Origin of the sequence: Methyloversatilis sp. (assembly GCF_030698125.1) — a bacterium.
Lineage (GTDB): Bacteria > Pseudomonadota > Gammaproteobacteria > Burkholderiales > Rhodocyclaceae > Methyloversatilis.
In genome coordinates this window covers 54,510-109,895 of the sequence record NZ_JAUYNV010000008.1, presented here as the reverse complement: position 1 = coordinate 109,895, position 55,386 = coordinate 54,510, and the positions used below count along the sequence as shown (strand labels likewise).

General features: G+C 65.8%; 56 protein-coding genes (2 of these 56 running past the window's edge). 14 read left to right on the top strand and 42 right to left on the bottom strand.

From position 1 onward, the window contains the following. The 3 genes from Q8Q80_RS04415 to Q8Q80_RS04405 all read right to left on the bottom strand — a co-directional run. Positions 1–552, bottom strand: the 5' portion of a protein-coding gene (locus tag Q8Q80_RS04415) for an AAA family ATPase (RefSeq protein ID WP_305631757.1). The gene continues 429 nt to the left of window position 1, outside the view; only the first 552 of its 981 coding nucleotides appear in the window; the start codon lies at positions 550–552; the stop codon falls past the left edge of the window. A 117-nt stretch (positions 553–669) separates the two neighbouring features. After that, positions 670–2,538: a serine/threonine-protein kinase gene (locus Q8Q80_RS04410; RefSeq protein WP_305631756.1), complete on the bottom strand. Its 1,869-nt coding sequence runs from the start codon at positions 2,536–2,538 to the stop codon at positions 670–672. Positions 2,539–2,685: 147 nt separating this feature from the next. Beyond that, positions 2,686–2,877 carry a hypothetical protein gene (locus Q8Q80_RS04405; protein ID WP_305631755.1) on the bottom strand — a complete coding sequence of 64 codons (192 nt, stop codon included), beginning with the start codon at positions 2,875–2,877 and terminating at the stop codon, positions 2,686–2,688. A 161-nt stretch (positions 2,878–3,038) separates the two neighbouring features. On the opposite strand from Q8Q80_RS04405, the gene Q8Q80_RS04400 reads away from it, so the two are divergent. Next, the gene (locus Q8Q80_RS04400) at positions 3,039–3,719 is read left to right on the top strand and encodes a hypothetical protein (protein WP_305631754.1); all 681 of its coding nucleotides are present in this window, start codon (positions 3,039–3,041) and stop codon (positions 3,717–3,719) included. 19 nt (positions 3,720–3,738) lie between these two features. Here Q8Q80_RS04400 and Q8Q80_RS04395 read toward each other — a convergent pair whose 3' ends face one another. The 3 genes from Q8Q80_RS04395 to Q8Q80_RS04385 form a co-directional block, all read right to left on the bottom strand. Next, entirely contained in the window at positions 3,739–4,575 is an 837-nt protein-coding gene (locus tag Q8Q80_RS04395; protein ID WP_305631753.1) for an alpha/beta hydrolase, read from the bottom strand. Between the two features lie 88 nt (positions 4,576–4,663). After that, the gene (locus tag Q8Q80_RS04390; RefSeq protein WP_305631752.1) at positions 4,664–7,075 is read right to left on the bottom strand and encodes a bifunctional diguanylate cyclase/phosphodiesterase; all 2,412 of its coding nucleotides are present in this window, start codon (positions 7,073–7,075) and stop codon (positions 4,664–4,666) included. A gap of 10 nt (positions 7,076–7,085) precedes the next feature. Next, positions 7,086–7,646, bottom strand: a complete 561-nt coding sequence (locus tag Q8Q80_RS04385; RefSeq protein ID WP_371132693.1) for a methylamine utilization protein — start codon at positions 7,644–7,646, stop codon at positions 7,086–7,088. A gap of 381 nt (positions 7,647–8,027) precedes the next feature. On the opposite strand from Q8Q80_RS04385, the gene Q8Q80_RS04380 reads away from it, so the two are divergent. Then, complete coding sequence (locus Q8Q80_RS04380; protein ID WP_305631750.1) at positions 8,028–8,918, top strand: DUF4394 domain-containing protein; 891 nt, start codon at positions 8,028–8,030, stop codon at positions 8,916–8,918. A 96-nt stretch (positions 8,919–9,014) separates the two neighbouring features. Here the strand turns inward: Q8Q80_RS04380 and Q8Q80_RS04375 are convergent, their stop codons facing one another. From Q8Q80_RS04375 to peaA, 9 genes are read right to left on the bottom strand one after another with little or no spacing between them, the layout of a single operon-like run. After that, positions 9,015–9,800: a TorF family putative porin gene (locus Q8Q80_RS04375; RefSeq protein WP_305631749.1), complete on the bottom strand. Its 786-nt coding sequence runs from the start codon at positions 9,798–9,800 to the stop codon at positions 9,015–9,017. Continuing rightward, on the bottom strand, positions 9,781–11,175 hold the full coding sequence (locus Q8Q80_RS04370) for an NAD(P)/FAD-dependent oxidoreductase (protein WP_305631748.1): 1,395 nt from the start codon (positions 11,173–11,175) through the stop codon (positions 9,781–9,783). The genes Q8Q80_RS04375 and Q8Q80_RS04370 overlap by 20 nt, the downstream gene beginning before the upstream one ends. Next, complete coding sequence (ccsA, locus tag Q8Q80_RS04365) at positions 11,172–13,331, bottom strand: cytochrome c biogenesis protein CcsA (protein ID WP_305631747.1); 2,160 nt, start codon at positions 13,329–13,331, stop codon at positions 11,172–11,174. The genes Q8Q80_RS04370 and ccsA overlap by 4 nt, the downstream gene beginning before the upstream one ends. Continuing rightward, positions 13,324–13,974 carry a S8 family serine peptidase gene (locus Q8Q80_RS04360; protein ID WP_305631746.1) on the bottom strand — a complete coding sequence of 217 codons (651 nt, stop codon included), beginning with the start codon at positions 13,972–13,974 and terminating at the stop codon, positions 13,324–13,326. The genes ccsA and Q8Q80_RS04360 overlap by 8 nt, the downstream gene beginning before the upstream one ends. After that, complete coding sequence (locus tag Q8Q80_RS04355; protein WP_305631745.1) at positions 13,971–15,701, bottom strand: ABC transporter ATP-binding protein; 1,731 nt, start codon at positions 15,699–15,701, stop codon at positions 13,971–13,973. The genes Q8Q80_RS04360 and Q8Q80_RS04355 overlap by 4 nt, the downstream gene beginning before the upstream one ends. A 5-nt stretch (positions 15,702–15,706) precedes the next feature. After that, positions 15,707–16,816 (bottom strand): quinohemoprotein amine dehydrogenase subunit beta, encoded by a 1,110-nt coding sequence (peaD, locus tag Q8Q80_RS04350; RefSeq protein WP_305631744.1) that lies wholly within the window; start codon positions 16,814–16,816, stop codon positions 15,707–15,709. Between the two features lie 32 nt (positions 16,817–16,848). Beyond that, a complete protein-coding gene (gene qhpC, locus Q8Q80_RS04345; protein ID WP_305614240.1) occupies positions 16,849–17,169 on the bottom strand; it encodes a quinohemoprotein amine dehydrogenase subunit gamma in 321 nt (106 codons plus the stop codon). Next, on the bottom strand, positions 17,166–18,608 hold the full coding sequence (peaB, locus tag Q8Q80_RS04340; RefSeq protein WP_305631743.1) for a quinohemoprotein amine dehydrogenase maturation protein: 1,443 nt from the start codon (positions 18,606–18,608) through the stop codon (positions 17,166–17,168). Before peaB ends, qhpC begins: the two co-directional genes overlap by 4 nt. A 27-nt stretch (positions 18,609–18,635) precedes the next feature. Beyond that, complete coding sequence (gene peaA / locus Q8Q80_RS04335) at positions 18,636–20,249, bottom strand: quinohemoprotein amine dehydrogenase subunit alpha (RefSeq protein WP_305631742.1); 1,614 nt, start codon at positions 20,247–20,249, stop codon at positions 18,636–18,638. A 381-nt stretch (positions 20,250–20,630) separates the two neighbouring features. On the opposite strand from peaA, the gene Q8Q80_RS04330 reads away from it, so the two are divergent. From Q8Q80_RS04330 to Q8Q80_RS04320, 3 genes are all read left to right on the top strand, one after another. After that, the gene (locus Q8Q80_RS04330; RefSeq protein ID WP_305631741.1) at positions 20,631–21,710 is read left to right on the top strand and encodes a helix-turn-helix domain-containing protein; all 1,080 of its coding nucleotides are present in this window, start codon (positions 20,631–20,633) and stop codon (positions 21,708–21,710) included. A gap of 182 nt (positions 21,711–21,892) precedes the next feature. Further along, entirely contained in the window at positions 21,893–23,182 is a 1,290-nt protein-coding gene (locus Q8Q80_RS04325; RefSeq protein WP_305631740.1) for a YhcG family protein, read from the top strand. A 153-nt stretch (positions 23,183–23,335) separates the two neighbouring features. Further along, positions 23,336–23,581 (top strand): hypothetical protein, encoded by a 246-nt coding sequence (locus tag Q8Q80_RS04320; protein ID WP_305631739.1) that lies wholly within the window; start codon positions 23,336–23,338, stop codon positions 23,579–23,581. A gap of 195 nt (positions 23,582–23,776) precedes the next feature. Here Q8Q80_RS04320 and Q8Q80_RS04315 read toward each other — a convergent pair whose 3' ends face one another. From Q8Q80_RS04315 to Q8Q80_RS04245, 15 genes are all read right to left on the bottom strand, one after another. Continuing rightward, the gene (locus Q8Q80_RS04315; RefSeq protein ID WP_305614245.1) at positions 23,777–24,094 is read right to left on the bottom strand and encodes a hypothetical protein; all 318 of its coding nucleotides are present in this window, start codon (positions 24,092–24,094) and stop codon (positions 23,777–23,779) included. After that, positions 24,091–24,768: a hypothetical protein gene (locus Q8Q80_RS04310; RefSeq protein WP_305631738.1), complete on the bottom strand. Its 678-nt coding sequence runs from the start codon at positions 24,766–24,768 to the stop codon at positions 24,091–24,093. The genes Q8Q80_RS04315 and Q8Q80_RS04310 overlap by 4 nt, the downstream gene beginning before the upstream one ends. Continuing rightward, positions 24,768–26,162, bottom strand: coding sequence for an APC family permease (locus Q8Q80_RS04305; RefSeq protein ID WP_305631737.1), 1,395 nt, complete (start codon positions 26,160–26,162; stop codon positions 24,768–24,770). Before Q8Q80_RS04305 ends, Q8Q80_RS04310 begins: the two co-directional genes overlap by 1 nt. A 50-nt stretch (positions 26,163–26,212) precedes the next feature. After that, entirely contained in the window at positions 26,213–26,353 is a 141-nt protein-coding gene (locus Q8Q80_RS04300) for a hypothetical protein (protein ID WP_305631736.1), read from the bottom strand. 3 nt (positions 26,354–26,356) lie between these two features. Continuing rightward, positions 26,357–26,758, bottom strand: a complete 402-nt coding sequence (locus Q8Q80_RS04295; RefSeq protein ID WP_305631735.1) for a hypothetical protein — start codon at positions 26,756–26,758, stop codon at positions 26,357–26,359. 11 nt (positions 26,759–26,769) lie between these two features. Continuing rightward, entirely contained in the window at positions 26,770–27,123 is a 354-nt protein-coding gene (locus Q8Q80_RS04290; protein WP_305631734.1) for a hypothetical protein, read from the bottom strand. A gap of 121 nt (positions 27,124–27,244) precedes the next feature. Then, the gene (locus Q8Q80_RS04285; protein WP_305631733.1) at positions 27,245–27,625 is read right to left on the bottom strand and encodes a multidrug efflux SMR transporter; all 381 of its coding nucleotides are present in this window, start codon (positions 27,623–27,625) and stop codon (positions 27,245–27,247) included. Positions 27,626–27,653: 28 nt separating this feature from the next. Continuing rightward, entirely contained in the window at positions 27,654–29,018 is a 1,365-nt protein-coding gene (locus Q8Q80_RS04280) for an FMN-binding glutamate synthase family protein (protein WP_257094293.1), read from the bottom strand. A gap of 47 nt (positions 29,019–29,065) precedes the next feature. Next, positions 29,066–29,755 (bottom strand): protein glxC, encoded by a 690-nt coding sequence (locus Q8Q80_RS04275; RefSeq protein ID WP_305631732.1) that lies wholly within the window; start codon positions 29,753–29,755, stop codon positions 29,066–29,068. Then, positions 29,743–30,651, bottom strand: coding sequence for a class II glutamine amidotransferase (locus Q8Q80_RS04270; RefSeq protein ID WP_257081826.1), 909 nt, complete (start codon positions 30,649–30,651; stop codon positions 29,743–29,745). Before Q8Q80_RS04270 ends, Q8Q80_RS04275 begins: the two co-directional genes overlap by 13 nt. Before the next feature lie 19 nt (positions 30,652–30,670). Beyond that, positions 30,671–32,011, bottom strand: a complete 1,341-nt coding sequence (glnT, locus tag Q8Q80_RS04265) for a type III glutamate--ammonia ligase (protein ID WP_305631731.1) — start codon at positions 32,009–32,011, stop codon at positions 30,671–30,673. A 37-nt stretch (positions 32,012–32,048) separates the two neighbouring features. Next, positions 32,049–32,687, bottom strand: coding sequence for a methylglutamate dehydrogenase (locus tag Q8Q80_RS04260; RefSeq protein WP_305631730.1), 639 nt, complete (start codon positions 32,685–32,687; stop codon positions 32,049–32,051). Further along, positions 32,684–35,566: a glycine cleavage T C-terminal barrel domain-containing protein gene (locus tag Q8Q80_RS04255; protein ID WP_305631788.1), complete on the bottom strand. Its 2,883-nt coding sequence runs from the start codon at positions 35,564–35,566 to the stop codon at positions 32,684–32,686. The genes Q8Q80_RS04260 and Q8Q80_RS04255 overlap by 4 nt, the downstream gene beginning before the upstream one ends. 14 nt (positions 35,567–35,580) lie before the next feature. Beyond that, complete coding sequence (locus Q8Q80_RS04250; RefSeq protein WP_257081823.1) at positions 35,581–35,838, bottom strand: sarcosine oxidase subunit delta; 258 nt, start codon at positions 35,836–35,838, stop codon at positions 35,581–35,583. Positions 35,839–35,880: 42 nt separating this feature from the next. After that, positions 35,881–37,122, bottom strand: a complete 1,242-nt coding sequence (locus Q8Q80_RS04245; protein WP_306441089.1) for an FAD-dependent oxidoreductase — start codon at positions 37,120–37,122, stop codon at positions 35,881–35,883. A 196-nt stretch (positions 37,123–37,318) separates the two neighbouring features. Between Q8Q80_RS04245 and Q8Q80_RS04240 the strand changes: the two genes are divergently transcribed. Continuing rightward, the gene (locus Q8Q80_RS04240; RefSeq protein WP_069038618.1) at positions 37,319–37,924 is read left to right on the top strand and encodes an XRE family transcriptional regulator; all 606 of its coding nucleotides are present in this window, start codon (positions 37,319–37,321) and stop codon (positions 37,922–37,924) included. A 106-nt stretch (positions 37,925–38,030) separates the two neighbouring features. Here the strand turns inward: Q8Q80_RS04240 and Q8Q80_RS04235 are convergent, their stop codons facing one another. The 3 genes from Q8Q80_RS04235 to Q8Q80_RS04225 all read right to left on the bottom strand — a co-directional run bounded on the left by Q8Q80_RS04235 (position 38,031) and on the right by Q8Q80_RS04225 (position 39,300). Beyond that, positions 38,031–38,435, bottom strand: a complete 405-nt coding sequence (locus Q8Q80_RS04235) for a type II toxin-antitoxin system VapC family toxin (protein WP_305631729.1) — start codon at positions 38,433–38,435, stop codon at positions 38,031–38,033. Continuing rightward, on the bottom strand, positions 38,432–38,728 hold the full coding sequence (locus tag Q8Q80_RS04230) for an AbrB/MazE/SpoVT family DNA-binding domain-containing protein (protein WP_305631728.1): 297 nt from the start codon (positions 38,726–38,728) through the stop codon (positions 38,432–38,434). The genes Q8Q80_RS04235 and Q8Q80_RS04230 overlap by 4 nt, the downstream gene beginning before the upstream one ends. A 149-nt stretch (positions 38,729–38,877) precedes the next feature. Then, complete coding sequence (locus tag Q8Q80_RS04225) at positions 38,878–39,300, bottom strand: helix-turn-helix transcriptional regulator (RefSeq protein WP_305631727.1); 423 nt, start codon at positions 39,298–39,300, stop codon at positions 38,878–38,880. 338 nt (positions 39,301–39,638) lie between these two features. On the opposite strand from Q8Q80_RS04225, the gene Q8Q80_RS04220 reads away from it, so the two are divergent. The 6 genes from Q8Q80_RS04220 to msrA are packed head-to-tail and all read left to right on the top strand — an operon-like array spanning position 39,639 to position 46,310. Further along, a complete protein-coding gene (locus Q8Q80_RS04220) occupies positions 39,639–41,324 on the top strand; it encodes a DNA methyltransferase (RefSeq protein WP_305631726.1) in 1,686 nt (561 codons plus the stop codon). After that, positions 41,321–44,251 (top strand): DEAD/DEAH box helicase family protein, encoded by a 2,931-nt coding sequence (locus tag Q8Q80_RS04215; RefSeq protein ID WP_305631725.1) that lies wholly within the window; start codon positions 41,321–41,323, stop codon positions 44,249–44,251. Before Q8Q80_RS04220 ends, Q8Q80_RS04215 begins: the two co-directional genes overlap by 4 nt. Positions 44,252–44,301: 50 nt before the next feature. Continuing rightward, the gene (locus Q8Q80_RS04210) at positions 44,302–44,910 is read left to right on the top strand and encodes a nucleotidyltransferase domain-containing protein (protein ID WP_305631724.1); all 609 of its coding nucleotides are present in this window, start codon (positions 44,302–44,304) and stop codon (positions 44,908–44,910) included. Continuing rightward, entirely contained in the window at positions 44,888–45,304 is a 417-nt protein-coding gene (locus Q8Q80_RS04205) for a hypothetical protein (protein WP_305631723.1), read from the top strand. Before Q8Q80_RS04210 ends, Q8Q80_RS04205 begins: the two co-directional genes overlap by 23 nt. Before the next feature lie 56 nt (positions 45,305–45,360). Next, positions 45,361–45,810 (top strand): peptide-methionine (R)-S-oxide reductase MsrB, encoded by a 450-nt coding sequence (gene msrB / locus Q8Q80_RS04200; RefSeq protein WP_305631722.1) that lies wholly within the window; start codon positions 45,361–45,363, stop codon positions 45,808–45,810. Beyond that, positions 45,807–46,310 (top strand): peptide-methionine (S)-S-oxide reductase MsrA, encoded by a 504-nt coding sequence (gene msrA, locus Q8Q80_RS04195; protein ID WP_305631721.1) that lies wholly within the window; start codon positions 45,807–45,809, stop codon positions 46,308–46,310. The genes msrB and msrA overlap by 4 nt, the downstream gene beginning before the upstream one ends. A gap of 16 nt (positions 46,311–46,326) precedes the next feature. Here the strand turns inward: msrA and Q8Q80_RS04190 are convergent, their stop codons facing one another. From Q8Q80_RS04190 to Q8Q80_RS04175, 4 genes are all read right to left on the bottom strand, one after another. After that, the gene (locus tag Q8Q80_RS04190; RefSeq protein ID WP_305631720.1) at positions 46,327–46,701 is read right to left on the bottom strand and encodes a hypothetical protein; all 375 of its coding nucleotides are present in this window, start codon (positions 46,699–46,701) and stop codon (positions 46,327–46,329) included. 15 nt (positions 46,702–46,716) lie between these two features. After that, positions 46,717–47,943, bottom strand: coding sequence for a class I SAM-dependent RNA methyltransferase (locus Q8Q80_RS04185; protein WP_305631787.1), 1,227 nt, complete (start codon positions 47,941–47,943; stop codon positions 46,717–46,719). Positions 47,944–48,013: 70 nt separating this feature from the next. Next, complete coding sequence (locus Q8Q80_RS04180) at positions 48,014–48,442, bottom strand: CopD family protein (RefSeq protein WP_257081817.1); 429 nt, start codon at positions 48,440–48,442, stop codon at positions 48,014–48,016. Positions 48,443–48,450: 8 nt separating this feature from the next. Further along, positions 48,451–49,383: an NAD(P)H-binding protein gene (locus Q8Q80_RS04175; protein WP_305631719.1), complete on the bottom strand. Its 933-nt coding sequence runs from the start codon at positions 49,381–49,383 to the stop codon at positions 48,451–48,453. Positions 49,384–49,405: 22 nt separating this feature from the next. Here Q8Q80_RS04175 and Q8Q80_RS04170 point away from each other — a divergent pair, with 22 nt between their 5' ends. Together Q8Q80_RS04170 and Q8Q80_RS04165 are read left to right on the top strand one after the other, a co-directional pair. Then, entirely contained in the window at positions 49,406–50,422 is a 1,017-nt protein-coding gene (locus Q8Q80_RS04170; protein WP_305631718.1) for a CDP-6-deoxy-delta-3,4-glucoseen reductase, read from the top strand. Beyond that, the gene (locus tag Q8Q80_RS04165; protein ID WP_305631717.1) at positions 50,419–51,555 is read left to right on the top strand and encodes an EAL and HDOD domain-containing protein; all 1,137 of its coding nucleotides are present in this window, start codon (positions 50,419–50,421) and stop codon (positions 51,553–51,555) included. Before Q8Q80_RS04170 ends, Q8Q80_RS04165 begins: the two co-directional genes overlap by 4 nt. A gap of 315 nt (positions 51,556–51,870) precedes the next feature. Here the strand turns inward: Q8Q80_RS04165 and Q8Q80_RS04160 are convergent, their stop codons facing one another. The 5 genes in view from Q8Q80_RS04160 to Q8Q80_RS04140 are tightly spaced (at most 28 nt apart) and all read right to left on the bottom strand, a layout consistent with a single transcriptional unit that may run on beyond the window. After that, positions 51,871–53,052 carry a multidrug effflux MFS transporter gene (locus Q8Q80_RS04160; RefSeq protein WP_305631716.1) on the bottom strand — a complete coding sequence of 394 codons (1,182 nt, stop codon included), beginning with the start codon at positions 53,050–53,052 and terminating at the stop codon, positions 51,871–51,873. Then, entirely contained in the window at positions 53,049–53,486 is a 438-nt protein-coding gene (locus tag Q8Q80_RS04155) for a hypothetical protein (protein WP_305631715.1), read from the bottom strand. The genes Q8Q80_RS04160 and Q8Q80_RS04155 overlap by 4 nt, the downstream gene beginning before the upstream one ends. Positions 53,487–53,500: 14 nt before the next feature. Beyond that, positions 53,501–54,340 carry a methylenetetrahydrofolate reductase [NAD(P)H] gene (gene metF, locus Q8Q80_RS04150; protein ID WP_305631714.1) on the bottom strand — a complete coding sequence of 280 codons (840 nt, stop codon included), beginning with the start codon at positions 54,338–54,340 and terminating at the stop codon, positions 53,501–53,503. Beyond that, complete coding sequence (locus tag Q8Q80_RS04145) at positions 54,333–55,109, bottom strand: TlyA family RNA methyltransferase (protein ID WP_305631713.1); 777 nt, start codon at positions 55,107–55,109, stop codon at positions 54,333–54,335. Before Q8Q80_RS04145 ends, metF begins: the two co-directional genes overlap by 8 nt. Positions 55,110–55,137: 28 nt before the next feature. Then, positions 55,138–55,386 carry the final stretch of an NYN domain-containing protein gene (locus Q8Q80_RS04140; protein ID WP_305631712.1) on the bottom strand. The gene runs 813 nt beyond the window's last position, so 249 of the gene's 1,062 nt are visible here — the last part of the coding sequence; the start codon falls outside the window, past its right edge; its stop codon occupies positions 55,138–55,140.

Genomic DNA, 55,386 nt, shown 5'->3' with positions numbered 1-55,386 from the left:
GCGCGGGTCGCCACCCGCCTTGTCGACCTCGTCGAGCACCAGCAGCGGATTGGCGTAGTCGCCGGACACCAGCGCCTGTGCAACCTTGCCGGGTCGCGCGTGCGACCACTGCGACGAGGTGCCGCTCAGGATCCAGCCAGCGGTCAGCGACGACATCGATACGAACTCGAAGCCTGTACCGAGCACATTGGCGAGTTGCTTCGCGAAATGGGTCTTGCCGATGCCCGGCTCGCCGAGCAGCAGGATGGGCGTGAAATGCATCGGCTCGTTGCCGGCGACCGCCAGCGCAAGATAGCGTTTGAGATCGTCGAGCACGGGTGCGAAATTCGGACAGCGGGCGTACAGCGGATCAAGTCCGTCGAACGACGACGGCTTGACGACATAGCGCACGCCACCCAGCTGCTTCATCTTTTCGTAGTACGCCACCAGCGACTCGTTGCGTGATGTGGCACCCGATTCCATCGCCCGGTCGACCGCGCCAACGCTGTAGATTTCGCGGCATTCGGCCAGTGGAATCTGAAACTCAGCCCCCTGCATCTCGGCCCCTCGCATGATTCGTCTCCCGATGTTGCTGCACCGACCTGAAGGTCTAACGTCGCGCGCTCCGGGAAGTTGAGTCGGGTCCGCACGCGCCCGGTTGATGCGTCATTCGATGCATCAACCGTGCCACTACTGCGGTGTCGGAACGATCAGCCGGGCAAGCGCGGCAAAGCGACTCGGTTGACCGAGCATCAGTTTCGCCAGTTCGTCCAGCCATTCGGTGCCGTTGTCTTCTGCCGGCGGCTGGTAATCCACGATGCCGAAACGTTCGACATTCTGCAAGGTCAGGCGCAGCGTCAGCCGGGTGTAATCGGCGTTCAGTTCGACCCGGCCGCGCACTTCGGGCGCGATATCGAACACCTGGGCACGCAGGCGGTTCTGTTCGTCACGCGATGCCTGTTCCTCAAAGCGCAGGCCGTGTTCGCGCAGCGCCACGCGCAGCGCGCTGGCCGCCTGCGGCTCGCGCTCGCAGCGCATCAGGGCCTGGCCGCGCAGCAGCCAGGCCAGTGACACCCGGGCCAGTTGATCCGGCGCCTCCGGGCCGCGATTGCGGGTGTTGACGTCGGACGCCTGCCAGGCCAGGCCGCGTAGCACGCCCATACCGAGCAGCGGATAGTCGCGTGCAATCTGCGGCTTGATCACGTTGAGCTGGCCGGCGAACTGCGTCAGGTAGTCGCGCACCAGCACAAGGCGGGTGGCGAGCGCCTGTTCCGCTTCGGTGCGTACCGCCCGCTCGCCGCGCTGCATCTGCGCGTTGTGCGCTCGGATGCGCTGTGCCTCGCCGGCAAGATCGGCCAGCAGCGACGATGCGGCCGATGCCGGCGCCGGCATCGGCGCACCGGGCTCCGCGCCGTTCGACGCTGCGGGTGCCGCCGCACCCGCAGTGACCTCCGGTTCATCGTGCAGCGTCGGGAACGCCGGCCCCGGCGCCGCCTGCTCGCGCAGTGGCTTCAGGCGGGTCTGGGTGGCGCCGTTTGACGCCACGCCGATCGATGGCGGCGCGGAGCCGCGGGCAGAAAAGGCATCGATATCGGCTGCCAGTGCGGCCAGCACGTCGTCGACCGGCAGCGCGGGTTTCTGCGACTGACCGCGGCGAAGGCTTTCCGGACCATCCACCACCTCCGGACTTTCGATCGCACGCGGCGGCGGCTCGGTCACTTTCAATACCGTGGCAGCAACCGGTTCGAGCCGGATCCAGCGCAGCGCGTCGGCCAGCTCGGCGGCCGTCTGGAAACGGTCGACCGGCGATTTCGCAAGCGCCTTCATCACCAGCAGGTCAAGCTCGGCCGGTACGTCCGGGTCGATCGCGCTGGGCGTGGGTGTGGGCACGTGGGCGATGTTTTCCAGCACGCTGGACAAGGTGCCGGTGAGCGGCGAGCCGAACGGGGGCCGGCCGGCCAGCATTTCGAACAGCAGCGCACCAAGCGAAAACACGTCGGAACGCGCGTCGGGGGCAAGCCCCTGTACCTGTTCGGGTGAAAGATACTGCGGCATCGCCGGCAAGGCATCCGGGGCCGGGGCGGGCAGCGCAAAGTCGGTCACCGACACATGGCCGGCGCCGTCGACCAGCAGGTTGGACGCCTTCAGCCCGCCATGCGTGACACCGCTGGCGTGGGCGTGCGCCAGCGCGTCGGCGGTCTGCAGGCCGATGCTGCACACCCATTCGAAGGACAGGCGCGGCAGTGCGTCGAGCAGCTGCCGCAGCGAACGCGCATCCACGCGGTCCATGGCGACCCAGGGCGTGCCGTCATCGGCGCTGACGCCTTGTTCGATGATGCGCACGATGCATGGATGATTCAGCTGCGAGGCGTGCAGCAGACGGTCGCCGAGTGCGCGGACATAAGCCGGCACGTCATCGGCGAGATCGGTACGGAAGAGCTTCAGCGCGACCAGGCGACCGCTCCCCGCTTCGGTCGCCTCGAATACGGCGCCGCGTTCGCCGCGGCCGATCTCGCGCCCCAACGCATAGCGCCCCATCTTGCGCGGCGCATCAGTCATGCGCAACGCCCCGTGCGTTCAGAGGTGGAGGGTGAGGCCGTCGGCGGAGAACGTTAAAAAAGGTATCGCAAAGCATGTCTGCGATATTACCCAAGCTGCTGCCGCTGCACACCCTTGCGCAGCAGCCCGGGCGGGCATTACGACAACTTATTCCTGCAAACGATAGATATCACGCAGGAACGCATCGGGATCGGACACGGCAGTGTGCGAGCGCGCAACCGATGGGCGGCGGCTGGCAAGCGCGGCTTCGGGCTGCGGCAGCCAGCCTGCGTCGAGCACTTCGTCGCCGTAGTCCTGGCGGCCAAGCGACTTTCCGGTCATGAAATCAAACAGGTCCATGTTTCTCTTCCTGAACACACCGTCCACTGCCATCGGCTCATGCCCCGGCGACTTGAGGGTTCCGATCGCCGGTGACACACATGTTTGCGGCTTCTGTCCGCCGTCTCGTTGAACTACGCTGAAGAGGTCTGACCTCCTCCCCACCGGTACATCTCGCTGCCATGTTCCGTTGCTGCATCCTGCTAGCGTCGCTGTGCACTCTGTCCGGTCCGCAACCCGTTGCCGCCGCGGATGCAGCGAGCCACGCGAATCAGCAGATCATTGATGCCGTGCAGGCGCGCTGGTCGACCGGTCCGCAGGCAGGCTGGCTGTCGCGCATCCTGCCGCCGACGATGACGGCCGCTGCGCTGCCCGAACCGGATTCACCCGCTGCGACGCTGTTGGCGCGCTACTGCGTTCAGTGCCACCACCTGCCGAGCCCTGCGATGCACCACCCCGACAAATGGCCGAAAATCGTCGGCCGGATGGTGGTGCGCATGCGAGGCAGCGGAAACCGCGGCGCGCTGATGAAACACATGATGGGCGGCGGCGGCGCGCCGGACGAGGAAGAAGTACACATGCTCATCGGCTACTTGAGACGTAATGCACAGAAGCCGATTGATGTGGCGCGCTATCCGGACCTGGACACGCGCGGGCGCAGCTTCCGCGACGCCTGCGATCAGTGCCACGTACTGCCGGAACCGTCGAGCCGACCCGCCCGGGAGTGGCGTCGAGTGGTGCAGCGCATGGAGGACAACATGACCTGGATGAACCGGATCGTGGGTTCAACGCCGCAGCGGGGCGAACCCCAACTGCGGCGCCAGGACATCCTTGGCTATCTGGAAAGCAAGGCCGGGCGCTGACGCGGCACCCGACAGGCGCTCAGACGACGCCTGCCCCCTGCGACTGGCTGCGCGCGCTGCGGCAGGCCACCGGCAGCCAGTCGAGCACGCACCGGGCCACCTTGCGCCAGTCGGCTTCCAGCATCATGCCGTGGCCCATGCCGGGGAAGATGCGCGCCTCGACATCGAGTGCGCGGGCGGTCATTTCGATCTGCGAAGGCGGAATGATGGGATCGCACTCGGCGCCGAGCACCAGCAGCGGCGCGCGCCGCATGCGTGACGGCTGCGGCAGGTCGAACAGTGTCATGTCCCAGATCACGCGCGCCGATTCCGGCTGCACGCGACGCGCCATCTGCTGCAGGCGCTCCATCGACACCGGCTGGGCGAACAGGGCTTCGCGCAGCACCTCGGGCGATGTGCCGCCGCCGGTCAACAGATTGTTCAGTTCCGACATCAGATCAGGCTTGCGCAGCGCCAGACCGACCGCCGATGCCCACAAACCCTGCGGCGGCACCGACGCCATCAGCACCGCGCCGGACACCTGTCTCACTTCCATACACTTCTGTACCACCATGCCGCCCATCGAGTGACCGATCAGGATCGGCGGCACCTCGCAGGCGTCGATGAGTTCGAGCACGTCGCGCACGTAGTCGTCGAGGCTCAGCAGATCCAGAAACTCGCGCCCCGGAGTGCCGCCATGGCCGGACAGCGACAAGGCGGTCGCCTCGAAGCCGGCGTCGGCGAAGTAGGGCAGGAAATGTTCGTCCCAGCACCACGCAGCCGTGTAGGCGCCGTGGACGAACAGCAGGGGTGTTGCGTGGGTCGCCGCAGCCGGTCTTCGCGTGATGACTTCCAGCGGACCTTGGCGCTTGATCATGTTTCAGTGCTCCGATGGTTTCGAGACACTTTAACTGCAAGCAGGTATCGGGCCCGGACTCGCATTGTCGAAAGCGTCACACCGACGATCACAAAGCGTCAGCGTGTTCCGGTTTCGCAACGACCTCGTCGTTGTCTGCGCAGGTATCCGGCCGGGCAACCGAAATCAGGGCCCAGTGCGACTCCCGGAACCAGTTTTCAAGCGCTGCCACGGGAATCGGCTTGCTGATGAGGTAGCCCTGGACCAGATCGCAGCCGAGTTCGCGCAGCCGTTCCAGCACGGCCTCCGTCTCGACGCCTTCGGCCGTCACCTTCAAACCCATGTTGTGGGCCAGTTCGATTGTCGAACGTACGATGATTTCGTCGTTCGGATTTTCGACCAGGTTCATCACGAAGCTGCGGTCGATCTTCATTTCGCTCACCGGCATCTGCTTGAGGTAGGACAGCGAGGAATAGCCGGTACCGTAATCGTCGATCGACAGCAGGCAGCCGGTGTCGCGCAGCGCCTGCAGATTGGCCAGTGCGCGCAGCGGATCGTCGAGCACCGCGCTCTCGGTGATTTCCAGCGTGATCAGGCGCGATTCGCAGCCGTGGCGCTGCAGCATTTCGATGAAACTGGTCGGTAGATCGGGGTTGAGCAGGTCGCGCGCCGAAATGTTCAGCGACACATTCACCTCGAGACCGGCCCGCAGCCACAGGCCGCACTGGCGGATCGCGGCATTCATGACCCACAGCGTGATCGCCTTGACGTAGCCGGTCTGCTCGGCGAACGGGATGAAATCGAACGGCGGAATGAAGCCGCGCGTCGGATGGATCCAGCGCACCAGCGCTTCGACGTGATGCTGGCGGCCCGGCACCAGCGCGACCTTGGGCTGGTAGTACAGCACCAGTTCATCGTGCTCGACGGCCGCCCGGAGTTCGGTCAGAAGCGACAGCCGTTCCACGTTGCGTTCATGGTGGCGCGGGTCATAGATCGCCGCGCCGCTGTTGTGGCGTTTCGCCTGATACATGGCGACGTCGGCGTGGCGCAGCAGCGCCTGCACGTCGTCACCGTGCTCCGGAAACGACGAAATGCCCATGCTGGCGCTGACGTCGACCATCTGCCCTTCAAGGCTCATCGGCTGATCGAGCGCTTCGGCGATGCGCATCGCCACGCCCCAGGCCTTGTGCGCATCGGCGCCCGGCAGCAGCACGGCGAATTCGTCGCCGCCGAGGCGCGCGACCTGATCACGCACGTCGCGCAGCGTGTCGCGCAGCCGCTTGCCCACTTCGACCAGCAGCAGGTCGCCCAGGCCGTGGCCGAGCGCGTCATTCACCATCTTGAAACGGTCCATGTCGAGCGTCAGCACCGCCAGCGCGCCGTCGCGCGTCTTCGCGTCCCGCACACCATCGGTCAGCCGCTCGACGAAGTACGCTCGGTTCGGCAGACCGGTCAGCGTGTCGCGGTAGGCCAGCTCCGAAATGCGCGCCTCGCGCGTCGATATGGCGTCGGTCATGTGCGAGAAGGCGTCGGCCAGCTGGCCGATCTCGTCGCGCCGGTCCATCACCGGCGGCACGCCGTACTCGCCCTTGCCGACGCGGCGCGCGAACTGCGCCAGCCGGGCTACCGGCGACGCGATCGATCTCCCGAGCAGCGCGCTGGCCACCAGCGCAAACAGCATGCCGGCAAGCGACAGCTGCAGCCAGTTGTCGTACAGGCGCTGCCACGGTTCAAGCGCGCGATCGAGCGACAGCTGCAGCACGACCGTGATGTGCTGCAGCGTACCCGCTTCGATGATCTTGGGCCGGCTTGCGTAGTCCTTGCCGTCGAGCGACAGCATCTCCGGCAGCGCCCCGCCGTGCCCGCGGAAGGCAGCCAGCAGCCCCGGCTGCAGCGTATCGGCGAGCGAACTGGCTGCCAGCACCCATTCATCGCCTTCGACCCGGCTCAGGAAGCTCAGGTCGAGGCCGGACACCCGTTTGAGGTCCTGCACGAACGGCTGATCGACGATGAATGCGGTCACGACGTAGGCCACCGGCAGTGGCGCGAGTACCGGCACCACCACGACCTGGTACAGCGTGCCGTCGATGATGACCAGACCGCTCCCCGATCCGCCATTGCGTGCGTTCTCGATCAGGCCGTGCAGTTGCGGCGCAACGCCCTGCGCTTCGTCCGGATAAACCGCGGTGACGCTTTCGTCGAGGCCGAGCAGCATCATCAGGCTGGCTTCGATCCGCCCGCCGTGATTGCCGAGCGCCGACACGATCGTTTCGTTGTCGCGACTGGTCAGCGCCTCACGGAAGCCGTAGTCGGCGGCCAGCACGCGGGCGGCCTGGGTCAGCTGGCTGGCGCGCTGTTCGAGCAGGCGGGACAGGACCCGATCGGCCGTCTGCAGTTCGGCACGCACATCGTTGAGCGCGCTGGCGCGGCCGAGCTGGCCGAACATCAGCAGTCCGCCGGCCTGCACCACCAGCAGCAGCAGTGCGCAACAGGCGGCAATGCGCCATTTGAGACTGTTCATTCGCATTGCGTCAGGGCTTCAGATCGACGGTCACCGACTCGGTCAGGTCGGCGCTGACCCTGATCGGACGCGGTGGCAGATCCGGCATGCCGAGACGCCGCGGGTGCCAGGCCTGCAGCAGATAATCACCGGGCGGCAGGTCGGCGATCTTTGCCGTACCGTCGTCACCCGACACGGCAAACCACGGGGTGTCGGCAACCAGGATGTAGGCAAGCATCTTGTCGTGGATATTGCAGCCGAGCACGACAACGCCCGGCTTGTCGAACACCACCGGCTTTGCTGGGGTACCGGCATACAGTTTCAGCTCGAATACCTTGGACGCCGAAAAGGAATACACATGGTGACGCACCGTGTCGTTGTTCGGAAACTCGACTGCGGCGCCGGTCTGCACCACGCTGACCAGAGGCACGAAGGTCTTCCTGACCTGTTCGATGCGGGCCGGGCGAGGCGCCGGCAGCGCGCCCCTGGCCACCGGCAACAGGGTCAGCACCACGCTGTCGAGCGCGCGCCCCGAAGTTTCACTGGTCTGGAAGGTGACGGTTGCGGCCTGCGCGGAACCCGTCAGAAGCACTGCGGAAAGCCCTGCCGCGCGCGTCATCCGTCCTGCCATGCAAGCCTGCTTCCGCACTCCTTTGACGCGCACGATCCCGCTACCCACAAACTGTCGATGCTCCGGCTAACGGCAGCAGGACGTCACCCTTTAGCGATGCCACCGCGCACCAGACGTCAGCCGGGAGGGGGGCGTCGGGGCGCCTGAAACAGACAAACTTGACGTCACTGCGCGTCGCGATCGCGACAGTTGCATGAAATTCATACAGGCAATTGATGAGTGCGCTAAAGGCTGCAGCGAATCGACCGTAACCCTTCATGGACTGCGCCCACGCGCCAGAAGACGTGAGCAACCCGCAGGCGCGAGGCTGTCAGGCCCCTTCATTCAATCAAGGACATCTCCATGCAGAGCGCCGCCCGTCTTCCCCTGCTGACGCTTGCCTCGACCGCCTGCCTGCTCACTGCCTGCGCCGGCACACCCGACATCGAAGGCCCGCCGCGCAAGGAAACCGTATTTGCGGTGACCCAGTCGCACCACCTGATCAGCTTCAATGCCGGCCAGCCGGGCAGGCTCTTGTCGGATGTCGCCCTGACCGGGCTGGATAGCGGCGAACAGCTGCTGGGCATCGACTACCGGGTCGCCCGGGGCGTCATGTTTGCGCTCGGCAGCAGCGGCCGCATCTTCACGGTAGATGTCGCCCGGGGTCAGCTCAAGCCGGTCGGCAGTGCGAAATTCGCCGCGCCGCTGAACGGTCGGCGCTTCGGCTTCGACTTCAATCCGGCCGCCGACCGCATCCGCATCGTGTCCGACACGCGGCAGAACCTGCGTACCCACCCGGATACCGGTGCGCTGGTCGACGCCGCACCCGACACCGCCGGCCTGCAGCCTGACGGCACGCTGACCTACGCCGAAGGCGACATCAACGCCGCGGTGGCGCCGAACATCGTCGCCGCCGGCTACACGTACAACCAGGAGGACGAAAAGCTCACGACCAATTTCGCGATCGACGCCGCCACCGGTGCGCTGGTGCGTCAGGGCTCGGTGGAAGGTGTGCAGCCGGTGGTGTCACCGAATACCGGCAAGCTGTTCACCGTCGGCGCGCTCGGCATCGCCGGACTGGCCGACGCGCACTTCGACATCGCCGACGTCAGCAACGACGCCTACGCCGCCGCCAGCACGGCGCAGGACGCCACGCCGCAGTTCTACCTGATCGACCTGAAAACCGGCGCGGCCAAGCGTCTGGGCAAGGTCGGCAAGGGCGAGCCGCTGCGCGGCATCGCCATCGAACCCTGATAGCGACCACCGGGGGAGGACAGAACAGCGCGCCCCCGTCCCGGGACGGGGGCGGCCGCGCGCTGCACATCGATGCCGGCAAGACCCCGGGAACGGTCAGAAGGTGCGTTTGACGAAGGCCAGCCAGTTCGGATCGCCCGGCTGCTTGCAGCCGTTGCCATTGCCGTTGCAGATCGGCAGGTAGGCGTTCTTGTCGACATTGGTGTCGACATATGACAGCCCGGCCTGCCAGCCACCTTCGAAGTTCCGGGTCACGCCCACCTTCCAGTCGGTGAAACTGTATTGGTCGTAGTGCTTCACGTCCTGACGGCCGACGTGAAGTTGTGCAGTCCAGCCGGGCAGGAATTCGTAATTGACGTTCGCCTCCAGGTAGCAGGAACCGTCAGAGTCACCACGGCCCATGCCCATGGAGCGGTCGTTGAAGCCGAAGTAGTCGGTCACCATCTGCGAGTACTTCACGTTCAGGAATTTCCAGGTCACCCCGGCATACAGCTCCAGCGAGTTGAAGTTCTCGCCGCTGCCGTTGTACTCGCCACCCGGGAACAGGAACTGCAGGAAGCCCACGTCCAGCGTGAAGTCGCCGATCGCGTGCGCATAGCCGCCATAGACGTCGATCTCGCCCACCGCGTTCGGCAGCGCATCGCCGCTGACATTGGTGCCCCACACGCCGAGGTAGAGGCCGCTCGAATGCGCCAGATCGAAGCCGCCCTGCACCGCGGGTTTCTCCTGCGAGTACGAAATGCCGCGGAAGATGTACTGCGAGAACACCCCCACGTTCGCGCTCACAGTGAAGGCTGGCACGGGCTCCTGAGCATGGGCAGGCAGCGGCAATGCCGCCATCAGCAACATGGGCAGCAGGACATCAAACCGGGTTCTTTTCATCGTTAAACGCTCCTCTTGCGGTGGTGAAATCGCCGGATCGATGCCCGGCGCGGGTAAGAAGGGAATGCGTCTGCAGCCAGCGCAGCGCCCGGGCGACTGCGTCGGCCGGCGCGCCCAGATGACAGCCGATGTCGGCCGGCACGATCGCTGCGCCCGCCTGCAGCAGCGCGTCGAGCCGGCCGAGATCAATACCGTCGATGAAGCGCACGCCCCGCGGATGTTCGGCGCTTACGACGACGCGGCGCTCGACGATGAATCCGTCCTCGACCACCGGCAACGTTGCGAACGCAGCCGGACCGGTGACGCGTGCGACGGACGGCCGCGTGGCCACCGGCTGCGTCACCCACTGCCAGAAGGGCTCGTCCTCCCAGTGCGTCTCGGCTGCGTAGTGCTGTCGCGCCACCTCGATGCGCGAGAAGAACACCGCTTCGATGCGCTCGCGCAGGTAGCCCCGCGCCAGTTCTGCCTGCGCCGGGCGCTGCAGCAGCGTCTTGATGACCGGCACCGTGGCAATGGCGCCGGAGGCCGCCTCGAACATGCCGTGGCCGGACAGCGGATCGCAGGTGTAGGCGGCGTCGCCGACACGCAGATAGCCGTTGCCGGCGACCGCGCCGCGCAGTGCCGCTTGTATGCCGCGCGCCCGCGCGGCACCGGTCGCCTTGAGCTGCCTGCCGAAGCGCTGCGGCAGGCGCGTGAGCTGCGCCAGCGCCGCCGCGTGCGCGAGATCGAGGTCACCGTCGAAGGCGGCCACGCTGGCCGGCCGCATGACAACCTGGATGTGTGCACAGCCCTGCGGATCGACACCGCCCCAGGCCCAGCCGGACGGGAAGGATTCGATGAAGGTGGTGCGCGGCTGCGCCCGCGCGCCGTCGAAGGTGCGACCCAGCGATACCAGCGTCGGGCCGGCGTGGAGATCGGGTGCCATCTTCGGCGCGGTATGGCCGCGACACTCGACGAGCAGTGCGGTGTCGGTGCGCTGCTGGCGTCCGTCGACGTCCTCCCAGCGCACGCACCAGCCACCGCCCTCGCCCCGCTCCAGCTCGCGCACAAGCCCGTCGCGCAAGTCGACGCCGGCCGCCCGCACGTCGCGCAGCAGCGCCGCGTCGAAGGCGACGCGATCGACGACGAACTCGCCGTTCATCTCGACCTCCTGCGCGTTCCAGCTCGACACGCGATGCCAGCGCGGGCCGAGCAGGGCGAGCGCTTCGTGACATCCGAGCTGCTTCAGCGCGGCGACCACGCGCTGCGACAGACCCTCGACCGCGGGCGCCGTGCGCGGCCGCCCGATCACCTGCGCCGGTATGTCGTGCCGCGCGAGTGCGATCGCCAGCAGGCTGGCGGCCGGACCGGTACCGAGTATCAGCAGTGGAATCATCGTTGCTGCGTCCGGTGCATGGGCAGCGGGCGCAATGCGAGCCACAGCGCGCCCAGCGAACTCAGCGTCAAACCGATCCACAGCAGCGACGCGAAAGGCAGCACACGCAGCACCACCACCGCCTGTGCGGCCTGCGGCCCGCCCTCGAGCGCCGCCACCGCGGACGAGGTGGCGACCCACAGCTGCAGGTCGCGCGCCCAGCCGCGGTCGATGAAGGGATGCAGCACATAGCCCGGCTGGTCGGCGTAGCGCGCATAACGGTAGTCGAGGATTTCGCAGATCTGGCGCACCGGACCGGCGTAGCCGGCGATCGCGCTGCGGGCGTCGCGATACAGCGTCTGCCCCTGCAGCACGCCCTGCTCCGGTGTCGCGATCTCGATCTGCGCCAGTGCGCGGAAACTGCCGCTGCCCTGCGTGCGACCGCCGTCGGGCACGCGGTCCACGTCGAGGCTGGTGACGCGAACGGCATAGCCCTGGTGCGCGCGTTGCCAGTCGCCATCGATATCGATCAGGTGCTGCGAATAGCCATTCAGCGCCGTCGCCAGCAGACCGCCCCACAGCGCGACCACCGCACCGAGATGCAGCAGGCCGAGCGGCAGCAGATGGCCGGCGGTGCGCCGGTTGCGCCAGGCGCCGTGCAGGCTCCAGACGGCACAGCCGAGCGCGAGATAGGCGCCCGCGATCAGCGCGGCGTCGATGCGTGGCAGCACGGCGACGATCTGCTGCGACAGCACGCCACTGCCGGCGTAGCCGTTCGCCAGCAGGCCGCCCCGTACGAACACCACTGCGCAAAGCAGCGTCGCGACAGCCAGCGTGATCCAGCCCAGCCGCGCCGACAGCCGGCGCGCGAAGAACCAGCCGCCGATCAGCCCGGCCGCGACCATGGGCAGCAGCAGCAGGCGCGCCAGCCCGTACCCATCGACGTCCCACTGGGCGAAGGCCGCGCGCAGCGCCGGCAGTTCGGAACCGCGTGCCCAGTTGCGCAGCGTTTCGAAGAAGGGCTTCAGGTCGTCCGGCCGCGGCAGGCCCTGTGCGCTGGCGTAGAAGGCCCAGGCGAGATGCGCCACTGCCGCCAGGCCGATGAACACGAAAATGAGCTGCGTCGCGCGCAAGCCCCAGGCGGCGAGGTTCAGGCGTTTCGCATTCGGCAGGGGTCGCACCGCGCGCAGTCCGTGCCGCCACGCAGCCAGCCCGGCCACCGACAGCAGGGCAGCCAGCGTCATGTGGGCCGCCCAGGTCGACGCGCCGACGTAGCGGTGCGAACTGGCCAGCACCTCGTTGCGCGTGACGCCCATCGCGACCGCGGTCAGCGCCGCCGCCGCCAGCGCGGCGAATGGCACCCAGCGCCACATCGTGCGGCCGGGCCGCCAGCCGCCGGCGCCGTGCAGGTGGGCGGCAAGCAGACACCAGACGGCGAACACCGCGGTCTGCACCGGGTCCCAGTGCCACACCTGCCCGTACATCGCGTCCTCGAAGGCCCACACCATGCCGAAGCCGATGCCGGCGGTGAGCAGCGCCCAGGCGCGTCGCGCGTGCATCAGCGCACTGCCCGGCCAGCGCGCGTCGTGACCGGCGAGTGCCGCCAGCGCGGGAGCGGCCAGCGACAGTGTCCATGCGTAGGCGGCGAGAATGAGCGGCGCATGCACCAGCATCCAGATATTCATCAGATGCGCATTCATGCCCTGCGACGCCGCCTTGTGCAGCCAGTCGACCGGCGTCGCCGCGAACGGGCCGAGCCAGGCGGCGGTCAGCGCATACCAGGCTGCCAGCAGGGCCGCGATGTCGATGCGCTGGCTGCGTTGCGCGGCGCCGCGTGCCGCCAGTGTGGCGAGGAAGGCGGCCAGCAGCAGCGTCGTACCTTCGTCGCCACCCCACAGATTGGCGAGCTTCAGGTGCAGCGGCAGTTCGGCGCCGCTGTATATCCACACGTAGCGCACGTCGAAGCGGTCGCCGAGCAGCAGCATGGCCAGCGCGATCAGCGCGCCCCACAGCAGGCCGGCCACGACGCGCAGCAGCGCGGAGCGCCGGACGGGCACCACCCCGGCCCACAGTGCGGCGGCACCGGCGGCTGCAAGCAGCACATTGCCAGCCGCCGGCAACACCGCACAGCCCAGCGCCGCCCCCAGCACGGCGCCCCACAGCAGGCGATCACGCATGACGGCGCTCCGGTCCGACATGGATCGCCGCTCGCTGCAGCCGCGCGCGCAGATCATCCGACGCGACGCCCTGCGCAAGCAGCGCGGCAATCAGCCCGCTCATCCGCGCGGCGGCGATGCTGGCGCCGCCGCCGTGCTCCGGGCGGCCGGGTTCGATCAGCGGGTGAGTGCCAAAATCGGCCACGGCGGTCGCCAGCCACGACACGTCGCCTGATGCGCAGCGCGCGTCGCCGGTCACCGCGATGCACTGTGCGAAGGCGGCCGGATACACCGGCGCACCGCGCGCCGGCGCCGAGGCGACCAGCACGATGCCGGCGTCGGCGGCGTCGCGACAGGCCTGCGCCAAGCGTGGGCTGGCAGTCGGCATGCCGAAGCTCATATTGATCAGTTGCACGCCCTGCCCGATCAGCCAGTAGAGGCCGTCGAGCACTGCGTCGACCGTGGTTTCACGGCTGCTCCCGAACACCTGCGCCACCGCCAGCCGCGCCTGCGGTGCGTGCGCGAGCACGCAGCGCGCGATCTGGCTGCCGTGGTCGCGCGCGTTGGCGCCCAGCGGCGCGCCGCCGGACACGGCGTACACCGCGTCGCCGATGCTGCGGTCCAGCGCACCGTCGAGCAGACCCACGCGAACGACGACGGTCATGCGGCGGCCTGCGGAAAATCGATGACGCGGTCGAAGGCGAGCTGCGACAGGTCACGGTGGCTCACCACGATGCGCGTCGCCTGCGGCAGCAGCGCGTCGATCGCCGCCAGCGTGCGCAGTTCGAGCGCGCCGTCGAGCGAGGAGATGCCCTCGTCGATCACCAGCAGGGCCGGCAACATCAGCAGCGCGCGCGCCAGCGCGACCCGCTGCCGCTCGCCGCCGGACAGCGAGGCGCCGCGCGGTCCGACCATGGCGTCCAGCCCGTCGGGCAGACGCGACAGGAAGTCGCTCACGCCGGCCGCCTGCGCCGCCTGCCCGACCTCGTCGCGACTCGCGTCAGGCCGGCCGTAGCGGATGTTGTCGAGCAGCGAGCCGGTGAACAGCACCGCCTCCTGCGACACCACGACAATGTGCCGACGCAGCGTCGCGCGGTCGATGGCTTTCAGGTTCACGCCGCCGATGGACATCCAGCCGGCCGACGGTTCGAAGTGGCGGTGCAGCAGATCGATGAAGGTGGACTTGCCGCTGCCCGAGTCACCGCGCAGCCACACGCGCGCACCGGCGGGAATGGTCAGATTCAGTCCGGAGAAGGCCGCGCGCGCGGCACCCGGATAGGTGAAGGCGAGGTCGCGCACCATCAGGTCGCCGACCGGGAAGGCGTTGCCCGGCAAGGGAGCCGCATCGTCCGGCACGTCGAGCGCGCGCAGTTCGTCGACGCGGTTCAGGCCGACCTTCACGCGCTGCCACTGCAGGTAGAGCCCCATCAGCGCATGCAGCGGCGCGCTGGCGCGCTGCACGCAGGTGGCGAAGGCAACCAGCGTACCCAGCGTCAGCGCCTCGCCGGCCAGCATCGACAGGCTGCCGCCGACGAAGATGCCGATTACCGCCAGCGACAGCAGCAGATTGGGAAAGGCGCCGCCCAGATAGCCGAACAGCTGCAGCGACAGCAGACGCTCGCGCACCGTGCCGTGCAGCGCACCAAGTTGTTCCCGCTCGCGCTTCTCGGCGGCGTGCGTCTGTATGCAGCGCACCGCGCCGATCTTCTCGACCAGGAAGCTCGACACCTCGACACCGGCGTCGCGCGACTGTTGCGACAGCTTCTCGATGCGCGGTCGCACCCAGGACAACACGATGCTGTTGAGCACCATCAACAGTGCGAGGAAAAACGCGAGCTTGGGACTGAGCAGCCAGAGCAGCACGACGGTGCCGATCAGCGTGAGCACCGAATTGATCGCCGACAGCACGGCGTCGACCGCGAAGCGCTGCACTTCGCCCAGATCGCCTTCCAGCCGCGTCAGCAGGTCGCCCTGGCGCATGCGCGCGAAGAAGGCCGGCGACAGCCGCAGCACATGCGCGAACAGCGATTCGCGCATGCGGTGGAGAATGCGGGCCGACGCCGCCACGTGGATGCGGCGGCAGGCGAAGCCGACCGCCAGCGCGAACAGCGCCAGCCCGACCATCCAGCCGCCGCTCGCCAGCACCGCCGCGCGATCGTGCGCGAGGATGCCGTCGTCGATCAGCGCCCGGGTCAGCAGCGGCTGGGCCAGCCCGGCCAGCACGGCCAGCGTGGACAGCAGAAGCACGGCGGCCAGCGCCGGCCACTCGGGCCGGATGAAGTCGCCTGCCCAGCGGTAGAGCGCGCCGAGACGACGGCCGCCCTGCGCCGCAGGCGCCGCCGCGGCCGGCGCGACGCCCGCCGCGGGCACATGCAGTGCTTCTGCCCTCATGCCGCTCAGCGCTGGAAGATGCGCAGCGAGGTGAGTACCTGATCGCCACCGCCCGGCGTGCGGATGTTGCCGATGCGCTTCAGCGTGGCGCTGTCATACACCGCGATGTCGCCCTGGGTGCCGCCGATGTACAGCTCCTTGCCGTCGCTCGACACATTCACGTTGTAGTAGGTGTGGTCGAGATCGACGCGGTCCATCCTGCCGGTCTTCGTGTTCACCTTGGTGAGCTGGGTATAGACGGTATAGGTTTCGTCGCGGCGCACCGGGTTCACCACGCTCGAGAACAGCACGACGCCGGCATTCTCGAACTCCTTGAAATGCACCGTGTCCTTTTCGAGGTCAAGCGTCCAGATGCCGGCGCGGAGTGCTGACGGATCGCCTTCCGGCTTGTTCGCGTAGGCAACGTAGTAGGGCGTGGCGAACACATTGGTCTGTTCCCACTGCGGCCAGATTGCCAGCGTGTCCGGCTCGCCCTGCTCGCCGTTCTTCCAGCTGCGCCACGGGTGCTTTCCTTTGACCGCGCCGGTCTGCGGGTCGAGCTTGAGCATGTCCCAGCTGAAGGCGTACAGCGTGTCGCCCTTTGCCGACCAGGCCAGCGTGGACACGCGGCGCGGCACCTTGAGCTTGCGTGCCGGCTCGGCGTCGGTGCCGGCGTCGGTGCGGTAGATCGCGATGTAGGGATCGAGCACCTTGTACTCGCCCGGCAGCAGTTGGGTCGGATTCACATAGACGGCCAGTTCCTTGCCATCCGGACTCAGGTCCATCGGGAAGGGAGACTTGCCGCGGATGTCGCCGCCGGACAGTTCGGCGCGGAACACTTCCTTGCCGCTGTCCAGATCGATGCCGGACACGGTTTCCCAGCGGTTGTGGATGACGTAGGCGGTCTTGCCGTCACGCGAATGCACCAGCGTGATCGGGCTGTTGCCCATCGAGGTGTTCGGAATGGTGTGCGTCTTCACCACCTTGCGTTCCTTCGCGTCCATCACGAACACGAGGTTGGGGCGCGCGGCGGTCACCAGGTAGTCCTTGGCCGCGAGGGCTGTGGCCGGGAGGGCGCCGAACAGTGCGACGCCGAAGCTGGCGGCCAGTGCGGCCGCCGTGGTCTTGATCTTCATGAGCAGGTATTCCTCCGTTTGCATTCGCAGGCTTATTTCGGGAACACGCTCTGCAGCGTGTTCCAATCGCGCGCAGCGTCGTCCTTCCCGGTGTTCCAGTCCGGGTAGTTGTGCAGCGTGTCCGGCACCTGGGCCGGCCACCAGCAGGGGTCGGAACAGCCGTACAAGTCGGCTTCCATCGGCTGGCACAGACCGGCCACGCCAAGGAAGGGGTCCAGTTCCCAGCCCGGATCGAAAGTTGTGGAGCAGCCGGCAACGGCGGCGGTCATCGCGACCACCTTCTCGACCGCCTCCTCGTTCGGGGCTGCTTCGATCTGGTGGGCCTTGCGGTTCAGCGGTTTCAAGCGGTTCATAGTTCGGAGCTCCTGTTCGCGACATGCTTGTGGAGGAAGGCGGGGTTCTTTTCGAGGATTTCGAGATAGGCCTCGATGCCGAAATCGACCCACTCCCTGAGCAGTTCGCAGTAGTGATAAACGGGCGAATGCGGGTCACTGAAGTTGGCGTAGGACTCGTGGTAGCAACCGCCCGAGCAGAGATTGCGGATGCGGCAGGTCGAACAGCCGCGCTCGGAACGGTCGAGCGCGGCTTCCAGGAAGGCTCCCAGTTCCACCTTGGCGATGCCGGTATCGACGTTGCCGAAGGTCGGCAGCGCCGAGCCGGTGAAGCGGTGGCAGAGGTTCAGGTCGCCCTTGTGGTCGACCGCCAGCAGGCCGATGCCGGCACCGCAGGGCAGCGCCTTGCGGCGCCCCTCGTACAGGTCGGACAGCATCTGGTGCATGTTCGAGAAGCCGATGTTCCGGCCCTCGACCGCGGCGGCGACGTATTCGCGGCCCAGCGTCTTCATCGCGTCGAACACCGCGCGCAGCTCGTCACCGACCAGATTGAAGGTGGTGACCGGGTTGCTGGTGACCGGCGCGAAGCCCACTTCGGCGAAGCCGAGTTCGTCCTTCAGGTGATGGTGGATGGCCGCCACGTCGGAATAGCCTGCGGTCAGCGTGACCCGCGCACCGACCGCCCGCGAGGTGTAGCGCGACAGCAGCATGCGCGCCTTCTTTGCCACCACCTCGTAGGTGCCCTTGCCGCCTACGGTCTTGCGGCGCAGGTCATGCACCGCCTGCGGGCCGTCCATGCTGATCGAGATGCCGAACGAGTGCTCGTTGAACCAGTCGGCGATCTCTTCGGTGAGCAGCGTGGCGTTGGTGGTGAGCGAGAAGTCGACCTGTTTCCCTTCCTCGCGGCAGCGCTCCTCCGCGTAGGCGGTGACCGCCTTGATCAGCCGCATGTTCGACAGCGGCTCGCCGCCGAAGAACACCACGTTGACGCGGTCGCGTTTCGCCCCTTCCTTCAGCAGCAGTTCGATGCTCTTCTTCGCCTTGTCGAAGTCGAGCTTCTCGCCCCTGGACGGGGTGGTCAGGTCTTCCTTGTAGCAATAGGTGCAGCTCAGGTTGCAGCCGGTATTCACGTTCAGCACGATGGTGCTGAGCGGAAATTCGGTCACGCTGATCCCTGCACCGCGGTCGGCCACGGCAGGGCCGCCGCGCAGCACACCCAGCGACTTCAGATCCTCGATCGCGCCGGCGATCAGCGTCGGCGAACCGTTGCCCGAGAAGCGTTGCAGCAGCGCCTCGAAACTCACGGTCGTCATCGGCCGCACGAAATCGAGCACCTCGGCCGTCACACCGTCCAGATCGAAGATGCCGGTGCTGGGCACGTGCAGCAGCACGCGCCGGCCCTTCACATCCACGTCGTGGAAGGCGTGCGTATCGACGTAAAGCAGATTGGCTTCGGTCATGATGGCTTTTCCGGTGATGGCCCGCACTCAGCGGATCGGGGGATCATTGAAGCGCTGCACCGTCACGATCAGCGGCGCAGTGGCCTTGACCGTGCGGGTGCCGTCCTTGACCGCTGCGGTCACCTTCAGCTCGCCCGCGTTGTTGGTGCGGTACTTGCGCTGCGGGTTGGGACCCGCATCGTTGGTCATGAACAGGCCGTTCTGGTCGATGCGGCCAGCGAATCTGGCGTCCTTCATCTCGGCGGCAACCTTGTTCAGGTTGTCGAAGGACCAGGCTGCGGGCATGGCACCGAGCAACAGATCGTCGGCAGTGCCCTGCTTCCCGTCAGGCCCTACGGTGTAGGCCAGCGCCTCCAGCTGGGCCGGCACCTTGTTCATCGAGCCGCCGTTGCCGCCGACACGGGCCATCGGATGGTCGGGCGTGATCTTCACGTAGTCGATGCGCTGATAGACCTTGAGCGCTTCGCCGCTGCGTGCGTCGCCAACCTTCACTTCGCGCGGGCCGCTGACCGCGTCCTTCGCCGACTCGACCTCGACCACTACGCGATCAAGGCTGCGCTCGGCCACCGACAGCACCTTCACGCCACTGCCCAGACTCACGTCGCCGTCGAGACCGACGCCGTTGATGACCAGGCGACTGCGAGTACCCGCCTTCAGCGCGGCCGGCTGCACCGACAGCACGGCGGGCTGTGCACCGTCCGCACGGACTGCACGCAGCACCCCGCCTATCGCGTCGTAACCCGACTCGAACCAGCGACCGGACAGCGCACGGCCGCCGTCGGCCAGCGTCATGACCTGGTTGATTTCGCGTTCGCCGCTTTTCAGCGTCGCGCGCCATTCGTGACCGGTGTAGACGAGGGCCGATCCGGTCAGCTGTTCGCTCGTGCCGTTCTCGTAGCGCACGGTCATGCTGACCGAATAGGCGTCGTTGCCGGTGCGCGTTACGGTGGCCGTGCCTTCGTAGGCGCCGGCGCCCGGCTTGTGGCCGACCAGGCGCCAGTTGCCGCTCGCGTCGGCCGGCTTCTGCGCCTTCCACTTGTTCCAGCTGTCGGACTCGAAGCCATACACCTTGCCCAGCTCGACCGAGGCGTCGCCGACGGCGATGTCGAACCAGTTTCGATCGCGGCCGCCGGCCTGGATTTCGATGGCCGGAAACTGGCCGACGTGGAAGTGCACCAGCTTGCGCCAGTCCGCCTCGGTGCGGCGCTGTACCGCGATGCGCCCGTAGGAGTGGCAGCGCGCGCAGGTGTCGCCGATCAGCTTGTTCTCCGGGTGCTCGACCACGCTGGGCGTACGGTCAACGATGTAGCGGTGCGCCGCCGATTCGTCCGGCGACAACCCGTAGGCATCCGAGAGGTATTTGACGATGGCGCTGCGCTCGTCATGCGTCATCTTCACGCCGTGAGCGAAGCCCATGCGCGCGACCGTCATATCCCAACCTTCCGGTGTGCGACGGCTTTCACTGATGCGGTCCCACCTGCCGTCCCCCTTGGCGGTGTGACAGGATGCGCACTTGGTGTTGACCAGTGCCTCGCGCGCCGGAGCGACCGCATGGGCGCCCCCGACGTAGAGCTGGGTGACCAGGCCGGCAGCGAGCGCAAGCGCACGCGGCGACGTCCTGCTGAGTACTGTTCTGTGCATCGAGTACCTCTTGAGTTGTTGGGCGATGAAGGCCGCTCGCTGACTGCGCGGCGTCTGTTGATCACGGCGTTGGCGGAGCCCGCCGGCCGTTGATCGACTATAGGAGTGGGGTGGGCACGGGCGTTATCGCGAACCGGCCAGAGGTTCCGTCCGCAATATCAAGAATCGGCCCGTTCGTCCGGATGATGTCGGGCCGCGTATTGCCGAGCCCGGGCGCCGGGCCTACCATCGGTTTCAGAGGGTTCCGGACGCGCCGGCCAGCAACCGGTGCAGACGTTCGCAGGCCCGCCGATACAACGAACGCCGCCATCTTCACGAAGCGTCATCCGTACTGCCACGCAGCAGGGGTTGCGCCGGTCACGAGCGGCGAAGGGAGTGAGCGTGAATACCGTTGAATCCACCGGCGAGACGCTATCGCATGGGCAGCCAGTCGTGCCCCAGTTGTGCTGTTTCGTCACCGAGGACCCTTGCCAGCACGCGGACAGCCTGCCGCAGTGGTCACAGGAGTACATGCAGCTGACCAGCGGCGAGTTTCGCGGTCGTATCGTCGAAATGACGACCGGCCCGGTGCAACTGTTCCGCGAATCGATGGACCAGGTGATCGACGAGAAGGGCCATCCGCGTCCGTCGTCCTACACCGTCGGCGTGCCGATGAACGTGCATCCGGAAGGTTACTGGCAGGCGCAGGAAGTCCAGCGCGACAGCCTGCTGACACTGCTGCCGGGCGAGGAACTTCACTTCCGTACGCCCAGGATGTCCGACATCTTCGTTGCCGTGATCGACGCCGATACCCTGGAGACCTACGCCGAATCGGTGCTGGGGCGCGAGGTGGCCAGTGAAGTGGCGAGCGTGCTGGCGCGAACGCAGATGCAGACCCTGCACTCGGGCGCAGCAATGCGTTACCGGCAGGTGCTGCACGAGGTCATGTGTTGCGTGCAGGCGACGCCCGAGGTTCTGCGGCACGCCGCCTCATGCCAGGCGGTGTCGGAATCCATCATCAACGCATCGCTCACGGCGCTGCTGTCGATCTCCGATAAAGCCGAACGCAGCCGCGGCGGCCACGCCATTCACCGCGCCATCGTCGAACGCGCACGCCAGTACATACTCGCCAACCGCGACGCGCCGCCTTCGGTCAGCGATCTGAGCGCACACCTGAAGATGAGCCGGCGCGGCCTGCACCACGCATTCATCAACGTGCTGGGCATCAGCCCGGTCACCTTCCTGCGCTACGTGCGCCTGCACGGCGTGCGCAAGGACCTGCTGCACGGCGGCCCGACCATGTCGGTCGGCAGTGCCGCCTGCAAGTGGGGCTTCTGGCATATGGGCATGTTCTCGTCCTACTACAAGGCGCTGTTCGGCGAGTCACCATCGTCCACGCTGAAGCGCCCGCCGCGGGTACATGTCCAGCCCTGGTCGTCGGGCGGCGGCGACTGGCTGTTCCCCGGGCTGGCGGATCAATAGAACGGCCGCTGGCTTGACACCGGACGAAGGAACACTCGGATGTCGTCATGTGCCGCTGTCGACGCCGAGGCTGGGCGCGAGATTCCCGGCCTGCTCGCCGATGGCCACAGCAACACGGAGAACGTTCTCGTCGCGCGTCGGCCGCGCCAGGCAAACATCAAGAACAGGCTTGAAGCGGACGCGTGGGCACTGAAGAAGCCGCCGTTCCGGTTAATGATGGCGGGCTGGAATGTTGCGATGCGCAGTCACGAAGCCAAAGAGAAAAGTCTGACGAACGGGATCGACACCCTGGCTGCGGAGGGACGGGCATGACACGTCCAACCCCTCCCTCTTCACCCCCGAAACTCGACTACACGGCTGTACACGCGGACATCGTCGCGCTGCTGGAGGCCGCCCGGCGGGCCGCCGCGCGCAGCGTCAATGCACTGATGACGGCCTCTTACTGGGAAATCGGCCGACGCATCGTCGAGTTCGAACAGGGTGGCAAAGACCGGGCAGAGTACGGGCAAGCACTCTTGAAGCGCCTGTCCGCCGACCTGTCGGCCCGCTTCGGGCGCGGCTTCGGGGTGGACTCGCTCGAATCCATGCGCCTTTTCTACAAGACCTATCCGCCCGAAAACATTTCCGAATCACTGATTCGGAAATTGCCCCCTGGCGCGCAGCCGCCGAATTCCGAACCGTCGATTCGGAATTTCGATCTGCACCAGTTGGCCCAGGTGTTTCCTCTGTCCTGGACGCATTACATCCACCTGATGCGCCGCACCCGGTCCGCCGAGGAGCGCGCGTTCTACGAAGCCGAAGCACTGCGCGGCGGATGGAGCGTGCGCCAGCTCGATCGCCAGATCGGCAGCCAGTTCTACACGCGGGCGCTGCTGTCGAAGAACAAGCGGGACATGCTGGAAAAAGGCGGCCAGCCCCAACCCGGCGAGCTCGTCACGGCAGACGACGCCATCAAGGATCCCTACGTTCTCGAGTTTCTTGACCTCAAGGACGAGTACTCTGAATCGGATCTCGAAGACGCGCTGATCCACCGCCTTGAAGATTTCCTGCTCGAACTGGGCAGCGACTTCACCTTCGTCGGCCGCCAGAGACGGCTGCGCATCGACGAAAGCTGGTTTCGCGTTGACTTGCTGTTCTTTCATCGTCGCCTGCGCTGTCTGGTCATCATCGACCTGAAACTGACCGCGCTCACCCATGCCGACGTGGGCCAGATGCACATGTATTGCAACTACGCCCGCGAGCACTGGACGCTACCCGACGAAAACCCGCCGGTCGGCCTGATTCTTTGCGCACGGGCCGGATCCGCCCTGGCCCGCTACGCACTGGACGGCCTGCCGAACAAGATCATGGCCGCCGAATACCAGACCGTGCTGCCGGACGTTGAACTGCTGCAGGCCGAACTGGAGAAAACGAGGCGTGAACTGGAAGCGCGACAGATCGCGCGGCGCGGTACCGCGGAGGACGGCGAATGAAGGCGGAATCGATACCATTGGAAGAACCGTGTTCAGCCGTTCTGGCAACACGTCTGGCCAAAGTCCCGCATCCTCGCCACGCCTCGAATCGCTAATTCATTCCCCAGGTTGGCGACTGCAGCCCGATCTGAGTTCCCCGTTGCGTTGGCTGCAGTGAAAGACTGGCTGCAACCGCTTGAACATCCGGGTGACATAGTACGTCGGCTGCACCAATCGGGCTTGTGTCAGCGCTTCGCAGCGGACGCACTACTTCTGCTGAATGCCGTAATGACCGACGCACACGGGTTACCCCGCGAATTAGCGCAACGCCTGGATGAAATCGTGCGTGCGGCTTCCGAGCTTGAACAAGACACGCGCTATCAGCGGTTGCGCGAATACGTGCGCAGACGAAGCAACTGATACACGGAACCGAAGAAACGCTGTAATCGCCAGGATGAACGACCACCCTCACAGAGGACAAGTCGGTGCTGCGGGTGCAACGGCCGAAGCAAACATGGCGGTGGATGACCAACTGGTGCAACCGAAAGAAGGAGATCGCGTGTTCATGCCAGCCGGCACGCCACATCTGGTCGACGGGGCGTCGGACGGCGGCGTTCAGGCCACGCCTGCCCCCGCCCTAACCCGCGCCAGCGTGTGCCGGTAGCGTGCCCACACATAGGCGTCCATCACCATGACGGCGTAGACGAAGAAGCCGCCAGCGTGGCGGCCGACGAAGGAGTGTTCGGGCGTCGTCATGTGCCAGCTCACGACGCCGAGGCTGAGCGCGAAGAACAGCATGATCCATGCGCGTACCTGCATGCCGTTGAGCACCTGGCCCATGCCGGGCAGCAGCGCGGCCGCAGCCAGCACGAACAGCGGATGCGGTGGACGAGGTGTTGCCACTGCGGCGGCCGATGCGATGTCGGATGTCATGCGGCTTTCTCCATTCTCGTGATCTTGAGCGACGCGGCGATGCGCAGCGCCGCATCGAGCAGAGGTTGCAGCAGTTCGGGTTCGACGCGCGTCTCGTCCGGCAGCAGCGAACGCAGCACCAGGTAGTGCGCGCGCTGCACGCCGCCGACGCGGAACACGATGCGCACGCCGCGCGGGCTCACCAGCAGTTCCTTGAACGACGGCTCTTCGATCAGGCTGCCGGCTGCCTCGCGCAGCGTATTCAGCGGCGGTCGCCAGCCGGCCGGGCTCACCTTGGATATCTGGTGCACCGGCCAGTCGGCGGGCAGGTCGATGCGCTCGTCCATGCTGTCCGATGCGGACCAGAACTCGATGTTCTGCGGTCGCATCAACAGGTCGAAGCTGCCGCCCACCGGCAACGGCGTGCGCAGCGTGACGGACAGCCACAGCGACGGCACCTTGCGGTAGCCGACGTGATCGAGCAGGGCCTGCAACTCGAACTGCGCCCCGCCGTAGCGGCCGCTCAGGCGCGGATAGTCCGCACCCGAAGCGGCCACGTCGACCGCGTCGAACAGGCCGGTGCACTGCGCATACACCGCGGCCCGCTCGTCGCCGAATCGTCGCTGCACGCGCCGGTGCCACCACGCGAAGCACGCGCTGGCGAGCAACAGCGCCGCGATGGTCGCGATGGTCATCAGTAACCCTTCGGTCGCGGCCAGGGCATCGTGAATTGCTCGCCGCGCTTCACGTACGGATAGCGACGCACGACGAACCAGATCGACACCAGGATGTAGAAGGCCATGATCGACAGCAATGACGTGCCGTAGCCCAGATAGGTCGCGAAGTAGGTCGCGCCGCACAGCAGGCCGAGCACGATGGCGGGCACCGGATGAAACGGATGCACGTAGCCGCGCTCGATCGACCCGAGCGGCCACAGCCGGCGGAAGCGCACGATATTGAAGGACATGAAGGTGTAACCCAGCAGGCCCGACAGGATGGAGAAGGTGATCACCTGGTCGAGCAGCCCGGTGAAGGCGAACGACACCGCGATCGGGATCAGGAACAGGATGGCACGGTAGGGCGTGCGATAGCGCGGATGCACGGCGCCGAACCAGTGCGGCATGTAGCGGTCGCGCGACATCGAGAACCAGGCACGCGACGAGTCGTTGATGCAGCCGTTGGCCGAAGCGATCGCCGCGAACATGGTGCCGATGAACAGGATCACCTCCAGTTCGACACTGCCGGTCAGCCGCGCGGCGTCATACAGGGGCGTCGTCGCCTGGCCCAGGTATTCCCACGGAATGAGGCCGGTGCAGATGTACCAGGTGAGCGACGCGGCGATCAGCAGCGTCATCATGCCGCCCATGGTGCCGAGCGGAATCGAGCGGCCGGCCGAGCGCACTTCTTCCGCCGCCTGGCAGGTGCCTTCGATGCCGAGGTAGTACCACATGCCGAACTGCAGCGAAGCGAGCACGCCGATCCAGCCATACGGCAGGTCGGTCAGCAGTTCGCTGTGCCGCAGCACGCTTTCGCCGCCGGCGATGCCGGTGGTGCTGAAAAACAGCACCAGGATGGCGAGCACGGCGAAGGCGGTGATGACGAAATTCACTGTCAGCGTCATGAATACGCCGCGGTAGTTCAGCCAGGCCAGAAAGGCGATCGTCAGCACCACGAAGGGCCGTGGATCGAGTTCGGCGCCGTATTGCGCCGCCACCGCCTTCAGCAGATCGCCGACCACCAGCGCGTCGGCTGCCTCCAGCATGGTGTACGCCATCACCAGATAGAGACCGACGTTGAAGGCCATCAAGGGCCCGATGATGTGCTTGGCCTGCGTGTACTGACCGCCGGCAGCGGCCACCGTCGACGTCACCTCCGAATCGATCATCGCCACGCAGGTATAGAGCAGGCCGATCACCCAGCAGGCGATCAGCGCGCCATAGGCGCCGCCCTTCGCCACCGAGAAGTTCCAGCCCATGTACTCGCCGACCAGCACGATGCCCACGCCCAGTGCCCATACGTGCACCGGGCCCAACACTTTCAGGAGCGAAATCTTCTCCTGCTTGCCTGCTGCTGCAGTTGTCGTTCCCATCTTGTTCTCCCGTGTTCACGCACGCCGTTGTGCGTGGTTCGAACCACCGGTTACTCGTCGCCTTCGCGCGAACTGAGCAGGAAGTCTTCGCCGTAGGTGGTGCTGACGAAACGTGCATCGACCAGCATCCAGCCGACCAGCACGATCGAAATGCCCCAGGCTGCGTATTCCATTGCGGTCCAGAAATCCATGACTCAGTCCTCCTTGCCGGTGCGCGGGCCGAAGCGCTCGTTGATGACTTCGCGGTACTCGCGGTCGGACACCTTGAGCACGAAGAAGAAGTACGCGGCGATCACGGCGACCGTGATGCCGAGCGACCAGGCTTCGATCTCGTAGCTGAACTTCTTGCTGACGATGGGCTCGGCCTTCTCCGCATCGAAGCCGAGCTTCTGCCACTGGGCGGCCATGGTTTCGTTCTGCTGCATGGCCTCCCAGGTGGCGACCGGCTTGTCTGCCGGCGCATCGGACTCGGCCGCGGTACCACCGAGCAGCAGCGGCGCGAGCAGGCTCAGATAGACCAGCGCCAGCACGACGAGCGCATCGACGAACTGGCCGAAGCCCTTCTGTACCGGCGGTTTGTAGATGGTGCGGGACATGGGTGCGCTCCTCAGCCGATGTCGACGTGAGCCGGGCGCAGTGCGGCCTTGCGGGCACGGGCGCGGTGTTCGTCGAGGTGGTGGATGTCGATGCCGTAGATGTGCGCGCGGTCTTCGTCGTAATGACGCAGCATCGCCACGACGGACGCCGTGTTGAACAGCAGCACGAGTACACCGGCCACGGTCAGCACAAGGCCGACGGGCGAGCCGAAAAAGCCGTGCGGGACCGCAAGGTACACATAGCCCAGCGCCAGCCAGAGGCCGACGAGCGCGCATAGCGCCGTTGCCCGGTCACGACCGAACATGCGACTGATGCGTTGGTCGAGCGCGGGGTTTGCGGGGTGTTTGCTTTTGCCTTGATCCATCTTGCTCTCCTCCTTTATGGGTGCAATTTTTTGATGGGATGAAATCGTCAGCAGCAGAGTGGAAACGTTGGATGTGCGGTGTCGGGGTCTCCTTTTGAAAGTGATGTCCGGGGTGATGCGTTCAGGCCTGCGACTTCGAACAGAGCTGGATCACGGCGACCCCGCTCACGATAAGGGCAATGCCGGCCACTGCGGCGGCGTCGAGGCGCTGACCGAATGCGATCAGGCCGATTATTGATATTGCGACGATGCCCACACCCGACCACACCGCGTAGGCGATGCCGAGCGGAATGGTCTTGAGCGACAGCGACATCAGCGAAAACGCGATGACGTAACCAACCACGGTCACGACCAGGGGCAGCGGACGTGACAGGCCGGCCACCTGCTTCAGTGCCAGGGGCTGCCGTCCTTCGATTCGTACGGCACGAATCGAAGGACGACAGCCCCTTGTCGCGATGACTTCCGCAACGATGGCGCCCGGCAGGAAGAGCCATCCGGTCACGTCCGCAGACTCCTCATGGCAGCACGGGTCAGAAACCGTTGTGACCCGGGATCCAGCTGGTACCCGCCAGCGGAATGCGCGCCATGGCGGCGGCTTCCAGCGTCAGCGCAACCAGATCTTCGCGTTCCAGGTGATGCACGTTCTGCTTGCCGCAGGCACGCGCAATCGTGGTCAGTTCCATGTTCATCGTCTGCAGGTAGTTCTTGACGCGGCGCGCGCCGACGTCCGGCTGCAGGCGCTGCTCCAGGATGGCGTCCTGAGTGGTCACGCCGACCGGGCACCTGCCGGTGTGGCAGTGGTGGCAGAAGCCCGGTGCCGTGCCCAGCGCGTCGTAGCCTTCGATGGCCGACACGTGTTCGCCGTTCTGGATATAGCTCTCGGAATTGCAGCCGAGCGCGAACAGGATGCCCTGGCCGATGGCCACGGCGTCGGCACCCATGGCCAGCGCCTTGGCGACGTCGGGGCCGCTGCGGATGCCGCCGGACACGATGAGCTGCACCTTGCCCTTCATGTTCAGGTCTTCCAGCGCATCGACGGCCTGGCGCACCGCGGCCAGCGTCGGAATGCCGACGTGCTCGATGTAGCAGGTCTGCGTCGCGGCGGTGCCGCCCTGCATGCCGTCCACCACCACGACGTCGGCGCCCGAATGCACGGCCAGCTTGACGTCGTTGAAGGTGCGGGTCGCGCCGACCTTCACATAGATCGGCTTCTCCCAGTCGGTCAGTTCGCGCAGTTCCTGGATCTTGATCGCCAGATCGTCCGGACCGGTCCAGTCGGGATGGCGACAGGCCGAGCGCTGGTCGACGCCCTGCGGCAGCGTGCGCATCTTGGCCACGCGCGGATTCACCTTCTGGCCGAGCAGCATGCCGCCGCCGCCCGGCTTGGCGCCCTGGCCGATCACCACTTCGATCGCGTCGGCGCGGCGCACGTCGTCCGGATTGAAGCCGTAGCGCGACGGCAGGCACTGATACACCAGCGTCTTCGACGAGCCGCGCTCTTCCTGCGTCATGCCGCCGTCACCGGTGGTGGTCGAGGTACCCATTTCGGTCGCGGCGCGGCCGAGCGACTCCTTCACGTTGGCCGACAGCGCGCCGAAGCTCATGCCGGCGATGGTGATCGGGATGTCGAGTTCGATCGGCTTCTTCGCGAAGCGCGTGCCGAGCACCGTCTTGGTGACGCACTTTTCGCGATAGCCTTCGAGCGGGTAGCGCGACAGCGAACCGGCCAGAAAGACCAGATCGTCGAAGTGCGGCAGCTTGCGCTTGGCGCCCAGACCGCGGATTTCGTACAGGCCGTGTGCGGCCGCATTCTGGATATAGTCGATGACGCTGCGGTCGAAACTGGCCGACTGTTCGAGCGACGGGCGTTTGAACGTAACGGGCTTGGTGTCCATGCTGAGTCCTTTGGTGCTGAGTCCTGCGGGTTTCCGGTACGCCCGGCTCAATATTCCTGGTCGGCGTCGGCGTTCCAGTGGTACAGGGAACGTGCCGAGGCGATGCGCCTGAATGACTTCGGATCGTGGTCCAGACCGGCCTTCGACAGCAGTTCAGCCAGCGCCGCGTAGTCGGCGTCGGTCATGTCCTCGAACTGCGCATCGGCGCCGAGCGATTTCGCCGTGCCGCGGATGTAGATGACCGCCTCGTACAAGGAGTCGCCGAGCGCGTCGCCGGCATTGCCGCAGATGACCATGCGGCCGGCCTGCGCCATGAAGCCGGAAAAGCTGCCGACGCTGCCGCCAACCACGATGTCGCCGCCCTTGAGCGAAATGCCGCAGCGCAGGCCGGCGTCGCCGTCGATCACCAGCAGGCCGCCGTGTGCGGTGGCGCCGGCGCCATTCGACGCGAAGCCCTTCACATGCACGGTGCCGCTCATCATGTTCTCGGCGACACCGGTGCCGGCGCTGCCGTGGATCACCACGGTGGCGTGCTTGTTCATGCCGGCCGCGTAGTAGCCGGCATGGCCATGCACCTCGACCGTGACCGGGTGATTCAGACCGACCGCGATGTTGTGCGCGCCGTCCGGGTTCAGCACCGACACGTGGCGACGGTCACCGTCGGCCAGGTCGCGGTGCAGGAAGCGGTTCATGTCGCTCAGCGACGAGGCCGCAAGATCGAAGCTCAGGCGTTCCATACGTACATCTCCTCGGGCGCGGGTTCGAACACGTGGGCGTGCTTGACGCCGGGCAGGTGGGCGAGCGAACGGAATTCCGACGCGATCGCCACGTAGTCGTCGGTTTCGGCGACCACCGCAGGCTTGCAGGCGAACGGGTCGCGGATCAGCGCAAGCTTGTCCGGCGTCCCCATCAGGAAGGTGTAGAAACCGTCCATCTCGTCGAAGCCGCGCTGCAGCGCCGCCTCCAGCTCGTCGCCTTCGCGCAGCCGCCATTCGAGGAAGCGGCAGGCTGCTTCGGTGTCGTTGTCGGTGTCGAAATGGATGCCGTGCGGCTGCAGCTTGCGACGGATGTCATTCGGGTTCGACAGCGAACCGTTGTGCACCAGGCAGAAATCCTCGCCGGCCGTGAACGGGTGGGCGCGGTCCGGCGTCACCGCCGATTCGGTCGCCATCCGGGTGTGGCCGACCAGGTGCGAGCCCTTCATCGACTTGAAGTCGTAGCGCTCGGCCACTTCGGCCGGCGTGCCGACGTCCTTGTACAGGTCGATCGTGCGACCGGTGCTCAGGATGTGCAGCTTCGGATGGTGTTCGCGCAACCAGCGCTTGATCATGTCCGGCGCCACCGCGAACGACAGCACGGCGTGATTGTTCTTCACGTCGATGATCGCCTCGACGTCGAGGTGATCCTTCAGCGCGTGCGTCAGACCATGCCAGTTGAAATCCGCGCCTTCATCGGTCAGCCCGGAATACAGGCTCAGCTTGCGCGAGCCCTCGGCCAGCGGATCGGCGAACACCGCCAGACCGGCCGAATCCGGCCCGCGTTCGGTCATGCCGATCAGCATGGGCACCATCAACTCGCCCAGTCTTTCCTTCAGTGCCGGTGTCTTCACCAGCAAACCCACGATTCCACACATATCGGTTCTCCGGGGATGATCAGAAAAATTCGAGGTAGCTCTGCACTTCCCAATCGGAAACGTGGCGCATGTACTCGACCCACTCCATGTGCTTGAGACGCAGGAACTCGTCGACGACCGGACCCAGTGCAGCCCGGATCACTTCGTCCTTTTCGAGCGCCAGCAGCGCTTCATGCAGGTTCTGCGGCAGTACGCCGATGCCGGCCGCGTCGAGCTGGGCCTGGCTGTAGTCGTACAGGTTGTCGTTGTTCGGCGCGCCCGGATCGAGCTCGTTGTTCACGCCGTCCATGCCGGCTGCGATCACTGCGGCGGTGGCCAGATAGGCGTTGCAGGAGGCGTCGGGCAGGCGAAGTTCAAGCCGGCCGCCGGGGCTGCGGATCATGCCGCTGCGGTTGTTGCCGCCGTAGCAGATGTAGGCCGGCGCCCAGGTGGCACCGGTCAGCGAGCGGCCGACCACCAGACGCTTGTATGAATTGACCGTCGGGCAGCACAGCGCAGCCAGCGCCGGCGCGTGCTTGAGCAGGCCGGCCGCCCAGTGGTAGGCCAGCTTCGACAGCGCCAGGCCGTGCTTGTCGGACTTGTCCTCGAACAGGTTCTTCTTGCCGCCGGGCGCCGTTTCGCCGATCGACATGTGCATGTGCAGACCGTTGCCCGGGCGGTTCGAGAACGGCTTGGGCATGAAGGAACAGATCAGGCCCAGGTCGGCGGCGATCTCGGCGGCACCCATCTTGAAGAAGGTGTAGTGGTCGCACGAGGTCAGCGCGTCGGTGAAGGTGTAGTTGATTTCGAACTGGCCGTTCGCGTCTTCGTGGTCGATCTGATAGACGTCGATGCCGACCGCGCGCAGCGATTCGGACAGCCGTTCGAGAAAGACCCGGGCACGCGACAGGCCCTTGTAGTCGTAACAGGGCTTGGCCAGCGTGTCGCCGGCGTCGGCCGGCAGGATCTTGCCCTCGACCTTGCGCAGCAGCGAGAACTCCGGCTCCATGCCGGTGTAGAAGGTCCAGCCGCGCGACTTGAATTGTTCGAGCTGCTTCTTCAGCACCACGCGGGCGTCGAATTCGTGCGGCGTGCCGTGCGTATGGCCGTCGCAGGCGATGCGCGCATAGCCCGGCTGCCAGGGCACCAGCGACAGCGTCGACGCATCGCCGACCGCCATGTAGTCGGCGTCGACATTGGGCGTCATGCCCATGCCCCAGATGGCGAACCCGGCGAAGCCGGCGCCATCGCTCACCACGGTGTCGTAATGTTCGACCGGGACCGATTTGGTCTTGGCCGAACCGTGGATGTCGACGAACTGTGCCAGCAGATACCTGACCTTGTTGTCTTTCAGAAACTGCTTTGCTTCGCTCGGTGTCATGTCATTTCTCCCTGTCGCCCGCTGTTGTTCAGTCCCGTTAAGCTTCGACGCCGACCGCGCCACCGCCCAGATCGCCCGCCACCTCGACCAGCGTGAGCCACAGATAGCCCCCCCACGTGCCGTCGCACCACAGACGGACGACCGGGCCATCGGCGCTGTCGAGCGTCAGCGCGGTCACCCCCACGCCGACCATGGACGTCATCACCAGCGCCGGCGCCGCCAGCGTGGAGAAATCGAAGGCGCAGGTCTGGCGCAGCAATTCGGGGATCTGCGTGCCGGTGAGCTCCAGCGCGGCGTCGAAGCGCGGCACGGGATACACGCGCTCGCCCGGCGGCTGCGCCATCAGTGCGGCGGTACGCGTGCCGCCCGGCGCATCTTCGATCAGGTATTCGGTCAGCCCGAGGCGCGCCACCAGCGTGCCGTCGGCGAGTTGCAGGAAACTGTTCGGTTGCGCCGGCGTGTCGATGCCCTGCGCATTGAGCCAGGCGGCTGCGCCCGCTCCCTTGACACCAGTACGATGCAGGAAACTCCGGTCGCCGATGCCGGCGCTGGCCCGCCTGGCGGCTTCGCCGGCGCCGAAGCGCGCGACAACCTGCATCCGTTCGCGGGTGGTCCAGTCCCGGGCGAGTGGCGCCTGCACGTCGAACAACGGGCTGATGCGCAGTACTGCGTTCATGTCGCCTCCTTCTGGCGGGCATCTGTCGGGTCGAAGAACGGTGTCGTACAGACTTCGGCCGGCACCATCGTTCCATCGGTGACGCGAATGGACAGCGCCGTGCCGGGTGCGGTCATTTCGGGCGGCACGAAGGCGAGCCCGATGTGGCGACCGACATTCGGGCTCCACGAAATACTCGTCACGCGGCCGACGATGTCGCCGTCACCGATGATCAGATGGCATTCCTGCGGCACCTGACCGAGGTGGTTGGCCGGCAGCATGAAGCCGACCAGCCGGCGTTTCAGCGGCAGCTTCCTGATGATTTTCAGTGAGCGCTGGCCGGTGAAGAAGGGCTTGTCGAGTTTGACCGCCCAGTCCATGCCCACTTCGAACGGATGGGTCAGGCCGTCGGTGTCCTGGCTGACGATGAGGTGACCCTTTTCCAGCCGCAGCAGGCGCTGCGCCTCGACGCCGAAGGCACCGATGCCGGACGCCTCGCCCGCCTTCATCAACAGATCCCACAGCACCGGACCGTACTCGGCCGGCGCATGGATTTCGTAACCCCACTCGCCGACGAAGCCGACCCGCATCATGCGCACCGGCACGCCGGCCACCAGGCCGGATCGCACCGCGAGGTAGGGGAAGGCGGCCGATGACAGATCCATGTCGGTCAGCGTCGCCAGCACGGCGCGCGACGCCGGTCCGGCGAGATTCATCGCCGAGTACGCGCCGGTCAGATTCACCAGACCGCAATCGAGCCGCCATTCGGTGTTCAGGCGCGACAGTTCGCGATACACGGTGGCGGCACCGGACGAGGTCGTCGTGAAGTAGAAGACGTCATCGGCCACGCGCGCCACGACACCTTCGTCGGCCAGCACGCCGGAGTCGTCGCACATCACCGCATAGCGCGTGCTGCCGACCTTCATGTTGTCATAGCGGCCGGCATAGACGCGGTTCAGGAACTCGGCCGCCTGCGGACCGCGCACTTCCAGCTTGCCCAGCGTGCCGACGTCGATCAGACCGACCGCCGAACGCACCCGTGCCACTTCGGCGCGCACGCAGTCGGTGGCCGTGCGACCCTCGACCGCGTAGTAGGCCGGCCGCTCCCAGGCACCTGCCTGCATGAACACGGCACCGAGCCTGGCGTGGCGGCCGTGCAGCGGCGACTGGCGCTGCGGGCTGAAGCCGCGGCCAGCCAGATGCGACAGCGGCACCGGGTGGAAGAACGGCCGGGCGGTGGTCGTGCCGACCTGCTGCGGCGACTTGCCGGTCAGGCGCGCCAGGATGCGCAGCGCCGTCATGTTCGAATGCTTGCCCTGACTCGGGCCCATGCCGACGGTCGAGTAGCGCTTCATCAACTCGATGTTGTCGTAGCCCTCCTGCACCGCGTTCTCGAAATCCTTCACCTGCAGGTCTTCGTCGAAATCGACGAAGTTCTTGCCATCCGGGTGGGCAACGATGGGCCAGGCATGCGACGGCGATTCGGTTTCCGGCTGTATCACCGCATCGATCGCACTCGGAAAACCGGTGTGCGCCGCGGCGGCGGCACCGGCGCGCCGGCCGTCGGCAATGCGTGACTCGATGCGGTAGGCACCATTCACCCGGCCACAGGCGAACACGCCCTGCGGCAGCACATCCGGCACGAACTGCTGCAGGCCGTCGTCGAAACGCATCTTCGTTCCGGCCTGGTACAGCAGGTTGGCGGCCGGCGACCAGCCGGTGCTCATCGCCAGCCCGTCGCAATCGATGCGCCGCGTCGAACCGGCGACCACCTTGCCCGCCGCATCGACGCGGCACACGGTGACGCCGGCCAGCGCGCCGCGGCCGTCGGCATGCGCCTCGTACACCGCGTGGCCGGTGAGCAGTTCGACCCCGCGGCTGCGCAGCACGTCGAGCTGCGGCGACGCAGGCACGTCGGCGCGCAGGTCGAGCACGGCGGCGACTTCACCGCCGGCCGCCAGCACGTCGAGCGCGACGCGATAGCCGTCGGCGTTCGCCGCCAGCACCACGCTGCGCTGCGCCGGCAGCACGGCGTAGCGATAGATCAGGCGCTGCATGGCCGAGCCGTTCATGACGCCCGGCAGGTCGTTGTTGCGGAACACGGCCGGTTGTTCGAACGCACCGCTGGCGACCACCACTGCCGCGGCGCGCATCTTCGTCATGCGTTCGGCGTCGATCAGCGGCACCCAGTTGTCGGCGTAATAGGCGCCGGCACACGTGCCTTCGAGCAGGCGGATGCCGGCGTGCGCCTTCACGCGCTGCAGCAGTGCGCGGGTGTGCTCGCGCCGCGCCGCGTCGCCACCGAGCTGGAACAGGCCGCTGCCGCCGGCGTGCGCATTCTCGTCGACGATGACCACCTTCGCGCCGGCGTCGGCCGCTGCCAGGGCGGCGGACAGGCCGGACGGACCGGCGCCGATCACCAGCACGTCGCAGAAGTCATAGCGCTTGGGCGTGCGGACGTGCGGCGTGTCGAAATCGAGCACGCCCAGACCGGTGATGCGGCGGAACATGCGCTCCCATTTCGGGAACAGCCGCTTCGAATGGAAGGCCTTGTAGTAGAAGCCGACTGGCAGGAAGCGCGCGAACAGGCCGAGCACGCGGGCGCGGTCGTTGGCGACGCCGCCAAAGGTATTGACGGCCGTCAGGTCCATGCCGTCGCGCAGCGCAACGACGTCGCCGCGGGTGTTCAGGCGCGGGCCGTCCTGCAGCATGACGTTCACGTCATGGTTGGCGGCCGACAGGATGCCGCGCACCCGGTGGTACTTGAAGCTGCGGCCGAGTGCGCGCTGGCCGGCGGCCCACAGCGCGCTGGAAATGCTGTCGCCGGCAAGACCTTCGAAAGCGGATCCCTCGAAACGGAAGCGGACGACCGTACTGCGGTCAATCCACTCGTCGGGCATGGCGGGCAGGCGCTTCACCGGTCATCTCCATATAGATAGGTACGCAGCACAAAATCCTTCTCGGTATCGCGCTCGGCGATGAACCAGGTGTTCGACGGCGTGTGGCACCACCACTCCTTCTTCACGCCGGGTGCGCCATTGCGGTTGAACACGTAGGCGGCCCACTCGTCATCGCTGCAGGTGTCGGGATCCGGCATCGGGCGGATTTCGCCCCAGTAGACGAATTCCGATACCGGCCGCGTGCCATTGACCGGACAGGTCATCAATTTCATGTCGTCGCTCCTGCGGTCTGGCGAAGGAATACGGGCAAAGCTTCAGTGACCCACACTTGCCGCTCCCTTCTCGCCGGTCAGCGCGTAGTTGCGGAAGCGGTCCAGCGAAAAACCGGTGATCAGTTCGTGCGGCTTGTCGTTCGCCACCGTCCAGGCCATCGTCTTGCCGCACACCGGTGTCGCCTTGAAGCCCCAGGTGCCCCAGCCGGAATCGAGATAGAAGCCCTCGACCGGCGTCATGCCCATGATCGGGGCGAAGTCGGGCGTCATGTCGGCCATGCCGGCCCACTGGCGCACCACCTTCACGTGCGACAGGAAGGGGAACATGTCGAGCAGGTGCGCCGACAGGCCTTCCGGGAAGTCGAGCGTCGAGCGGGTCGATTGCACTTCGTACGGATCGAGCGACGCGCCCATCACCAGTTCGCCGCGCGAACTCTGGCTGACGTAGATGTGCAGGCTGCCCGACACCAGGATGGAATCGAGCCAGGGCTTCATCGGCTCGCTCACCATGGCCTGCAGCGGGTGGATGTAGATGGGCGTCTTGATGCCGACCATGTCGGTGATGCGCGGGGTGAAGCCCGCCACCGCGCAGATCACCTTGTTCGTCGCGATGAAGCCGCGCGTGGTATGCACGCCGACCACCTTGCCGCCCTTCACCTCGATGCCGGTGACCGCAGTCTGCTGGTGGATTTCAGCGCCGCGCATGTCGGCGCCGCGGCCGTAGCCCCAGGCCACCGCGTCGTGACGGGCCACCGCGCCGGGCGCGTGGTACAGCGCGCCCTGGATCGGCGCGTGGCCGCCACAGGACAGGTCCATCTGCGGCGTGGCGCGCTTCACGTCTTCCGGCCCGACCACTTCGGACGCGATGCCGTAATGCTTGTTCACCTCGGCGCGCCAGCGCATCGTGCGCATCGCCGAGTCTGTATGTGCCAGCGTGAAGTGGCCGCGGGTGGAGAAGAACAGGTTGAGGTCGAACTCGGTCGACAGGTCCTGCCACAGCTGCACGGACTTGTCGTAGAACTTGACGCCTTCGGGCGTCAGGTAGTTCGAGCGGATGATGGTGGTGTTGCGGCCGGTGTTGCCGCCGCCGATGTAACCTTTTTCGAGCACCGCGACATTGGTGATGCCGTGGTCGCGCGCCAGGTAGTAGGCGCTGGCCAGCCCGTGGCCGCCGCCGCCGATGATCACCACGTCGTACGAAGGTTTCAGCGTGTCGTGGGTCGTGAACATCCGCGGTTCCGGATGTGACTTGGACAGACCGAACCGCAATAGGCGCCAGGGCATGAAATTTTCCGAAGTTGGGTTTCCGCAGTTCCAGGCTGCGGGGCGACCGCCGGTGGGCGACTCGCTTCACGACAATGTTCGTGTGAAGCAACTTTAGTTCAAATCATGAACCTTTTAAAGCAGGAGTCAACAAAAATTCGTACGATGAAACCTGGCACGTAAAATCGCGCACAGCCAGAACAGGGAGGCCACAACAATGAGCACGCAAGACAGTGCGATGGAAGGCGAACTCGAGCGCTATCTCGGCACCACGATCCGCGAGTTGCGCCGGGCACACGGACTGACGATTGCCGACATTTCGGACCGCGCCGACATCAGCCGCGGCATGCTGTCACGCATCGAAAACGGCCAGACCGCCACCAGCCTGGACGCGCTGTCGCGCATCGCACGCGCGCTCGGCGTGTCGCTGTCGGCGCTGTTCAAGGACTACGAAACCGAAGGCGGCGGCGCCCAGCTCGTGAAAGCCGGCGAAAGCATGGAAGTGGCGCGGCGCGGCACGAAGAGCGGCCACACCTATCACCTGCTGTCCTACCACCAGGGGCCGACCAAGCTGTTCGAGCCCTTCCTGATCACCATCGAACAGACCTCGGCCACCTTCCCGGTGTTCGAGCATCCGGGCACCGAATTCATCTACATGCTGGAAGGCCGCATCGACTACCGCCACGGCAAGACCATTCACTCGCTGGAGCCGGGCGACGCGCTCACCTTCGACGGCAATGTGCCGCACGGCCCGGAAAAGCTGACCGAAGTGCCGATCCGCTTCCTGTCGATCATCATTTATCCGGAGCAGGCACACGAGTGAGGGGGCGGCGGGGCGCAGATCGAAGGATCCGATGCGTGCGTGAACGTATTCCGCGTACGGGTCGCCGCGCGTCAGCGACGTATCGATCTTGAAACCGGAGCCGGAATCAGTGCGCCTCGTGACGAATGCACTCGATGGCAATGCCCAGCGGTTCCGCCAACGGCAGCCAGGCGCGGTCAGCGGTAATGGCCACTGCGTCCTGCGCACGCGCCAGCGCCAGACAGGCGCGATCGCCGAGCGACAGGCCGAGATGCCGGGTCGGCTCGCGCAGCACGCCTGCCTCTGTTGCCTGCGCGGCGTCGAAAGACACGCAGTCGGCCCTCAGATGGCCGACGACCTGACGCAGGACGGATTCCGCATGGCCCAACCGGGCCAGACGTGACACCACTTCGGCTGCATTGACACTCGAAATCAGGCAGTCGCCGGTACCCAACAATTCAAGCACGCGCGCCTGTCCCGGCTCCTTCAGTATCCACGCGAGGCAGGCTGAAGCATCCAGCACGTACTTCATGCTGCGGGCTTTCCGTGCCGTGCGGCAAACTCGGCGGCCTCGGCATCGTCGCGCGCCGCCTCGGCCCGTCGGTCGGCGATCAGTTCATCCACCAGCGAGCCACCCTGGTAATCCTTGAACAACTCAGCGAAGAACTTTTGGGCGCGTTCCAGTTGCTGCTTGCGCGAAGTCAGCACGATCTGGCCATCGACTTCGACCCAGATAACCTCATCGCCTTCCTTCAGGCCCAGCTTCTGGCGGTACTCCTTCGGAACGACCACTCGGCCACCTTGTGACATTACCGACGCGTTCATGTCAATTTACCTATTAAGTGACATTTACGATCTTAGTGACCAAAGCGTGGCACGGCAAGGAAACTTGCCTCAAGAAAACACGCGAGCAAAGACGTGCTGTCGGCGCTTTCAGGTGACTGTGCACGCTTTTGCCAAGGGAGGCCCACGGATCAGCGCGAATCGCCAGATTCGCGAACCTGAAGGTTTTCATGGAGCTGTACGAAGGCCAGGATGACCTCGCGCAGTACCTTGCGCTGCGCGAGCGGAAGCTTCAGGAAGGCTTCGATCAGTTCGCGTTCGGCGGGCGTGATGCCTTCGGCCCAGATCTGCTGCCTCTCCCTTACCTTGCGGACCACACCTTCGCCGTATTGCAGCACCTGCGGTTCGATGGCAAGCAGGTCGGCCAGCACCTCAAGCTTGTCCTGTGACGGTATTGCACCACCCTTGAGCCAGCGGGATACCGCCTGGTAAGTCACCGCACGCCCCCAGTAGCGGGTGTTGAACTCTTTTTCGAGCACCGAAGGACGTGGTTCAAGACCAGCGCGCTGCATTGCAGCGGCAAGTCTTTCGGCAAAGGCGGCTTTGTCATTCATGCGGCCAGACCTTAAGTTCGGCCCACATGGCAACCTAACAAGCTGTTGTATCGTGAACACAACTATTGGTTGTATTCATTCATCAACTGCTTCTCATGGCCAAATCATTGCTCGAACAACTCCCCGAAATCGTCGCCCGCGGGCGGCAGGTTGCCGAAAGAATTCTCGAAAGTCTGGAAGGGCGCCACCGGGTCGGATTGCAGACCCGCGAATGGGTGCTGCCCGCACGGGACAGCGCCGCCACCGACTGGATAAGCAGCGAGGCACGGCGCGACGCGCTCGATGCCGGCACATCGGAGTGGGTGAACCGTCTGATCTACGGCGACAACCTGCTGGCGATGGCCGCCTTGCTGGCCGGCGATGAAGCCAGCGGGCTGCCCAGCCTGCGCGGCAAGGTCGATCTCATCTACATCGACCCGCCCTTCGATTCAAAGGCGGACTATCGCACCAAGGTGACGCTGCCCGGCGTCGAACTGGAACAGCGGCCGACCGTGATCGAACAGTTCGCTTATTCGGACACCTGGGCGGACGGCACCGCGTCCTACCTCGCGATGATCGTGCCGCGGCTGATCCTGATGCGCGAGTTGTTGGCGGATACGGGGTCGATCTACGTGCATCTGGATTGGCACGTGGGGCACTACGTGAAGGTCGTCGCCGACGAAATCTTTGGAAAGCAAAACTTCATCAACGAAATTATTTGGCATTACCGCAAATGGTCGACGAAATCAAAAAACTTCCAGCGCAATCACGACACGTTGTTTTGGTACGGCAAAGATGCCGAGTTGCGACACTTTGAGGTCGTTGAGTTTCAGGATCAGTCGGAAGGGACACTCAAGCGATGGAAGGGAAAAAAGCAGCTTGCGGTATTCGATGAATCTGGCAAGCGAACGGCCGCAAGTGTTGAGGACGACACCACAGGGGCTCCTCTCGCGGATGTGTGGGCGGTTTCGATTATCAATCCTGCTGCGAAAGAGCGACTTGACTATTCAACACAGAAACCAGAACAGTTACTGAACAGGATTATTGAGCATACCTGCCCAGAGAATGGCCTCGTCGCCGACTTCTTCTCCGGCTCCGCCACCACTGCAGCCGTCGCCGAGAAACTCGGCCGCCGCTGGATCGCGACCGACATCGGCAAGCCCGCCTGCATGATCGGCCGCAAGCGGCTGATCGACCAGAACGCAAAGCCCTTCTATTACCAGGCCATCGGCGACTATCAGGTCGAGGCAGCGAAGTCGGCCTTCGGCCGCAACTTCCGCATCGGCGATCTTGCGCACATCGTGCTGTCGCTCTACGGCGCACTGCCCTTGCCGCCGGAAGAAAGTCCGCTGCGCAATCTCGGTCGTATCGCAGGCGGTGGCGGCAGGACGCTTGTATTCGTCGACTCGCCGAACAAGCTGACAGGTGCGACGACGCTGCGCAAGGCGGTCGCCCAGCGCGACAACCTGATGGGCGGCTGGGACAAGGTCGTGCTGCTGGGCTGGAACTTCGAACCTTCGATCGGCGACTCCATCGCCGCCCTGAACGACAGCCGGCTCGAAGTGCTGGTGATACCGCCCGACCTGCTCGACCGGCTGAAGAAGAAGGGTGGCATCGACAAGGCGCGCGGGTCGGTGCGCTTTTCCAGCCTGCAGTATCTGACGCTGAAGTCCGCCATGCGTACCGCGGGTGCCGAGGGCTCGGAACGGCTGACCGTGGAGCTGGCCAACTACGTGCTGCTGTCGCCCGAAGCCCTGAATCTGGATGACGCCAACCGCCTCAAGCTTGCCGGTGTCATCGCGAAGGAGCCGCTGGCGCTGATCGAGTACTGGGCTGTCGATCCCGACTATGACGGCAAGGTATTCCGCTCGGTCTGGCAGGACTACCGCGGCAACACCGGCAACGACGGCGATCCGCTGCGGGTGGAAACCGTGGCGCGGCTCGACCTGCCTGCGTGCGCAGGCAGCCGCCGCGTATGCGTGCGGGCGGTCGACGTGTTCGGCTTCGAAGCCGAGGCGCAGCTGACGGTGGAGGCGGGCACATGAAGGATGCCGAAGACGCCCTTGCGCTGGCCGCCGGTCTGACGCGCCGTACCGAACAGCTCGCTGCCGGGCTGGAGGACGGCAGCGCCGACTTGTATGAACTGGTCACCCCGACCACGGCCGAACTGCTGCGCTGGTGGTTCCTCGAAGACCTGTGTGCGCCACGCGCATTCAATTTTCATCCGGGTCAGCGGCAGGCCATCCTGAATACCATCGTGGCGCATGAAGTCTTCGCCGCTGCCGACCTCAAGTCGCTGTATCAGGCGGTGGCGCCGGACGCACTGCTGTCGGGCAACCGTCTGCACGACATCAGTCAGGCAAAGCACGCGCACCCGAAGTACTGCATGAAGATGGCCACCGGCACCGGCAAGACCTGGGTGTTGCAGGCGCTGATGGTGTGGCAACTGCTCAACCGCAAAGCAATGCAGGACGAAGGCATCGACGATGCGCGCTTCACCCGCCACTTCCTGATCGTCGCGCCCGGGCTCATCGTCTACGACCGGCTGCTCGACGCCTTCCTCGGCAAGATGCGCGACGGCGCACGCGATTTCTCGACGTCCGACATTGCGTGCTACGCCGAGTTGTTCATTCCCGAACTGCACCGTGAGGCGGTCTTCAGCTTCGTCCGCGGCAATGTCTGCACCAAGGATGAAATCGGTCTGAAAACCACGGGCAACGGCATGATCGCCATCACCAACTGGCATCTGCTGGCCGAAGCGGACGAGGGTGAAGACCTGGAAGACCTCGATGCACCGGGTGCCGGTGCCGCACCGCATGAAGTGATCGATGCGCTGTTGCCACTGATGCCGGGCAAGTCCACCGGCAACAGTCTCGATGTGCTGGACCGACGGCACGCACGCGGCGATGTGCTGGACCATCTGTCCGGTCTGCCCGCACTGATGGTGTTCAACGACGAGGCGCACCACATCCATGAAGTGAAGCGGGAAGGCGAAACGACGGAAGTCGAATGGCAGAAGAGCCTGAACCGCATCGCCGACGGCAAGGGGCGGCGTTTCGTGCAGGTGGATTTCTCGGCCACACCCTATAACGATGTGGGTTCCGGCAGGAACCGCCAGAAAGCCTACTTCAATCACGTGATTGTGGATTTCGACCTCAAGTCGGCGATGGCCGCGGGGCTGGTGAAGTCACTCGTACTCGACCGGCGCAAGGAGATCGGCGCGTTGCCGCTGGAGTTCAGGGCCGAGCGGGACGAGGATGGAAACCCGAAACTGTCCGATGGTCAGCGTGTGATGCTGCGTGCAGGGCTTGCCAAGCTGCGCAAGCTCGACGTCGATTTTGCGCGACTGGACCCGCAACGCCACCCGAAGATGCTGGTCGTGTGCGAAGACACGACGGTTTCGCCGCTCGTCACGCGGTTCCTGATCGACGAAGGGCTGTCGCCCGACGAGGTGATGGCCATCGATTCCGGCCGGAAGGCGGAACTGGGCGAAAAGGACTGGGCGCCGATCCGCGAACGTCTGTTCGACGTTGACCGGCACGCGATACCGCGCGTCATCGTCAGCGTGTTGATGCTGCGGGAGGGCTTCGACGTCAATAATATCTGCGTCATCGTGCCGCTGCGTTCCAGCCAGGCCCAGATACTGCTGGAGCAGACCATCGGCCGGGGTCTGCGCCTGATGTGGCGCGAGCCCGACTACGCCGACATCAAGCGCGACAACCGGGAGCGTATCCGCAACGGACAGGAGCCGGCCAGCCTGATCGATGTACTGTCCATCGTCGAACACCCCGCCTTCCAGAGTTTTTACGACGATTTGATGACCGCCGGTGTAGCAGGTACGACCACAGAAGACAGCGACCTGACCAGCAGTACCGGTGATTTCGTATCGGTCGGCCTGCGCGAGGGCTACGAAGCGTTCGACTTCGCGATTCCGTTCATATTGCGCGAAGCCGATGAATGGGTGGAGCATCGGGCGCCCGATCTGACCGACCTGCCGTCGTTCTCTGCGATGAGTCGAAGCGATCTGGTCACCATGCTCGGCAAGGGCGATGTATTCGTGTCACAGGATCTGCAGACATCGACGCTGTTCGGTGACTATCGCGTCGATGGTGCGGTGATGAACGTCGCCGGCTACAACGATTTTCTCGCCCGGCTGACGCGCCGCATCGCACAGGCGCTCAGTCATCCGTTGCCCAAGGGCAACAGGATTGCCGCGCATCATCAAACGCCCTATCTGCAGGTCAATACGGCAGCACTGACGGGTTGGCTGGAGGCCTATATCCGTGAGCGCCTGTTCGACGAGACCTTCGACCCGATGGAGGCCGAGAACTGGCGTCTGTTGCTGCTGCAGCCGGTAATCGATCACATCACCCGGGTATTCGCAGTCGCATTGATCGATTCGGAAACGATTCATGATGAGGGAGAAACGGAAGTCCGCTTTCGCCGGCTGTCGGAAGTGGCAAAACTTCCGATGCGGGAAAGCGCATCGCTGCCGGTCACCAAGAGCATCTATCAACGGCAGCCCTGGCCGACGCGCAGCGGTGGTCTCGAAAAAGCCTTCATCGAATGGGCCCAGGCGGACAGTTCGGTCGAGGCTTTCTGCAAGCTGAGTGAAACGCGCCACGATTTCGCCCGGCTGCGTTACGTAAAGGAAGACGGCCTGCCCGCCTTTTACTCACCCGACTTTCTGGTGCGCGAGCCTGAAGCGGTCTATCTGGTCGAAACCAAAGCGCAGGGGCAATTGAGCACGCCGAACGTGCAGCGCAAGCTCAAGGCAGCCACCGCATGGTGTGAACGCGTCAATGCACTTGCACCGGAACATCGCGAACAAAGGCAGTGGCACTACGTGTTGTTGGGCGAGGATGCCTTCCGGGACTGGCGCAGCAAGGGCGCGCATCTGGCCGAACTGCTGCGTTACGCCCGGGTGAGAGCGCTGGCGGATCCCGGTCGCCAGCAATCACTCGGACTCTGAGGCAGGGTTGTGCTTGTATCGATCCCAAAAAGGGATTTATCATTCCCATTATGGGATCGAACCCGGCACTATCCATTTCATCCGCGCTGTTTACGAACACGCAGCAGCGCGTCCTCGGCCTGCTTTTCGGCCGTGTTGGCCAAAGCTTCCACACCAACGAAATCGTCCGTCTTTCGAGATCGGGGAGTGGCGCCGTCAACCGGGAGCTCAAGAGACTGGCAGCAGCCGGATTGCTCATTGCGACGCGACGTGGCAATCAGATGCTGTATCAGGCAAATCCTGGTTCTCCGGTGTTTGCCGAGTTGCGTGGGCTCATCGCGAAAACGTCCGGGGTCGCGGACCACATACGACTTGCACTTGCGTCGTTTGCAGGACAGATCCACCTTGCCTTCATATATGGATCGGTCGCGCGTGGTGCGGAAGGTCCGGACAGCGATGTCGACCTGCTTGTCATCAGCGACACCCTTTTATTGGGAGACCTCTATTCGGCACTCGCTGGCGCCGAAGCGGCGATTGGTCGCCCGGTGAACCCCAGTGTCTATTCGCTGTCCGAATGGCGCACGCGAATCGATGACGAAAACCCGTTTGTCACCCGAGTGATGGCGCAACCCAGAATCCTGTTGATCGGCAACGAGCATGACCTCGCCAAACCTTCGTAATCTTGTCGGCCCCGGCAAGCTCAAGGCAGAAGCGCCGAACGAGCGCGAGTTCGACGGGCTGGTCCGTTCGGCAGCGGCCCGTTTGCGCGATGCGCACAACGATGGGCTGTCGATCGAAAGTCGTTTCGACCTTGCGTACAACGCGGCGCACGCGCTCTCGCTGGCTGCGCTTCGCCGGGCAGGATATCGGTCGGACAACCGATACCTCGTTTTTCAGTGCCTGCCGCATACGCTTGGGGCGGGACCCGAGGTGTGGCGCGTGCTCGACAACTGCCACAATCGTCGCAATCGATCAGAGTATGAAGGTGTGGTCGACATGGAAGCGACATTGCTCGACGCATTGCTCAAGGCAGCCGACTGGCTCCTGGAGACGGTCAGCCAGTTGCGCGCGTGAGGATTTTCAGCCCGTTACGAGGCGCTGCATGAAGCGCCCGCTTGAGGAGTAAAGCATTGAAGACCTACACCAGATCAGCCGAAGCCCTCGCCCGCCTGACGCCCGAGCAGTACCGCGTCACGCAGCAGAACGGCACGGAATACCCCGGTACCGGCGAGTACCTGAAGAATCACGCGCCCGGCATCTATGTCGACATCGTGTCGGGTGAGCCGCTGTTCGCCTCGACCGACAAGTTCGAGTCCGGCTGCGGCTGGCCCAGCTTCACCAAACCGATCGAGCCGGCGCACGTGACCGAACTGCGCGACGCCTCGCTCGGCATGGTGCGCATCGAAGTGCGTTCGGCGCACGGCGACAGCCACCTCGGCCACGTGTTCAACGACGGCCCGCGCGAGCGTGGCGGCCTGCGCTACTGCATCAATTCGGCGTCGCTGCGCTTCGTCCCCTTGAAGGACATGGCGGCGGAAGGCTACGGCGACTGGATCGACCAGGTCGAGGTGCCGCGATGAGCAGCGAACGCGCGGTACTGGCCGGCGGCTGTTTCTGGGGCATGCAGGACCTGATCCGCAAGCTGCCCGGCGTGCTGAAAACGCGCGTCGGCTACACCGGCGGCGATGTGCCGAATGCGACCTACCGCAGCCATGGCACGCACGCCGAAGGCATCGAGATCGTGTTCAATCCGGCGCAGATCAGCTATCGGCAACTGCTCGAATTCTTCTTCCGGATCCATGACCCGACGACGAAGAACCGTCAGGGCAACGATCGCGGCCTGGCGTACCGGTCGGCGATCTACTGGGTGTCGGATGCACAGCGCGACGAGGCGCTGCGCACCATCGCCGACGTGAATGCGTCAGGCCTGTGGCCGGGGCCGGTAGTGACCGAAGTGGAACCGGTGGGCGACTTCTGGGAAGCCGAACCGGAGCACCAGGACTATCTGGAGCGCATTCCGCACGGTTACACCTGCCACTTTCCGCGCGCCGGCTGGGTGCTGCCGCGCAGCGATCAATGAGCGCCGGCGATACGTTCTAGAAGCAGGTGCTTTCCGCCAGCCCGAGCCGGCAGCTCCACTGGAACTGTTCGCGCTGGTGCTTGGCCGAGCGCTGGAACATGACCGTCGGTTCGGCCAGCACCGCATCGGGCAGCGGAAAACTCATCGCGACGCCGCTCGCGTTGGTGAAGAAGCGCAGGAAGCAGGAGGCAGTGTCGTCGCTGCACACCGTGTCGATGATGCGGTCGTAGTAGGCGCGGTCGCGCGCCGAGGTCTCCGGCACGACGATGAACTGCAGCAGGCCGAGGCGGCCGGCGAGGTGCCAGTCGGCGGCCGGCGGCGCGTCGGGCGCAGCGCTGGCCGGCACCACGCAGACGGCGGCGAGCGCGCACAAACCCTTTTTCAACTTCATCGCTGCGGCTCTCCTTCATTCTGCCGGCGGCGCCTCGGCACGCGGCGCGCGCAGACTGCCTTCGACCATGCGGTACTCGTACAGCCGGCATTCCAGCGCGCCGTTGTACAACGGCGTGCGGCGGCTGGCTTTCAGCTTGATCAACTTCGGAAAGTCGGTGTCGGCGGTGATGAACAGGCAGCGCCAGCCGCTGTAACGCTGCTTCAGCAGATCGCCCAGCTTCGGATACAAGGTGGCCAGCGCCTGCTTTTCGCCGATTCGCTCGCCGTACGGCGGATTGGTCACCAGCACGCCATGGTCGGCCGGCGGATCGCGATCCATCAGGTCCGCCCCTTCGACCCGCACCACCCAGGGCAGTTTCGCGGCCTGCAGGTTTTCCTTGCAGCGCGCGACTTCGCGGCCGGCGATGTCGGAGCCGTAGATCGGCAGTTCGCGCGGGGGCTGGGCACGCGAGGCCGCCGCGTCACGCACGGCGTGCCAGTCTGCGGCGCGATAGGTGGTGAGCTTTTCGAAGCCGAAGCCGCGGCCCAGGCCGGGCGCGATGTCGAGCGCCATCTGCGCCGCCTCGATCAGGAAGGTGCCGCTGCCGCACATCGGGTCGAAAAAGGGTTCGACCTTGTCCCAGCCGGACAGCAGGATGATGCCGGCGGCGAGGTTTTCCTTCAGCGGTGCCTCGACATGCGCCACCTTGAAGCCGCGCTTGTACAGCGGCTCGCCCGAGGTATCGAGATAGATCGTGGCATCGCGGTCGGTCAGGAAGACATGCACGCGCACGTCCGGCGCCACGGTGTCGATGCTCGGCCGCGAGCGCGTCTGTTCGCGCATGCGGTCGCAGATCGCATCCTTCACGCGCAGGGTGACGAAATCGACCGATTTCAGCGGCGAGCGCACGGCCGTGGTGTAGACGCGCAGCGTGCAGCGCGGCGAGAACCAGTGTTCCCAGGCCAGACCCAGCGCCAGCTTGAAGATATCGTCTTCCTTGCGGTACGGCCCGTGGCCGACGCGCCACAGCACGCGTGTGGCGATGCGGCTTTCCAGATTGACGCGATACACCAGCGCCCACGGCCCCGAGAAGGCGACGCCGCCGGGCACCGCCTTTACGGCGTCGGCACCGAGCGCGACCAGTTCGTCGGCCAGCACGGCTTCGAGGCCGCGCGGACAGGGCGAGAAGTAGTGCTGGTCGCCCTGCAGTTCGGCCGGCATGTCGCCTTCCGGGCGGGGCACGCGGCGGATGGAACGCACGGCGGGCGCAGCCGGGCGGGAAGCGGCCATCTTCGGCGGGATTTTCTTCGGCGGGAAATTCGTCATGGGATCAGAAAGGTTTCAGCACAACCAGCAGCACGACGGCGAACAGCACCAGCACCGGCGCTTCGTTGAACCAGCGGTACCAGACGTGGCTGCGCGTGTTGCGGTTGGCTTCGAAGGCGCGCAACAGGCGCGCGCAGTAATGGTGATAGCCGATCAGGAAGATGACCAGCAGCAGCTTGGCATGCATCCAGCCGCCACCGATGCCTTCGCCCAGCCACAGCCACAGGCCGAAACCGACCGCCAGCCCGGCCAGCGGACCCATGAAGCGCAGCAGCTTGCGCGACATCAGCAGCAGGCGGTCGCGCACCGCGGTTTCGTCTGCACCGAGCATGGCCAGATTGACGAACAGGCGCGGCAGGTAGAACAGGCCGGCGAACCAGCTGGTGACGAAAACGATGTGCAGGGCCTTGGCCCACAGATAGGTACTGGTCATTGCATTGCTCAGCGTTGGAAAGTCTGCAGGGCGTGTGCGAGCACGGCGTCGACATCGGGGCGGCGCAGTTTCACCCGCAACTCGCGCTTCATGCGGCCGTTGTCGAGCACGCGCGATTCATTCATGAAGGACAGCATCATCGGGCTCAGCCGCGCGCGTGCTTCCTCGCGCGTGACGCGCGGCGGCCGCGGCAGTGCGAAGGCATCGGCCACGCGGTCGAAATAGTCACCCATGGCGAGCCGGGTGTCGTCGCTCGCGTTGTAGGTGCGGCCGCCGCGCGCGCGCATCAGCGCGCCCCACGCGAGTCGGCCCAGATCCGCGGCGTCGATGTGGTTGGTGTACACATCCTCATCGGGGTGCAGCACCGGATCGGCACGCTTGAGGCGGTCCAGCGGCAGGCGGTCGGGGCCGTATATGCCGGGCGCCCGCAGGATGCTCACCGCGACACCGCGCCGCGCCAGACGGCGCACCGCCGCTTCGGCGTCGACCCGCCGCGCGGCACGCGCGCTGCCGGCGTTCAACGGCCGCGTTTCCGGCACGCGCTCGCCGGCACAGTCGCCATAGACGCCGCTGGTGCTGATGTAGCACAGCCGGTCGGTCCGCCCGGCGCGCGCCAGCGCGGCCACCAGGCGGCGGGTGCGCGGATCGCGGCCGTCACCCGTGGCCGGCGGCGGCGCGAAATGCCACACCCAGGTGGCCAGTGCCGCCACCCGGCGCAGGCTGGCCGCGTCATCGAGGTCTGCGCGCACGCAACGCACGCCCAGGCGGCGCAATTCGACAGCCGATTCGACGTTGCGGACCATGGCCCATACCCTCACCCGGGGTGCCAGCCAGGGCAGCGCGCGACGAGCAACGTCGCCACAGCCTACAATCAGCACCCTTGACCGTTTGCCGCACCACCCCGCCGGGGCCGTGCGCTGCGATCGCTTTACCTTGTTCATTCACGGATTGTCTCACGCTGCCATGTCCTATCAGGTCACCCTCAAACCGAGCCAGCACACCTTCACCACCGACGCCGAAACCCGCCTGCTCGACGCCGCGCTGGCCGCCGGCTTCAATCTGCCCTACGGCTGCCGCAACGGCGCCTGCGGTTCGTGCAAGGGGAAAATCCTGTCCGGCACGGTCGATTACGGCAAGCATCAGGCAGCCAAGCTGACCGACGCCGAAAAGGCGCAGGGCTATGCGCTGTTCTGCTGCGCCACCGCGCGCTCCGACCTCGAACTGGAATGCCGCGAAGTCGGCGGCATGAAGGACATCGCGGTGCGCATCATGCCGACCCGGGTGCAGAAGCTGGAACGGCTCGCACCGGACGTGATGGCGGTCAGCCTGAAGCTGCCGGCCAACGAGAGGCTGCAGTACCTCGCCGGCCAGTACATCGACTTCCTGCTGCGCGACGGCAAGCGGCGCAGCTTTTCGATCGCCAACGCGCCGCACGACGACGAATTCCTGACGCTGCACATCCGCGAGGTGCCGGGCGGCCACTTCACCGGCCATGTGTTCGGCGCGATGAAGGAACGCGACATCCTGCGGTTCGAGGGGCCGCTGGGCAGCTTCTTCCTGCGCGAGGACGTCGACCGGCCAGTGATCATGGTGGCCGGCGGCACCGGTTTTGCGCCGATCAAGGCGATCATCGAACATGCCATCGAAACCGGCTACGACAAGCCGATCACGCTGTACTGGGGCGCGCGCACGAAGCAGGACCTGTACATGCATGATCTGGCGGCGAGCTGGGTCGGCCGGCTGCCCGGTTTCCGCTACATCCCGGTGCTGTCGGAACCGGCGACCGATGACAACTGGACCGGACGCACCGGTTTCGTGCATCAGGTGGTCATGACCGACCTGCCCGATCTCGCCGGCCATCAGGTCTATGCCTGTGGCGGACCTGCGATGATCGACGCCGCGAAGGCGGACTTCACCCGGCGGTGCAATCTGCCGATAGAGCACTTTCACGCAGACTCATTTACCTATTCACCGCAATGAGCCAGGACGTCTTCTTCACCCGCGAACCGGTCATCAACAAGCAGCGCGCGATCACGGCCACCCGGCTGCGCGTGCATGCGCCCGCCTGCGGCGACGCCATGGCGGCGCTGGACGCCATCGGCGAAGACTGGCCGCCGGCGCGCCCGGTGTTCGTCAGCCTCGCCGGCTGCGCACCCGACGCCAGCCTGGCCGACTGGATCGCGCCGGAAGGCGCCATGCTGGAAGTCGGCGCGGCACAGCTCGCCGATCCGGCCTGCGCGGAGGCGGTGCTGCAGCTTGCGCAGGCCGGCGTGCCGCTGGTGCTGGGCGACTACAAGGTGGGCACCGGACTGCCGACCGGCCTCGGCTTTCGCTTCGTCATGGCGGACGCGCGGGTGCAGCCGGTCACCATCCGCGTGCCCGGCATCCTGCTCGCCACGGGTGTGGCCGATCCGCTGGCGTTCGATGCCGCGATCAAGGCCGGCTATGGCGGCGCGACGGGCTGGTTCTTCAAGGCCAACCAGACTACGGCGAAAAAGCTGGCTCCGGCGCACGCGCAGATCGTGCGCGTGCTCAATCTGGTGCGTCGCAACGCCGACCCGAAACAGATCGAGGATGCCCTGAAGCAGGACGTGGCGCTGTCGTTCAAGCTGCTGCGTTACATCAATTCGGCCGGTTTCGGCCTGATGTGCCAGGTGCAGTCCTTCCGCCACGCGGTGGTCATCCTCGGCTATGAAAAGCTGAACAAGTGGCTGTCGCTGCTGCTGGTCACCGCCGGCAAGGACCCGTCGGCACCGGCCTTGATGCAGGCGGCGATCGCGCGCGGCAGGCTGATGGAAGTGCTGGGCGCGGAATTCTTTCCGCGCGAGGAACACGACAACCTGTTCATCACCGGCGCCTTTTCGCTGCTCGACAAGCTGCTCGGCGCGCCGATGGATACCGTGCTCGAAGAAATGACGCTGCCCGACCCGATCACCGACGCACTGCTCGGCAACGACGGCGCCTACACGCCCTTCCTGAAACTGGCGCACGCCTGCGAGGAGGTGTCAGCCGGTGCGCTGCGCGAGCTGACACACTCGCTCGGCCTGGACGCCATTCAGGTCAATCGCGCGCAGATGTCGGCGCTCAAGTTCGCCGACACACTGGAGTTCTGACCGGCACTGCGGCCTGCTCTGGATGGACGGATGTTGCCGTGGACGGGCACTTGTGGGCGCCGCCTCGTGGCCGCGCTGTCGGAGCGATGAGCTGGAGAACACGACCTGGCTCCCGGCGCAGGGCTGTGAGCGCGACGTCCTCGTCGCGATCAGTGCGGCGATGGTTGCTGTGCGAAGTGCGTATCGCGGCGGGGACGCCGCTCCCACAAAACCTCGCTGCTCACCGCCCGCGAAGCCGGCTGGCCATGCAGGGTCAGCAGTGGATCGCCGCTGCCACAAGGGCCGCTCTTACAGGACGACGGATACGACGGGCCGTCAGGGCTGCAGCGAGCGGTAGCGCAGCCAGGCCAGCCAGCCGACGATGATGAAGCCGGCCATGCCCACTGCCAGATGCAGCGGTTCGCCCCACAGCAGCGGCACGACCAGACCGGCCGCCAGCGCATTGGTCAGTGACTGGGCAAAGCCCTGACAGCTGGACACCATGCCGCGCGACTTCGGGAACAGGTCGAGCGCCAGCAACGACAGTGTGGGCATCGCGATCGCCTGACCGATGTTGTACAGCGCGATCGGCAGCACCGCCCACGGCAGACTGGCGGTGGTCGCCAGATTGAGGGCGACATTGGCAAAGGCGGCCGCGATCATGATGCTGTAGGCGAGCTTGAGCTGCACCATCGGCGCCATGTGTCCGGCCAGCCGGCGGGAAATCCACGAGCCGGTCATCATGCCGGCCACGGTCGGGCCGAACAGCCAGGCGAAGCCCTGCGGCGATACGCCGAGGTGGTCCATCAGGAAGGCGGGCGCCGACAGCACGTACAGGAAGAAGCCGGCGAAGTTCATCGATACCGCGAGCACCAGCGCAATCAGCGCCGGGTGGGCGAACATGTGCGCGTAGTCGCGGCCGAGCTTGACCGGATGCAGGCTGCGCCGATGGGCCGGGTCCAGCGTCTCAGGCAGCCAGATGAAACAGGCGATCCACAGCACCGCGGCGTAGGCAGCGAGGAACCAGAAGGTGGCGCGCCAGCCGAACAGGCCGAACACCCAGCCGCCGATGATGGGCGCGGCAGCCGGCGCCAGCGCGAACAGCAGCTGGATGGTGCTCATCAGGCGCTGCGCCTGCGCGCCGTCGAACAGGTCGCGCACGATGGCACGGCCGATCACCATGCCGGCACCGGCGCACATGCCGGCCAGCGCTCGCGCCAGCCAAAGTTGCTCGATGCTGGTCGCCATCGCGCAGCCGACCGAGGTGGCGAAGAACATCGCCATCATCCACAGCACGACGCGGCGCCGGCCCAGCGCATCGGCCAGCGCGCCGTGCCACAAGGTCATCAGCGCGAAGAAGCCGAGATAGACGGTCAGCGTCTGCTGCACCTGTACCGCCGTCGCGCCCAGATCGGCGGCGATCGCCGGGAAGGCCGGCAGATAGGTATCGATCGCGAACGGACCGATGGCGGACAGGCCGGCCAGCAGGAAGGCCAGCCCGCGCGGCGATCGGGTCACTGCGTTGGCGCAGCCGGGGCGGCCGAAGGGGCCGGCGCCGGGGCGGTGATCGGGGCCTGCTGCATCAGATGGCGCTCCACGTCGGTCTGTTCGACCACGCGCACCGAACTGACGTAATACTGGGTTTCGCCGAAGCAGTTGGTCGGCACACCGACGTGCTGTTCGTAGTGCAGCGACACGCGCTGGCCCATGCTTTCGTTCAGCTGCTTCGCAACCTGGGCATCGCGCACGCTGAATTCGAACTTTTCGGTCAGCGTGCCGGGCATGGTCACCATGGCCAGTTCGCCTTCCCAGGTCTTGCAGAACCAGCCCTTGTTGGAAAACTTCTGCACGTAGCCGGCGCGCTCGCCGGTCGAGTAGCTCCAGCTGAGCACGAGCCAGGTGTAACCGCCGAACAGCGCGATGATCAGGGCAAGGACGGAAAAGATGCGCATGGTGGGGGATACCTTCAGAGGCCGAGCCGCTGCCAGATGGTCGAAGTGAGCCCGGCCTGGTTCAGCGTGTAGAAGTGCAGGCCCGGCGCGCCGCCAGCGAGCAGGCGTTCGCACAGCGTGGTGATGACGTCCAGCCCGTAGGCCCGGACCGATGCCGCGTCGTCGCCGAAACCTTCGAACTTGCGCCGCATCCAGCGCGGGATTTCCGCACCGCAGGCTTCGGAGAAGCGCGAAATCTTCGAAAAATTGGCAATCGGCATGATGCCCGGGTAGATCGGTGCATCGACGCCCATCGCGCGGGCGTCGTCGACGAAGGCGAAATAGGCGTCGGTGTTGTAGAAATACTGCGTGATGGCCGAATCGGCGCCTGCCCTCATCTTGCCGACGAAAGCCTGCAGGTCCTTCTCGGCGCTGCGCGCCTGCGGATGCACTTCCGGGTAGGCCGCCACCTCGATGTGGAACCAGTCGCCAGTCTCCGCGCGGACGAATTCGACCAGTTCGTTGGCGTAGCGCAGATCACCCGGATCGACCACGCCGGACGGCAGGTCGCCGCGCAGCGCCACCATGTGGTGGATGCCTTCGGCCTGATAGCGCTGCAGCAGCTGGCGAATGTTGTCGCGCGTCGAGCCGATGCACGACAGGTGCGGCGCCGCATTCAGGCCTTCGGCCTGCATTTCGAGCACGGTTTCGAGCGTGCGGTCGCGCGTGGTGCCGCCGGCGCCGTAGGTGACCGAAAAGAAGGCCGGGTTGAGCTGGCGCAGCTGGCGACGCGTGGCACGCAGCTTTTCCGCGCCCTCGTCGGTCGCGGGCGGAAAGAATTCAACGCTGCACACGCGCGGGGTCGAGTCATTCATCGTGGTTTGTTCCGGGCGGCTTCATGGCGAACATGAAGAACTCGCGGTTGCCGTCGCCGCCGGTGATCGGGCTGTCGAAATAATCCAGTGCGTTGAGACCGTTCGCCTCGGCGAACGTGCGCAGACGCACCTCCAGGGCCGCGTATTGTGCCGCATCGCGCACGATGCCGCCCTTTCCGAGCGCATCCGGCCCGAGTTCGAACTGCGGCTTGACCAGCGCAAGCACCTGTCCGGCCGGTTTGAGCAGCGCCGGCCACTGCGGCAGCAGAAGTGTCAGCGAAATGAAGCTGGCGTCGCACACCACCAGATCGAAGCCGCCATCGGGCAGGTGACAACCGAGCGCGGCCGCATCGAGCGTTCGGGCATTCAGGTGTTCGATACAGGTCATGCGCGCATCGCCGCGCAGCCGCGCGTCGAGCTGGCCGTGGCCCACATCGACACCGACCACGCGTGCCGCACCGGCCTGCAGCAGGCAATCGGTGAAGCCGCCGGTGGATTGTCCGACATCCAGACAGACCGCATCGGCCACCATCAACCGGGTGTGCTCCAGCGCGCCGGCCAGCTTCAGGCCGCCGCGCGACACGAAGCGATCGTCTTCGCTGGCTTCGACCGCCAGTTCGACGTGTGCAGCAATGTCCTGCGACGGCCGGGTCACGATGACGCGGCCGGTAGCCGACAGCAGCGCGACACGGCCGGCCGCGATCATCGCCTGCGCCGCGGTGCGCGAGCGCGCAAGACCGCGCGCCACCAGCGTCTGGTCGGCACGCATCAGTCGAACCAGGCTGCCGCGTCTGCGCTCACTCGCCGTCCTGCGGCGTCGCCGCGACCGCCGGCTTGCGCGCCCGGCTGCGACGCGGCGCCCGCGGCTTTGCAGCCTTGGGGTCACTGGCGGCCGGCGCGTCGGGCGCCGGGTCGGCTGCGACCGGCGCTGGCGCAACGACCACGCTGTCTGCTGCACCTGCATCGGTCGGCGCCTTGCGCGGCTGACGGCTGCGCCGCGGTCGCGCTGCAGCCTTCGGGGTGTCGTCCGCCGCGGGTTCAACCAC

Excerpts from the sequence above, each read along its gene's own strand:
- Q8Q80_RS04410 (WP_305631756.1), bottom strand. The coding sequence starts at position 2,538 with ATGACTGATGCGCCGCGCAAGATGGGGCGCTATGCGTTGGGGCGCGAG.
- Q8Q80_RS04405 (WP_305631755.1), bottom strand. The coding sequence starts at position 2,877 with ATGGACCTGTTTGATTTCATGACCGGAAAGTCGCTTGGCCGCCAGGAC.
- Q8Q80_RS04400 (WP_305631754.1), top strand. The coding sequence starts at position 3,039 with ATGTTCCGTTGCTGCATCCTGCTAGCGTCGCTGTGCACTCTGTCCGGT.
- Q8Q80_RS04395 (WP_305631753.1), bottom strand. The coding sequence starts at position 4,575 with ATGATCAAGCGCCAAGGTCCGCTGGAAGTCATCACGCGAAGACCGGCT.
- Q8Q80_RS04390 (WP_305631752.1), bottom strand. The coding sequence starts at position 7,075 with ATGAACAGTCTCAAATGGCGCATTGCCGCCTGTTGCGCACTGCTGCTG.
- Q8Q80_RS04380 (WP_305631750.1), top strand. The coding sequence starts at position 8,028 with ATGCAGAGCGCCGCCCGTCTTCCCCTGCTGACGCTTGCCTCGACCGCC.
- Q8Q80_RS04375 (WP_305631749.1), bottom strand. The coding sequence starts at position 9,800 with ATGAAAAGAACCCGGTTTGATGTCCTGCTGCCCATGTTGCTGATGGCG.
- Q8Q80_RS04370 (WP_305631748.1), bottom strand. The coding sequence starts at position 11,175 with ATGATTCCACTGCTGATACTCGGTACCGGTCCGGCCGCCAGCCTGCTG.
- ccsA (WP_305631747.1), bottom strand. The coding sequence starts at position 13,331 with ATGCGTGATCGCCTGCTGTGGGGCGCCGTGCTGGGGGCGGCGCTGGGC.
- Q8Q80_RS04360 (WP_305631746.1), bottom strand. The coding sequence starts at position 13,974 with ATGACCGTCGTCGTTCGCGTGGGTCTGCTCGACGGTGCGCTGGACCGC.
- Q8Q80_RS04355 (WP_305631745.1), bottom strand. The coding sequence starts at position 15,701 with ATGAGGGCAGAAGCACTGCATGTGCCCGCGGCGGGCGTCGCGCCGGCC.
- peaD (WP_305631744.1), bottom strand. The coding sequence starts at position 16,816 with ATGAAGATCAAGACCACGGCGGCCGCACTGGCCGCCAGCTTCGGCGTC.
- qhpC (WP_305614240.1), bottom strand. The coding sequence starts at position 17,169 with ATGAACCGCTTGAAACCGCTGAACCGCAAGGCCCACCAGATCGAAGCA.
- peaB (WP_305631743.1), bottom strand. The coding sequence starts at position 18,608 with ATGACCGAAGCCAATCTGCTTTACGTCGATACGCACGCCTTCCACGAC.
- peaA (WP_305631742.1), bottom strand. The coding sequence starts at position 20,249 with ATGCACAGAACAGTACTCAGCAGGACGTCGCCGCGTGCGCTTGCGCTC.
- Q8Q80_RS04315 (WP_305614245.1), bottom strand. The coding sequence starts at position 24,094 with ATGACATCCGACATCGCATCGGCCGCCGCAGTGGCAACACCTCGTCCA.
- Q8Q80_RS04310 (WP_305631738.1), bottom strand. The coding sequence starts at position 24,768 with ATGACCATCGCGACCATCGCGGCGCTGTTGCTCGCCAGCGCGTGCTTC.
- Q8Q80_RS04305 (WP_305631737.1), bottom strand. The coding sequence starts at position 26,162 with ATGGGAACGACAACTGCAGCAGCAGGCAAGCAGGAGAAGATTTCGCTC.
- Q8Q80_RS04300 (WP_305631736.1), bottom strand. The coding sequence starts at position 26,353 with ATGGATTTCTGGACCGCAATGGAATACGCAGCCTGGGGCATTTCGATC.
- Q8Q80_RS04295 (WP_305631735.1), bottom strand. The coding sequence starts at position 26,758 with ATGTCCCGCACCATCTACAAACCGCCGGTACAGAAGGGCTTCGGCCAG.
- Q8Q80_RS04290 (WP_305631734.1), bottom strand. The coding sequence starts at position 27,123 with ATGGATCAAGGCAAAAGCAAACACCCCGCAAACCCCGCGCTCGACCAA.
- Q8Q80_RS04280 (WP_257094293.1), bottom strand. The coding sequence starts at position 29,018 with ATGGACACCAAGCCCGTTACGTTCAAACGCCCGTCGCTCGAACAGTCG.
- Q8Q80_RS04275 (WP_305631732.1), bottom strand. The coding sequence starts at position 29,755 with ATGGAACGCCTGAGCTTCGATCTTGCGGCCTCGTCGCTGAGCGACATG.
- Q8Q80_RS04270 (WP_257081826.1), bottom strand. The coding sequence starts at position 30,651 with ATGTGTGGAATCGTGGGTTTGCTGGTGAAGACACCGGCACTGAAGGAA.
- glnT (WP_305631731.1), bottom strand. The coding sequence starts at position 32,011 with ATGACACCGAGCGAAGCAAAGCAGTTTCTGAAAGACAACAAGGTCAGG.
- Q8Q80_RS04260 (WP_305631730.1), bottom strand. The coding sequence starts at position 32,687 with ATGAACGCAGTACTGCGCATCAGCCCGTTGTTCGACGTGCAGGCGCCA.
- Q8Q80_RS04255 (WP_305631788.1), bottom strand. The coding sequence starts at position 35,566 with ATGCCCGACGAGTGGATTGACCGCAGTACGGTCGTCCGCTTCCGTTTC.
- Q8Q80_RS04250 (WP_257081823.1), bottom strand. The coding sequence starts at position 35,838 with ATGAAATTGATGACCTGTCCGGTCAATGGCACGCGGCCGGTATCGGAA.
- Q8Q80_RS04245 (WP_306441089.1), bottom strand. The coding sequence starts at position 37,122 with ATGCCCTGGCGCCTATTGCGGTTCGGTCTGTCCAAGTCACATCCGGAA.
- Q8Q80_RS04240 (WP_069038618.1), top strand. The coding sequence starts at position 37,319 with ATGAGCACGCAAGACAGTGCGATGGAAGGCGAACTCGAGCGCTATCTC.
- Q8Q80_RS04235 (WP_305631729.1), bottom strand. The coding sequence starts at position 38,435 with ATGAAGTACGTGCTGGATGCTTCAGCCTGCCTCGCGTGGATACTGAAG.
- Q8Q80_RS04230 (WP_305631728.1), bottom strand. The coding sequence starts at position 38,728 with ATGAACGCGTCGGTAATGTCACAAGGTGGCCGAGTGGTCGTTCCGAAG.
- Q8Q80_RS04225 (WP_305631727.1), bottom strand. The coding sequence starts at position 39,300 with ATGAATGACAAAGCCGCCTTTGCCGAAAGACTTGCCGCTGCAATGCAG.
- Q8Q80_RS04220 (WP_305631726.1), top strand. The coding sequence starts at position 39,639 with ATGGCCGCCTTGCTGGCCGGCGATGAAGCCAGCGGGCTGCCCAGCCTG.
- Q8Q80_RS04215 (WP_305631725.1), top strand. The coding sequence starts at position 41,321 with ATGAAGGATGCCGAAGACGCCCTTGCGCTGGCCGCCGGTCTGACGCGC.
- Q8Q80_RS04210 (WP_305631724.1), top strand. The coding sequence starts at position 44,302 with ATGGGATCGAACCCGGCACTATCCATTTCATCCGCGCTGTTTACGAAC.
- Q8Q80_RS04205 (WP_305631723.1), top strand. The coding sequence starts at position 44,888 with ATGACCTCGCCAAACCTTCGTAATCTTGTCGGCCCCGGCAAGCTCAAG.
- msrA (WP_305631721.1), top strand. The coding sequence starts at position 45,807 with ATGAGCAGCGAACGCGCGGTACTGGCCGGCGGCTGTTTCTGGGGCATG.
- Q8Q80_RS04190 (WP_305631720.1), bottom strand. The coding sequence starts at position 46,701 with ATGAAGTTGAAAAAGGGTTTGTGCGCGCTCGCCGCCGTCTGCGTGGTG.
- Q8Q80_RS04180 (WP_257081817.1), bottom strand. The coding sequence starts at position 48,442 with ATGACCAGTACCTATCTGTGGGCCAAGGCCCTGCACATCGTTTTCGTC.
- Q8Q80_RS04175 (WP_305631719.1), bottom strand. The coding sequence starts at position 49,383 with ATGAACAAGGTAAAGCGATCGCAGCGCACGGCCCCGGCGGGGTGGTGC.
- Q8Q80_RS04170 (WP_305631718.1), top strand. The coding sequence starts at position 49,406 with ATGTCCTATCAGGTCACCCTCAAACCGAGCCAGCACACCTTCACCACC.
- Q8Q80_RS04165 (WP_305631717.1), top strand. The coding sequence starts at position 50,419 with ATGAGCCAGGACGTCTTCTTCACCCGCGAACCGGTCATCAACAAGCAG.
- Q8Q80_RS04155 (WP_305631715.1), bottom strand. The coding sequence starts at position 53,486 with ATGCGCATCTTTTCCGTCCTTGCCCTGATCATCGCGCTGTTCGGCGGT.
- metF (WP_305631714.1), bottom strand. The coding sequence starts at position 54,340 with ATGAATGACTCGACCCCGCGCGTGTGCAGCGTTGAATTCTTTCCGCCC.
- Q8Q80_RS04145 (WP_305631713.1), bottom strand. The coding sequence starts at position 55,109 with ATGCGTGCCGACCAGACGCTGGTGGCGCGCGGTCTTGCGCGCTCGCGC.